Genomic DNA, 56,731 nt, shown 5'->3' with positions numbered 1-56,731 from the left:
CAGGACGATGCTGGCGGTGTTGGCGTCGCTACCGTCGACGATCGCCTGCAGAGGAGCCAACCGTCCCGCGCCCAGTGCCGCTTCGAAGCCGGGGGGGATCACCAGGCCAAGCTGCACACGTCCGCGGTCCAGCAGGGGTCCGAGGTCGCTGGTGCGGTCGGGGCGGAGGTCGACGGTGAAGTATCCGGAAGCTCGGAACGCCTCGACCAAGGCCCGGCTGCTCGCGGAGGCGTCTTGATCGATGACGGCCATGCGGACGTCGGTGACGTCCCAGGTGATCGCGTACCCGAAGAGCACCAACAGCAATGCCGGGAGCAGGAAGGCCAGCGCCAGGCTCCGGGAGTCTCGGCGGAGCTGGATGATCTCCTTCCGCGCAATGGCGAACAACCGCATGCGGCTCAGGCCGCCCAGGCTCTCAGTCAACGACCGCCCCCCCCTCGGCGCGGACCAACGCCACGAAGACATCCTCGAGGGAGGGGGCGATGGGCGCCAGACCCAGCAATTCCACTCCCCGTGCGGCCAACCGCTCGGGGATCACCGCTTCTGCCTCGGCCAGGTCCCGCACCACTGCGTGGACGTTGCGGCCAAACAGGCCGGTGTCGAGCACGGCGGGATCGCCCTGCAGCGCCTCGACGGCCCGGGGGCCATCGCCGGTGCGGATGCTCAGGATTGGCTCCACCATGCCGGCCCGAAGCCGCTGCGGCGTGTCGAGCGCGATGAGCCGACCCCGGTTCATCAGCGCCAGGCGATGGCAGTACTCCGCCTCCTCCATGTAGTGGGTGCTCACGAACACGGTGGTGCCACTCTCGGCCAGGCCGTCAATGAGATCCCAGAACTGCCGGCGCGAAATGGGGTCGACGCCTGAGGTCGGCTCATCGAGAAAGAGCAGCGGCGGTTCATGCAGGACGGCGCAGCCCAGCGCCAGACGCTGCTTCCAGCCGAGCGGGAGTTCTCCGGTCAACCGGGCGCGGTGCTCGGTGAGCCCGGCCATCTCAAGCACCCAATCGCGTCGCTCCCCGCGGCGAGCCCGGTTCACCCCGTAGAGGCCGGCGAAGAACCCGATGTTTTCCTCCACCGTGAGATCTGCATATAACGAAAAGAGCTGGGACATGTAGCCGATACTGTGCTTGATGGCCTCGCTGTCGGTCATGATGTCATGGCCGGCGACCGTGCCATGTCCTGACGAGGGGAGGAGTAGCCCGGTGAGCATCTTGATCGTGGTGGTCTTGCCGGCTCCATTGGGCCCCAGAAAACCGAAGATCTCGCTCCGTTCGACTTGAAACGACACCTGGTCGACGGCGGTGAATGCACCGAACCGCTTGGTGAGGTCCGCCACGGAGACCGCCACGTTGGCGACTCGGGCGGTCACGCCGCGTTCCCTTCCGCAACCAGGGCAATGAACACATCCTCCATCGACGGGACGATCGGGTCGATGCCGGTGACCGTCATCCCGCCGCTGGTGAGCGTGGAGCGGAGGTGCTCCGCGTCCTCGCCGCGGTCGCGGAGGGTCACATGCAGCCGGTCGCCGAAGATGGCCGCGCGCCGGACCGACGGCAGCTGGAGGGCCAGGTCTCGCGCGGCGCGCGGTCGATCGACCTGCACAGCGAGCACCTCGCCGTGCCTGGCCTCTTGCAACGCACTCGGGAAATCGAGAGCGAGCAGGCGGCCCTGGTGCAGGACGGCGAGGCGATCGAAGCGTTCGGCCTCGTCCATGTAGGCCGTGCTCACGACCACCGTCACCCCCTGGGCCACCATGTCGTGCACGATGAGCCAGAGGTCTCGTCGAGAAATCGGGTCCACGCCAAACGTCGGTTCGTCGAGGAGCAACACCTGGGGCTGGTGAATCAGCGCACAGGAGAGCCCCAACTTCTGCTTCATTCCCCCCGACAGCTTGCCCGCGAGCCGGTGCTGAAACGGCCCCAGGTTCGAGAAGTGGAACAGCCGTTCCATCCGGGCCGGTCGTTCATGGTAGGGGACCTCGTACAGATCCGCGTAAAAGGTGAGATTCTCAAGCACCGTCAGATCGCCGTAGAGGCCAAAGCGCTGTGACATGTACGCGATCTGGTGTTTTGTCGCTTCGGGGTTCTTCACGACGCTGACCCCGTTGATGAACGCGTCGCCCGAGGTGGGCCGGAGCACACCGGCCAGCATCCTGAGCGTCGTGGTCTTGCCGGCACCGTCGGGCCCGAGCAGCCCGAACAACTCACCGGGCGCGACCGCGAACGTCAAGTCGTCGACCGCCACGACGGCCCCAAAGCGACGCCCGAGGCCGACGACTTGCACCGCTGACGTCTCGGTCATGGGCGGCTCTCGAGTCGGACGTCGGCCGGCATCCCCGGCTTCAGCTGGTAGAGCGAATCATCCGTGATCTGCACCTTGACCGCGTACACCAACTTGACCCGTTCCTCCTGGGTCTGGACGGTCTTGGGTGTAAATTCGGCCTCGCTCGCGATGAACACGACCTGCCCGCCGTATCGTCGGTCCCGGTACGTGTCCGCCGTGATGGTGGCGGGCGCCCCAATCTGGACCGCTCCGATCCGGTCCTCCGGCACATAGATCCGGACCCAGCGATCATCGAATCGTGTGACCGTGAGCACGGCGCCGCCGGGCGGGACGATCTCCCCCGGCTCACGGTGGCGCGCCGTGACGAGGCCGTCGAAGGGGCTGCGAACGGTCAGGTGGTCCAGGGCAGCCTCGAGTGCGCGGACGGCGGCGTCAGCCTGGGCGACCATGGCGCGGGCCCCGTCGATGCGCTCCGGGCGGGGTCCGGCCGTCATCAACCCCATCTGCTCCGCCGCCTGATCGCGCTGGCTCCGGGCGATATCAAAGGCAATCTGCGCGCGGTCCAGCGCCTCCTGGCTGACGGCCCCCCCGGTGTGCAGCGTCCTGGTGCGGTCCAGGGTTTGTTCGGCGTCGTCCAACCGCCGGCCAGCCGCCTCAAGAGCGGAGGCGGCCTGGGCGACCTCCTCGGCGCGAAACCCCCGTGTGAGTTCCGCCAGTTGGGCTCGGGCCGCACTCGCCTGTGCGGCCGCCTGGTCCCGGCGCGCCTCGACCTCCACGCGATCCAGCCGCGCGAGGTCCTGATTGGCGCGGACCCGTTCCCCCTCCCGCACCAAGACCGAATCGATCCGGCCCGTCGCGGCGAATCCAAGTGGTGCTTCGGTGGCCTCGACCGTGCCAGAGGCTTCCAGCACGGTCTCGGCGTCGGCACGAGGCCGAAGCAGCACCCAGGAAACCCCTCCCAGGACGAGGAGCACGGGGAGAGAAATCAGGACGATCCGAGTTCTGGTGCTCATGGTGTGCTCTCCACATTGGTCGCTACCCAGTCGGGGGTCAGCGCACCGGTTGTCCGGGCAAGTTCGGCCTGTGCGACGACCTCGCCGTAGGAGGCGCCCGCGAGCTCTGCGCGGATGGCGAGCAGGTCGGCCTCCGCCCTGAGGTAGTCGGTCTGTGTCCCAGCTCCCGCTTCCAGCGCGAGCAGCTCGATTCGGGCCACCTCTTCCAGGCTCACCTCCGCCCGACGCAGCGCCTCCGCCCGTGCCCGCACTTCCGCCACCTGCGCCACAGCCCGGTCGACCTCCTCGGCGACACGAAGTTCTGCCAATCGAACCTGTTCCGCGGACACGCCGCGCGACGCCTCGGCTCGCTTCACCCGGCTGGAACGCCCCCCGCCGGTAAAGAGGGGGTACGTGAGCGCTGCGCCCGCGCTCCACTCCCCGTCGAAGTCGGTGTTTGCGCTGCCGCGATCGATGTACGCGCCGAACAACTTGATGTCGGGCAGCCAGGCGCCTCGCGCGACCGCCACGCCGGCCTCTGCGGCTCGAAACTCCTGCCGGGTCTGGCCCAACGCTGGGTTGGCCTCGAGGGCGCGACCGACCAGGAACTCCCGAGACGGGAGGCCCCGGTCAGCGACCACGACCTCGGAGAGGGTGCTGCCGCTGATGCGCTGGGCAGTCCAGCCGGTGAGCCGGGCCAACTCCAGCACTCCGAGGTCGAGTGCGGCGAACACCCGAACCCGTGCCGCCTCCGCCGCAGCGATGGACGCGTCGGCGCGGAAGACTTCCAGCGCTGCACCACGCCCGGCCGCAACTCGCTGCTTGGCGCGGCTGTGCTCTGCTCGCAAGGCCGCCAGCCTGCGGTCCGTGGCGCCGAGTACTTGACGCTGGGTCAAGACGGTGGCGAACGCGTTCACCACGCGCGCCACCAGCGCCTGCTGCGCCACGGCATGTCCGGCGGAAGCCGCCGCTGCACCGGCGCGGGCCTGGCCAACGCGGGACCCGCGCGCACCTCCGTCGTACAGGGTGTACGTGAATGTCGCGCCACCCTGAATCAGGGTTTCGTCGAACGGTGGGAGCAGGTCGGGGGCAAAGCCGTGGATGGGGGTGACGAGCATGGGCTCGTCGTAGCGGACCACGGAGCCTGCGAGCGCCACGGCGGGGTACCGCGCCGCGGTCGCTTCGCCCACGGCCGCGTGTGCCTCCGCAACTCTGAGCGCGGAGGCTGTTACCGTCGGATAGTCAGCCATTGCCAGGCGGACTGCGTCGAACAAGGTGAGCGTGGCCTCTGCGGTGTCCGACTGAGCCGGCGCCGGGGACGGGGCCAGAGCCATGGCCACGACCGCCCCAGCCAAGCGGAGCCCCATTCCCCGTGGCTTCCTCCAGAAAGGCGAGTGGATCATTGGGCCCTCCTCGCTGCTTCCAGGGAGAGGCGCGCGACGTGCAGCATCGCCCGTGCCCGCTGCGTGGCGGGGTATGCGCGATTGGACATGGCCCACCGCAGCGCCGAGGACTGTACGATCGCGATGGCGAGGTCGGCCAGGTCTTCGGGGTGCACGGTGCCGTCTGCGTGCCGTTCCTCCACGGCGTCCTGAAACAACATCGTGAGGCGCTGTCGAAAGACGCCGAGGGCCTTCAGCATTTCGTTTCGCGTGGATGCAGAGGCGCTCGAGAGCTGGCCGGTCAGGATGACCAGCGGCCCGCCTCCGGTTGACTCGAGGAAGGTGAGAACACTCGTGACCAGGCCCTCTGCACGATTCCAGGCATCGCCCTTTCCCTCGAACTCGGTCACCATCGTCTCCAGCGTGGCAGTTTCATGCCGGACCGCGGCTGTCAGAATGCCCCGCTTGCTCTTGAAGTGACGAAACAACGTCGGCTCAGATATCCCCACCCGGCGGGCGACTTCCGCCGTCTTCCACCCTTGGAGCCCGTGTTCGGCGATGATCGCGATTGTCGCTGCGATGATCTGGGCCCGGCGTGTGGCGCCGGCCTCATAGGGCCGTTTGCGTGCGCTGGGGCTGGCTTTCGATGCGGCTTTTGGGCGGGGCACGGATCCCATGGGTGACGCTCTCGATGAAGATGTGAGTAACTAGTTACTTTGTACTTGATGGCAATGTGGTTCCTCCGGCGTGAAGAAACCGTGAAGGAGACGTGAAATCCCGCATGATTGGTTTGTCAGGCCGGTACGCACTCTGATTCTGCGTGACGCCCCGGAGTTTCGGGGCGGTACTCCGCCCAGAATGAGAGTGGCTCAGGTCTCCCCCGGCTCGCTGGCCGCGGCGCGGCATTCCGCGGTGAGCGTCGTGTAACTGAGCCCTGAGGGAAGTGCCCGGTGATCATCGTCGTGAAGCCGCACGCCACCAAGGAGCACACCATCGAATGCCTGCTTCTCAACAGCGATCCGATGATCCAGAGGGTCGAGTCGATCACCCTGCTGGGGTTCACAGTCATTTCACGGTGTCGTAACAGGAGGTGGTGTTTCGTCCCGGCGTAGGTGTCGCAGCACCAGTTCGCACCGCCAGAAGACGGGGGGGTGAGATGCGCTCGGCAGGGCAGGCAGGTTCCGCCTAGGTCCCGTGCCAGCGGGAAGCGGTGCCGGTGCCGGAGGCGGTGGTGGCGCCAGCGGGCTCCTTGATGAGTCCAGAGCGGCTACCCTGGACTTGCACACCGGACTTTTACAAGGGCTTGGCTGGACTTTTCCACTGGACTTTTTCGGGGTATTTGACGGGCTCTTGGGGGTGGCACGCTAGGCAGGTACGGGTACGGGGAGCCGCCAACCACCCACCAAAGTGCTTTCCGTATGCCAAGGCGCCTATCCCAGCGGCTGCCTGCGCCTGTTAGGTGGCTGGCGATGTCTGATCAGAGTGGCTGACCGGGAATAGCCCTACCAACCGAACCGCTAAGGCACGCCGGGTCTGCGATCGCGACGAATTCCCCCAGCAATTTCCGGATCTCTTCTCCTAGGGCAACGACGTCCCACGGCTTATGAGGATTGCTGTTCAGGAGGCGCCCCAAAACGGGACTCTCCCCTAGTCGTCCGCCACCAAACCCGGGCCCAAGCCGGGCCCGGGGGGGGGTAAGAACGTGGACGGGCTGCTCCAGTACATAGCGGCCCATTTCGTGTAACCATTTCTTATTAAAAGACTTGCCGAGTGCCCGGGGTGGGGATCGAACCCACATGGGGATTGCTCCCCTTGGGATTTTAAGTCCCATGCGTCTGCCAGTTTCGCCACCCGGGCGGGTGGTGGAGAATATCATGGCGCGCGCCCGAGGGCTACGCGGGCCGCTCCCCCCGGACGCCGCTTGACGCCCGCGCCCGCCACATCTTGGGCACCCGCCCAACTTCGCGTCGATAGTCATCCGCCAGCGCCTTGGCGAGTGGGGCCATCCGTTCCGGCGACGCCAGAACCAGCACCGTGCCTCCCCACCCTGCCCCGGTCAGCCGCGCACCCCAGGCACCGTGCCGTGCCGCGCTCTCCACGATGCGGTCCGCCTCGCCGCAGCTCGATTCGAAGTCGTCCCGAATCGAGGCGTGCCCCTCCAGCAGGAGCTCCCCCACCCGTGCGACGTCCCCGGCGCTGAGCGCCTGCGCCGCCGCGCGCGTCCGCGCCGTTTCCCGCACCACGTGCCGAAGGCGGCGGAAGAGCACGGGCTCCATCTCCTTCGAGAGTCGCCCGAGCTCCCCATCCGGCACCGCCGCCAGTTCCGGCACCTCCACCCCCGCCACCCGACACGCCTCCAGTGCCGCGCCGCATTCCGCCCGGCGTCGGTTGTATTCGCTGTCCGCCAACCGATGCGACACCCCGGTCTCGACGAGCAGCACCGGCAGGTCGAACGGAATCTGGACGATGCTGCGCTCCCCCGTCTCGATCAGGGCCGCGTGGCGAGCCTGGGCATGGGCGGCGATCATCTGGTCCATCCGCCCGCACTGCACCCCGACCACGTCGTGCTCGGCATGGTAGGCCACCTCCGCCAGCGCCTCGCGGGAGAGCCGGCGCCCGGCCAGCTGCGAGCAGGCCCGGGCCGCCGCCACCGACAGCGCCGCGGACGAAGACAACCCCGCACCCACCGGCAGGGTGCTGGCCACTGCGAGGCGTGCGCCAGCTGGTGCGGCACCGATTTCCTGGAGCACGCGCAAGACGCCGCCGAGGTAGTCGGTCCACCGCCCCTCCGGGGCCAGCGCCGGATCGAACGAAAGGGCGGTGCCATCGATGGCAGACACCGCCGACCATCCCTCCCCCGGCCCCGCGAGGACCACGGTCCGCCGCGGCACCGCGAAGGGGAGCACCGGGCCACCGTTGTAGTCGGTGTGCTCCCCCAGCAGGTTGACCCGCCCCGGGGCCGAGGCACCCGCGGTGGGCCGACTGGCAAAGGAGGCCGCGAAGAGCGAACTTGCGAGCCGCAGGGGAGAGTGTCGGGACACATCGAGAGAGTACCGCCGGAGGATGATTGAGGCAATGCATCCAGGGGATCGCCCTCGCGGTCCTGCTGACCACACCAGCCGCCGCGCAGCTGCCTGAAATCGGCGTGCCGCGCGGCATCGTCCGGTTCGGCATCGGTGGCGACTTCGCCAACACGAGCAACCAGTTCTTCCAGGGCACCGAGGAGCCCTTCCGCTCGCAATTTGCGACCTCGACGCTCGGCACCGCCTACTACCCCGGACTCGCCGCCAACCAGGCCCAGATCGCGAGCCTGACCGGCAACGCGAACTATGCGCTCAGTCTCGGCGGCGCCACGATGCGGGCACAAGCAAGCATCGGCACGCTGCAGCTGGGGGCCACGGTCGGGCTCACCTCGAAACTGAGTCTCTTCGGCGTGGTGCCCATCGTGCGGCAGCAGGTGCAGGTGGACTACCGCATCGACAGCAGCGGCGCGAACACCGGCTTCAACCCGGCGGACCCCGTGTTCGGCTCCGCGGCCGGCCGGGATTCCGTCAACATCTTCCTGGCCGACTACAAAGCCGCGCTCGATACGCTGGATCTCCGCCTCCAGGCCGGGTTCTATGACGGGAACCCCACCGACAGCGCATTGGCCGTCGCCACCCTTGCCACCGGCACCGCGTACTACGAGGGCCTCACCTCGCTCTTCGTCGCGCCGGGAGAAGCGGGCGACTTCGTGCCGCTGGCCGGCAGCGCCGCCGGCCAGGCGATGGCGAGCGCCGTCACCGGTACGCAAACCAATCTTGCCGCCCTCGGCGTGCCGTCGTTCACCCAGCCCCTGCCCCTCCCCGCCGATGCGCTGACACCCTCGGAATACAACAATTACCTGTCCAGCGCCGGGGGCCCCATCGTGGCGTCGCCCATCGTCACCACGACGTCGTTCCTGCTCGGCGATGTCGAGCTGGGGGCGTCATACACGCTGATCGACCGGTGGAATCGCCCCGGCCGCCCCGGCGGACTCCGTGTCGTTGCCCAGGGCCTGGTACGGCTGCCGACCGGCTATCAGCCGCTGTCCAACAACTTCGTCAGCGTGCCCACGGGCGGCGGCCAGACCGACCTGCAACTCTCGATGGTGGCCGATGTTGGAGGAGGGAAGGTGGGCGCCCGGTTCAGCGGGAGCTACAACGACCAGCTCTCGCTCACCAGCGAGCGCCGGATCACGCTGCCCTCACAGCCGATTCCCTGGGCCAACCGCCTCGCCACCGTCACCACCGACCCCGGCAACGAGACGGCGCTCAGCGCACTCCCCTATTTCCAGTTCGCGCCCGGGTTCGCCATCGTGGGCGTCGTGCGCTACTGGTCCCACGGGGCGGACGCCGTTGAGTACGCTTCGGCGACGGACGCGATTACGGGCGTGAGCGCGAGCGATCTGGCCACGGACACGAAGCGCACCGCGACGATCGTGGGCGGCGGCCTGAGCTACGCGCCGGCGCAGACCGGTCCGAAGGTACCGCTCGATGCATTCTGGATCTATGAAACGGTGGTGTCGGCGAGCGGCGGGGTGGTGCCGAAGGCGGGGACGATGCGGATGGGACTCCGGTGGCCGTTCCGGATGTGGGGAAGGACTCGCGAGTAGGTCGGGCTATTCCCTCACTCCGCCCACCCCAGGGAAACCACGCTACCCTCCGCAGCGAGGGTACGAGGGCTCCCACCATCGGGGTGAAGCAATACGACGCCGCTACCGGCTGAAATCGCGACCAGCGAGTCGCGCGGGCCCCAAGCCGATGAACGCGCCCCGACCAGTCCCCCATCATACAGCACCTGCTCCGAGCCGTTCCCGTCGGCTCGCACACGGTGAATGCTGCCACCGGCGGTGATCGTCAGCCACCGGCCATCCCGGGACCAGGCAGGCGCACCGGCGGTGCTGGCGAGTGCGGCAACGGGACGCGTGAACCCGTCCGAGAGGCGGCGCGTAACGAGGCGAATATTCGTGTATTGATATGGGTATGGAATCAGCCGGTCGGTGTGCCAGGTGACGTACGCGACGGACCGGCCGTCGCTCGACCAGGCGACGTCCCCTGACGCGCTGGTCAGGGAATCGAATCGAATATCCTGTACGAGGGTGCCGTCAAGATTGGCGATGTGCAGCGAGGGAACCTGGCCGGCGATCCAGGCCAGCTGTGTTCCGTCAGGCGACAGCGCCGGACGCGGATAGGAAACGGGCACGCCGTCGGGATACGGGACGACCGAGAGAAGGGTGCCGAACCGGTCCAGCGTGGCAAACGAGTACGAGTAGCCATCATTCCACGTCCACGTGTAGGCGAGAACCGTAATCTTTGCTCCCGTCCTTCGAGAACCATGGCGCAAACTCAGGGTCGAGGTACTCCCCGGGCTGGCCTCGTCCATGTGATACCGTAGAGCCTATAGAGATTCCATGATGACCCGTGCTGCGCGAAGTAATAGAGCTGTCGCGGGACGACATCTTCGTCGGCTCGGTCGAGTCCGAACAGCCGAGGATTGCCATGGCGGCAAGGGGAGCGCGAGCAGGATCGGCATCAGGGACATGCTCAGAGATATGGCGCGGGCCTTGGCCTCGTCACCGGACCGCCCGGCCCAGCATCTTCCTCTGCGTGCCGCGCGGCGGCACCGTCCGGATCCCCGAGCATCCTCGCAACCCGTGACCCGGTCCTCACCGAGGATCGTGTCCACGGTGCTGGTGGCGACGCCCTCGACCCCCTTCGACACCACGAGATGCCGGTCCGCCCGGACCGCGATCTGGGGCAAGTGCGTAATGACCAGCACCTGGTGCTCCGACGCGACGTCCGCCAGCGCCTGCCCAACCTGCCCGCCGACCTCGCCCCCAATGCCCTGATCGATTTCGTCGAACACGAAGGTCGGGATCCGGTCGTGCCTGGCGACCACCACCTCGAGCGCGAGCATCAACCGTGAAAGCTCGCCGCCGGATGCCACCTTCTGGATCGGCTGCGCATCGAGACCGACGTTGAGCCGCACCGTGAACTGCACCGTTTCCGCACCGTCCGGCCCCGGCTGCGCGAGCGGGGCGAGCGCCACCTCGACCTTGCCGCCGGTGAGGCCGAGCTTGGGGAGGAGCCGGCTGACGGCGCGCGCGAGGCGGCCCGCAGCGTCCTTCCGCTTCTCGGTGAGCCGCTCCGCCGCCGCGCCTGCTGCCTCCTCCGCCACGCGGCGCCGTGCGGCCAGTGCCCGCAGGTCGGCGTCCGCCGTGTCCAGCAATTCCAGTTCGGCTGCGGCCGCGCGGTGCGTCTCCAGCACCGCCTCGAGCGTCCCTCCGTGCTTCTGCTGCAGCCGGAAGAGCAGGTCGCGCCGGCGCTCCACCGATTCCAGCCGGGCGGGGTCCCGCTCGACGTCGTCCGCGTAGGCGCCCGCCAGCCGCGCCACCTCGGAGAGCTGTGCATAGGCCCCATCGAGCAGCTCGCGCCAGGCGCGCACCTCGGGGTCGACCCGCTCGAGCTGGCCGAGCGCACGCTCGGCGGCGGTGAGGGCACGCAGCGCCCCGGCATCCTCCCCGTCGATCGCCTCCGACAGAATCCGCGCCTGCTCCTCGAGCGAGCTCGCGTGCGCCAGCCGCTTCGCTTCCTGCTCCAGCGATTGATCCTCCCCCGGCTTCAGCCGCGCGGCGGCAATCTCGTCGGTGACGTGCTTCAGGTAGTCGGCGCGGCGGCGGACCTCCGCCAGGCGCGACGCGAGACCCTCCTCCTGCTCCCGCAGCTCCGCCAGCGCCGTGTGTGCAGCCGCGACGGTCTCGCGCTCCGTTCCCGCCTGCGCGTACGCGTCGAGAATGTCACGCTGGGTCTCGGGCTTGAGGAGGGAAACGGTTTCGTGCTGCCCGTGCAGGTCGACCAGGAGCCCGCCGAGTTCGGCGAGCACGCCGATCGTCGTCGGGCTGCCGTTGATCCAGGCGCGGGACCGCCCTTCGGCGCTGACTTCCCGACGGATCACGATCCGCCCCTCGTCGACGTCCACGCCGAGCGCCTCCACCCGGCGCGTGAGGGCGCGCGACAACCCCTCGAACGCCCCCTCGACCACCGCGCGCCCCGCACCGGGGCGGACCACGCCGCTGTCGCCCCGCCCGCCGAGGAGGAGGCCGAGGGCGTCCACGAGGATGGACTTGCCGGCACCGGTTTCACCGGTGAGGACGTTGAGGCCAGGTCCGAGGGGGAGGGATACGTCCGCAATTGTGGCGACATCGCGGACGCGGAGTTCGGCAAGCATCAGGCGGCGAGCATCAGATGGGCGAGCGGTCGCTCAGATCGCCCCAGTGGAGCTTCTGGCGCATCCGCTCGAAATAACTCTCGGGGCCGACGCGGACAAGCATCACCGGGTTCTCGGCGACGTGGATCTGGACGCGGGCGCCCGCGCGGAGGGCGGTGACAACCTGGCCGTCGACGGACACAATCACTTCGTCCTCCGTCGGATCGACCGGCTGGATGACGATGTCCCACGAGGCGGGAAAGACCAGGGGCCGGACCGCCAGGGTGTGGGCACAGATCGGGGTGAGGATGAGCGCCTTGACCCCGGGCGCCACAATCGGTCCGCCGGCACTCAGTGAATAGGCCGTGGAGCCGGTGGGCGTGGCGACGATGAGGCCGTCGGCGCTGTAGGGGCCGACATTGTCGCCGTGGACCTCGACGTCGAGCCGGATGACCCGGGCGACTCCGCCCTTGTGCACGACCACATCATTGAGCGCCAGCTCCAGCGGCGTGAAGTGTCCCTGGGCGTCCTGGATGACCGCCTTCAGCGCCTGTCGCGGCTCCTGCACGTACCGCCCGGCGACGACCGCGTCCAGGGCATCGGGAAGCGCATCGCGAGACACGCTGGTGAGGTAGCCCACCTTGCCGAGGTTGACGCCCAGGATGGGAACGCCGCGGTCCTCGAACATGCGGGCGCCGCGCAGGAGGGTGCCATCGCCGCCGAAGGTGAGCAGCAGGTCCAGCGGGGCGGCGTCCAGGCCAGGCACGGCGGCGGGCCACATGTCTGCGAGCAGCGGCTCGGAGAAGAGCTGGATATCCCGCGCCGGGGCGAGGCCGGCCAGCTGCTCGAGCAGTCCGCGGAGTTCCGGATACCGGTGGTTGCCGCAGACGCCGACGTTCATCGCGCCTCGACCGATTCCTCGCCATGCAGCGCGGTCACGCGGCGCGCGATCCCCTCGGCGTTGAGGCCGAACGAGGCGAGCTGGTCGGCGCGGGGCGCCTGCTCCACCAGGCGGTCGGGCACACCGAGCGCGATGACCCGGACATTGGGCGCAATGGCCTGCACCGTCTCGGCCAGGTAGGCTCCGAAGCCGTTCACCACCGTACCCTCTTCGACCGTCACAAGCACCCGATGGTCGGCAAAGAGTCCTTCGAGCATGGCGCGGTCGAGCGGCTTCAGGAACCGGGCGTTGACGACCGTGCAGTCCAGCCCTTCGGCGCGCAGCAGGTCGGCGGCGTCCAGGCTCGGCTGCACCATGGTGCCCACGCCGAGAATCGCGACCTCCCTGCCCTGCCGCAGCATTTCCCAGGTGCCGTACGGCACCGGGGCCACGTCACTGACCGGACTCGGCTCGACCGGCACCTTGTCGCGCGGGTAGCGGGTGCAGAACGGGCCACCCTCGTGGACGAGGGCGGTCCGCAGGAGGCCGATGAGTTCATCGCCGTCCTTGGGCGCCGTGACGGTCATCCCGGGGACGGCCAGCATGTAGGCGATGTCGTACAGCCCCATGTGCGTCTGCCCGTCTTCGCCCACGAGCCCCGCCCGGTCCATGCAGAACACCACGGGGAGGTGCTGCACCGCGATGTCGTGGATGATGTTGTCGTAGGCGCGCTGCAGGAAGGTGCTGTAAATGGCGACCACAGGGCGCACGCCCTGGGTGGCCAGGCCGCCGGCAAAGGTGACGGCGTGCCCTTCGGCAATCCCCACGTCGAAGAACCGCTCCGGCCACGCCTTCTCAAAGATGTTGGTGCCGGTGCCGCTCGGCATGGCCGCGGTGATGGCCACGAAGTCCGGATATTCCTTGCCCAGCTCGACCAGCGCCTCGCCGAACACCTTGGTCCAGGCGGGAGGGCCGCTGGCAGGCTTCCGGGCCTCGCCGGTGATCGGGTCGTAGGCCGCGAGCCCATGCCACTTTTCCCGGTTCTCCTCCGCGTGCGTGAAGCCCTTCCCCTTCTCGGTCAGCACGTGGATCACCCGCGGGCCCTTGAGGGCGCGGACGAAGCGGAGCGTTTCCGTGAGTTTCTTCAGGTCGTGCCCGTCGATCGGGCCGAAGTACCGGAAGCCCATTTCCTCGAAGAACATCCCGTCGGAAAAGAGATTCTTGGCGCTTTCTTCGAGGTTCTTGGCGAAGTCCACCACCCGGTCGCCGAAGACCTTCGACGCCGCCAGGGTGAGGCCCTTCACGCGCTCCCGCACCTTGTTGGTGAGCGGGTTCGCGACGATCCCGCCGAGGGTCCGGCTGATGGCGCCGACATTGGGCGAGATGCTCATCCCGTTGTCGTTGACGATGACGATGATGTCGGTGTCCGAGTGGCCGGCGTTGTTCAGCCCCTCGTAGGAGAGCCCGCAGGTCAGCGCGCCGTCGCCCACCACGGCCACCACCTTGTTCCCGCCCCCCTGGAGGTCCCGCGCGGTGGCCATGCCGAGCGCGCCGGAGATGGCGGTGCCGGCGTGCCCGGCGCCGAAGTGGTCGTGCACGCTCTCCGAGCGCTTGAGGAAGCCGGAGATGCCGCCGGTCTGCCGCAACGTGGGGAAGTCGGCGTTCCGGCCGGTGAGCAGCTTCCAGGCGTAGGCCTGATGCCCCACGTCCCAGAGGATCTTGTCGGCGGGAGAGTCGAACTCGTACAGGAGGGCGATGGCCAGTTCCACCACGCCGAGACTGGCACCGATGTGACCGCCGGTGACGGAAACACAGTCGATCAGTCGCGCGCGAACCTCCTGGGCCAATTCCGGGAGTTTTTCCCGCGGAATGTGCTTGAGGTCGTCGGGGCCGTTCAGGGTGTCGAGCAGTGCCATGAGGTACAGTCCTGGGTCAGTGGCGTCGTGTCACAATATAGCGCGCGAGCGCGGCGAGCGTGTCCGCTGGTACCCCGGAACGCTCCAGAGAGTTCACCGCCGCCTCGGCATGCCGGGCGGCCGCCTCCCGTGCCCCCTCCACCCCCAGCAGCTGCACATAGGTGGACTTGGCCACGGCGGCGTCCTTGCCGGCGGTCTTCCCCAGCTCCTCGCTGGTGCCCGTGGCGTCGAGCACATCGTCGGCCACCTGAAACGCCAGGCCAATGTCCCGCCCATAGGCCCGGATCGCCTCCAGCCTGGCCGCCGGCGCCCGGGCGGCCAGCGCTCCGAGGACGCAGGAAGCCTCGATGAGGGCGCCGGTCTTCCCGCGGTGGATGGCGCGGAGTTCGTCGATCGCGAGCGCCTTCCCCTCGGCCTCGAGGTCGAGCCATTGCCCTCCCACCATGCCGGTGATCCCGCCGGCGGAGAAGAGCTCTGAGGCGAGCCGCCCGATGTCCGCGTCGGGGAGGGCCAGGGTCCGACCGGCTTCCACGAGCACGCGCGCCGCCACCGGCACCAGCAGGAATCCAACCCGTGTGGCGGTGGCGACGTCGAACGCCCGGTGGGTGGTCGGACGCCCCCGGCGCAGGTCATCGTCATCCATGCAGGGGAGGTCGTCGTGCACCAGCGAATAGGTGTGGACGGTCTCGACCGCCGCCGCGACCCCGTCGACCGACGCCGACTGCCCGCCGCAGGCCCGGTACGCGGCGATGACCAGCGCGGGGCGGACCCGCTTGCCGGGGCTCCGCAGCGCATACGCCATGGCGTGCCCGAGCGTCCCGGGGACTTCCCGCTCGAGGCGAGCCGCCCACCGTTCGAGAATCGCGTCGGTCCGCTCTCGCGATTCGCGCAGCAGCGCCTCCGCGCCGGGCTCAGCCGTCGAGGTCGACAAGCTCCACGCTTCCGTCCGCCTGCTCGACCACCTTCTTGACCTTGGCCTCCGCCTCCGCCAGGCGCTCACGGGCCGCCCGGAGCCGGACGACCCCCTCCTCGAAGAGCGCGAGCGCGGCGTCGAGGTCGGCGTCGTCGGCTTCCAGCCGACGCACGATCTCCTCCAGCCGGCGCAGGTCGTCCTGCAGGGTGGGAACCTCGGTCGGTTGCTTGGCCATGGGTGCTACTCCGCGCGCGCCGGCACCGACCCGTCGCTCACGCGGAGTCGGAATGGCCGACCAGAAGAGAAGTCTGCCGTGCGCGAGAGCACACGGCCGGTGTCGTCCTGCGCCACGCTGTAGCCGCGCGCCAGGACGCGGAGCGGGCTCAGTGCGTCAAGCTGAGCGGCGACGCGCTCGACGCGGGTCCGGCGCGCCTCGATCAGGCGGCCGAGCGCCGACTGGAGCCGGTCGCCGGTGCGGGAGAGCCGTTCCTCCGCCACGCGGGTCCGCCGGCGCAGCCCCGCCCCCAGCCGGACCCCGAAGCCGTCCACCCGGTGCAGCAGCGCCGCCCGGTCGGGCACGACGATTTCCGCGGCGGCCGACGGCGTCGCGGCGCGCACGTCCGCCACGAGGTCGGAAAGGGACACATCGGTTTCGTGGCCGACCGCGGAGATGGTCGGCACGCGCACCGCGGCGAGGGCCCGGCAGACCGGCTCGGCGTTGAACGCGCCGAGATCTTCCTTCGCCCCGCCGCCGCGGCCGACGATGCAGGCGTCGAGGCCGTCGATCCGGTTGACGAGGCCGAGCGCGCGCACCAGTGAGGCGACGGCCCCGTCGCCCTGCACCTGCGCACCCACCAGGATCAGCTCCACGGCCGGCCACCGCTTGCGGGCGACGATGATCATGTCGCGGAGGGCGGCGCCATCGGGACTGGTGACGACGGCAATGCGGCGGGCGAACGACGGGAGCGGACGCTTGCGGTCGGGATCGAGCAGCCCGTCGGCCTTGAGCGCGGCGCGGACCCGTTCCAGCTCGAGTGCCTTGGAGCCGAGCAGATCGGTGGGGATGATGTCGGAGGCGGTGAGCCGGTACTCGCCCTTCTCTTCCCAGAGGGAGGGGCGGCCCCGGACCAGGACCTCCATCCCGTCGGAGGGCGCCTTCCCGTGCCGCTTCAGGACGCCCGCGGCCTGCTGTTTCCAGAGCATGCACCGGATGGAGGCGTCGGCGTCGCGGAGCGTGAAGTACCAGTGCCCGCTGCGCCAGATCTTGAACTCCACCAGCTCGCCCCGCACGAACACCGCACTCCCGAAGGCGCCTTCGACCGCGTTTTTGGCCTGCCGGTTGAGCTCGGCGACCGTCAGCTCCTCCGGGAGGTCGCCGTCACCGAAGAGCGACGGGTGGCTCACGCCGCCGGCCTCACCCGGCCCGCGTGAGTTCGGCGGCCTGCAGGGTGTTCTTGAGCAGCATCGCGATGGTCATGGGGCCGACGCCGCCGGGCACGGGGGTGATGGCCGAGGCGATGGCGGCGACGGGCTCGTAGTCGACGTCGCCACAGAGCCGGTAGCCCTTCTCGCGCGTGGCGTCGTCCACCCGGTTGATGCCGACGTCGATGACGACGGCGCCGGGGCGCACCATGTCGGCCGTCAGGAACTCCGCCTTGCCGATCGCCACGATGAGGATGTCCGCCTGCCGCGTAAGCGACGGGAGGTCCCTGGACCGGGAGTGACAGACGGTCACCGTGGCATCGCCGCCGGGACCGTTCTGGATCAGGAGATTCGCCATCGGCTTGCCGACGATATTGGAGCGCCCGACGATGACCGCGTGCGCCCCCTTGGTCTCGATGCCCGACCGGATCAGCATCTGCTGAATGCCGTAGGGCGTGGCGGGACGGAAGGCGGTCGGGTCGCCGGTCACCAGCTTGCCGACATTCTCGGGATGAAAGCCGTCGACGTCCTTCAGCGGATTGATGCGACGGAGCACCTTGTCGCTGTCCATTCCCTTCGGCAGCGGCAGCTGGACCAGCATCCCGTGGATGGCCGGGTCGGCGTTGAGCTTGTCGATGGTGGCCAGCAGTTCGTCCTGCGTGGTGGTGGCGGGCAGCCGGATGGTGACGGAGTGCATCCCCGCCTCCTCGCACGCGCGCCCCTTGCTGCGCACGTACACCTGGCTCGCGGGATCCTCGCCCACCAGCACCACGGCCAGGCCGGGCGTGATCCCGGCGGCGGCGAGGGTGGCGACGTCGGCGGCGACTTCCTGCCGGATGGCCAGGCCCAGGGCCTTGCCGTCGAGGATACGGGCGGTCATCGAGCCACCTCCACGGAGCGGGTTTCCCGGATCACCACGACGCGGATCTGACCCGGATATTGAAGTTCGTTCTCGATCTTGCGGGCGATCTGCTCGGAGAGTTCCGCCGCCTGCGTGTCGTTCACACGATCCGGCGTCACGATGACGCGGATTTCGCGGCCGGCCTGGATGACGGCGGTCTTCTCGACGCCGTTGAACCCGTTGGCGATCTCCTCCAGCTTGGTGAGCCGCTTGACATAGCTCTCGAACGCCTCGCGCCGCGCGCCGGGGCGGGAACCGCTGATGCCGTCGGCCGCCTGCACCAGCACCGACTCGGTGGACTCGTGCGGCACGTCGTCGTGGTGGGCATGGATGCAGCCGATGACGGCCGCGCTCTCCCCGTAGCGCCGGGCCACCTCGACGCCGAGCTCGACGTGGGTGCCCTCGCTGTCGTGGGTGAGCACCTTGCCGATGTCGTGCAGGAACGCGCCGCGCTTGGCCAGCTTGACGTCCACGCCGAGTTCGGCGGCCATGATTCCCGCGAGCGACGCCACCTCCTTGGAGTGTTCCAGGATGTTCTGTCCGTAGCTGGTGCGGTAGCGCATCCGGCCGACCAGCTTGATCAGTTCCGGATGCAGGCCGTTGATGCCGGTGTCGAACGCCGCCCGTTCGCCGATCTCGACGAGCTGCGTGTCGAGTTCCGCGCGCACCTTGGCGACGATATCCTCGATCCGGCCCGGCTGAATGCGGCCGTCGGCGATCAGCGCCTCCAGCGCCCGGCGGCCGACCTCGCGCCGGATCGGGTCGAAGCAGGAGATGACCACGGTATCCGGCGTGTCATCGATGATCACGTCGACGCCGGTGGCCATCTCGAACGCCCGGATGTTCCGGCCCTCACGCCCGATGATCCGCCCCTTCATCTCGTCCGACGGCAGGGTGACAGCGGCGACGGTGGTGGTGGCGGTGTGGTCGGGCGCGATCCGCTGGATGGCGATCGACACGATCCGCTGCGCCTCGCGCTCGGCGCCCTTCCTGGCCTGTTCCTTGACGTCGCGCACCAGCGCCGCCGCCTCGCTGCGAGCCGTCTCTTCCGCCCCGCGCAGCACCTCGCGCCGCGCTTCGTCGGCCGTGAGCCCCGCGATCTGTTCCAGCCGCTGCGACTGCTCCGCCTTGAGGGCGTCCACTTCGCGCTCACGCGCCGCGACCGCCTGCTCCCGGGCAGTGAGCGAGGCTTCGCGGGTCTGGATGCCCGCTTCCAGCGCCGTCAGCTGCTCCTGGCGCCGGTCGTGCGTCCGCTCCCGCTCCTCGGCACGCCGGTCCTGCCGGGCCCACTCCTCCCGGCGGCTCTGGACCTCCTTGTCCAGCTCCTCGCGGAGGGCGAGCGTCTCCATTTTCCCCGCCAGGATGGCATCCGTCCTGGCGCTCTCCGCCAGCCGGCGGGCATCGGCAGTGACCCGGTCGGCGTCGGCCTGCGCCGAGCGCAAGAGCTGGTCGGCGTCGGCTTTCGAACTGCGGGCGAGGGAGGCGGCTTCCGCGCGGGCGGTCGCGACCACGTCCCGGCCGGCGGCACGCTGGCGAAGCTGGAGGATGACGATGATCAGGAGGGCGACCGATAGGCCGATCAGCACTCCCCCGACAAAGGGGAGGATGGGCAGGTCAAGCATAGTATCTCCAGCGCGGCGGCGGAGCCGCCACGCGTTGGTTTCAGTCGGCCGGGGCTGGAATCCCGGCGGCGCGCCCGCCGCGCTTGTTTGGCGGCAGGAGTCGGGCGACTTCGTCGAGCAGGACGCTCAGTCGGGCGGCGCCGTCGCGGTCCCCGCGCCGGGCCTGGAACAACTCATCGGTGATCTGGAGTGCGGCGAGGATCGCCGCCTTGTGCGTCTCGACGCTCGGCATCGTCGTCTTCACGTGCCGCAGCGCCGTGTCGAGGTAGGCAGCCACCTCACGGGTGTACTCGGGGGGCAGTTCTGACTTGACGGTAAAGCTCTCGCCCGCAATGAACACCTGCACGGTGTTCTTGGTGGTGCTCACGCCGCACCCTCCTCGGTCTCGAGGAAGGCCAGCCGGGACGACAGCGACTGCAACCGCGCCCGGGCCCCCTCGATCCGCTGCCGCAGCGCCTGATTCTCGACCTCGAGCTCGATGACCCGCTGCCGCGCCTGCAGCAGCTCCGGCCCGGCCAGCGCGCCTCCGCGTGTCCGGGCCTCCTGCAGCTCGGCCTCCGCCTTCAGCGTGCGCCGGCGCCAGCCCGCGACTTCCTCGCCGAGGTGCCGGAGCAACAGCTCCAGCTCGGAGAGTGCCGCGAGGTCAGGACGCTCGTAGTTCGATGCCATGCCGCTCCCGCAGGACTTTGAGAACCTTGGTGACCGAGGCGTCCACCTCCTGGTCACGCAGCGTACGGTCAGGGGCCCGGTACCGGAGCCGGAAAGCGAGGCCACGGTGGCCGGCAGGCACGCCAGAACCCCGGTACTCATCGAGCACGAGGACCGCCTCGATCAGTTTGCCGGCGGCCCGCCGGATCGCCTCCCCGAGATCGGCCGCCGTCGCCTCGGCTGGAACAACCAGCGAGAGGTCACGCGTGACCGCGGGGTTCACCGGCAGGGGCACGAAGGCGGGCGTCGATCGGGGGGTCGCGTCGATCTGGATTTCAAACCCCAGGACCGGCGCCGCCCACGGCGGCGCGTCGGCCTTGAGCGCTCCGGCCCGGCCCACGACCCGCCCATCCGGTGTGGAGGCAACCCAATCGCCCCCTTCAACTTGCACCCTCGACGCGGGATACGCCAGAGCCGCCGCCGCCTCGAACAGGGACCGGAGATCCCAGTGATCTGCATCCGGCGACTTGCCCGCCGAGCTCCAGTGGGCCGGTTCCCGGGCACCCGTCACGACGCCGGCCACCCGACGCTCCTCGCGCGGCGGCTCCCCGGCGGCTCCCTTGAGGAAAATGGTCCCCACCTCGAACAGGCGGACGTCCCTGGTGTGCGCCGCCCAGTTCCCCTCGACCCGGCGCACAAGCGCCGGCAGGAGCCGGGACCGCATGAATCCCTCCTCGGCAGAGAGCGGATTCAGCAGCCGCACGCTCTCGGGGCCATCCTCCGGCCCCAAGGGAAGGGTCTGCACCTCGTAGAGGCCCTCGGCCACGAGCCCGCGCCGAAGCGCCGCATCGATGGCTTCGGAGGGGGCGTTCGGCAGGTCGCCGACCCGGAAGGGCCGCAGTTCGGTCGGGAAGTTGTCGTACCCGTGGAGCCGGGCGACCTCCTCGACCAGGTCAATTTCCGCCACCAGGTCGGGGCGCCAGCCGGGCACGTCCACCGCGATGCGGCCATCCTCCGGCTTCGACACCACCGTGGCGCCGATGGCGACGAGATATCGCTCGATGGCGTCCCACGGCACGTCCACGCCGAGGACCTGTGCCACCCGACTGGGGCGGAGGAAGATCCGGGGCGGGTGGGTGACCTGCGGGAAGAGATCCACCGGTTCGCCGTCGAGCGTCCCGCCGGCGGCGGACTGGATGATCTCGACCGCGCGGCGCAGCACCTCCGGGCCGTTCCAGAGATCGACGCCGCGCTCGAAGCGATAACTCGCCTCGCTGCTCAGCCCGAGCTGGCGCCGCGTGGCACGGACTCCCTGCGGCTCGAAATAGGCGCACTCGAGGAAGAGGTCCGTCGTTTCCGGCGACACCTCGGAGTGCGCCCCGCCCATGACCCCTGCCACGCCGATCGCACCCTCGGCGTCGGCGATGACGGTCATCGACCCGGTCAGTGCCCGGTCGGCCCCGTCCAAGGTGGTCAGACGCTCGCCGGGCCGGGCACGCCGCGCCACGACGGCGGGGCCCTTCAGCCGCGACACGTCGTACGCGTGCATTGGCTGGTTGAGCTCGAACATGACGCAGTTGGTGGCGTCCACCACGTTGTTGATGGACCGCATGCCGATCGCCTCGACCCGGGCGCGAAGCCATTCGGGCGAGGCGGCCACGCGCACGCCGCGCAGCACGGCGGCGAGGAATCGCGGACAGCCCGCCGCATCCTCGATGGCGACGCGCACGCCGCCGGTCGTCGCCTCCGCGCCGGCGCGCACCGGGGTCGGCATGGCCGGGCCGTCGGAACCGGGTACGGCGGGGAGCCGGAAGGTGGTGCCGAATGAGAAGGCCAGCTCCCGCGCGACGCCCTTGTGACCCAGGAGGTCGGGACGGTTGGGGGTGACATCCACCACCAGGCGTTCGTCGGCGACATCAATCACGTCGAGGAATGGCGTACCGGGCGCGGCGTCGGTGGTGAGCTCCAGGATGCCGTCGTGCTCCTGGCCCAGGCCAAGTTCGCGCGCGGAGCAGAGCATCCCTTCGGACACCTCGCCGCGGATCTTGCGTTTCTCGAGTGTGAGCCCGCCAGGCAGCGTCGAGCCGACCGGCGCGAAGGGATACTTGCGGCCGGCGGTGACGTTCGGCGCGCCGCAGACGACGTTGCGCATGGTGCCGCTCCCGTCGTCGACGTCGCAGAGCCGGAGGCGATCGGCGTTCGGGTGCGGCCGCGTGTCACGCACCAGCCCGACGACCACCTGGCCCAGTCCGGGATGGAGTTCCTCGATGGCGTCCACGGTGGCACCGAGCGCGGCCAGCCGGCTCGCCACGTCGGCGGACTCCAGGGGGCGGCGGAGAAAGGCCTCGAGCCAGCGACGGGAGACGTTCACGGGGCCCGTCCCATTTGATCGAGGAACCGCATGTCGCCCTCGTAGAGCAGCCGGATGTCGGGAATGCCATAGCGCTGCATGGCAATCCGCTGCGGACCCATGCCGAAGGCGAAGCCGGTGTACGTCTCCGCGTCCACGCCGCAGTTCTCGAGCACCTTGGGGTGCACCATGCCGCAGCCGAGAATCTCCATCCACCCGGTCCCCTTGCAGGCGGAACAGCCGCTGCCGCCGCAGAGGTAGCAGGACACGTCCATCTCGGCGGACGGCTCGGTGAACGGGAAGAACGACGGGCGGAAGCGCACCTTGGTGCTCGCGGAGAAGAACTGCCGCGCGAAATGCAGCAGGGTGCCCTTGAGATCGACGAACGAAATGCCCTCGTCCACCGCGAGTCCCTCGATCTGGGCGAACACTGGGGCGTGCGACGGGTCGAAGGGGTCCTTGCGGTACACGACGCCAGGGATCACGACCCGGTACGGCGGCGGGCCGCCCATCATCGTGCGGATCTGCACCGGCGAGGTGTGCGTCCGGAGGAGGACGGCCTTCCCGTCGCCGGGGCGGACGTCGCCCCCCACGTCGAGGTAGAATGTGTCGTGCATGTCCATGGCAGGATGATCGGCGGGGAAGTTCAGCGCGCCGAAGTTCATCCACTCCGTCTCGGCTTCGGGTCCGACGGCGCGATTGAACCCGAGGCCGTGAAAGATCTCGCAGATCTCCTCGACCACCTTGGTGACGGGATGCTCCGCGCCCACCCAGCGGCGGCGGCCCGGCATGGTGAGGTCGAGGCCGGCGGCGGCCGGTCCGCTGTCGGCGGAGAGCGCTGCCGACCGGGCCTGGAACGCCGCCTCGAACGCCTGCCGGAGCTCGTTGGCCGCCGCGCCGACCGCCTTGCGTTCATCCGGCGGGAGGGTCGCCAGCGACCGCAGCAAGGCTGTCAGCGCGCCGCTCTTCCGTCCGAGCACGGCAATTTGTTCCGCGTCGAGGGCGGCCGCATCGAGCTCCGGCACGGCGGCAAGGCGGGGCCGGAGGGCGTCGAGCAACGATTGTGGGTGGGACTCGGCCATGGCGAATCCGGAGGGAGCGGAGCGTGAAAACGACAGTGGGGCCGGCCGCGCATGGCGACCGGCCCCACGCGCGACCGAGCCCGGGAGCCCGGCGGTTAGTGCGCGGCCTTGGCCACTTCTGCCTTGGCCACGTGCGCCTTCGCCACCTCGGCGATGGCCGCAAAGGCGTCGGCGTCGCGGACGGCGAGGTCGGCGAGCACCTTCCGGTTCACTTCCACGCCCGCGTGCTTGAGGGCGTCCATGAAGCGGCTGTAGCTGAGGCCGTGCTGGCGGGCCGCCGCGTTGATGCGCGTGATCCAGAGCGCACGGAACTCGCTCTTCTTCTTGCGGCGGTCGCGGTAGGCGTACGCCAGGCCGCGCTCGACGTTCTCCTTGGCGGCCTTGTACAGCTTGCTGCGCGACTGAAAGCCACCCTTGGCGGCCTTCATGATCTTCTTCTTCCGGGCGTGATGCGCGGGACCGTTCTTTACGCGAGGCATGGTATCTCCCTTACGCCTGGAGGAGGCGGCTGACGCGTGGGAAGTCGGCCGAACTCACGTAGGCCACCTTCTTCAGCTTGTTCTTCCGCTTCCGACTCTTCTTGGTCAGAATGTGGCTGTGGTTGGCGTGGAAGCGCTTGAGCTTCCCCGACCCCGTCTTCTTGAACCGCTTCATGGCGGCCCGCTTGGTCTTCATCTTCGGCATAACGCGCTACCCTTTCGAAATCATGCGCCGTTACTTGGGCGCGATCACCATCGTCATGTTGCGGCCTTCAAGCTTCGCATCCATTTCGACCTTGCCGACGTCCGCCAGGGCGGCAATCACCCGGTCGAGCACGGCGCGACCAAGGTCGATGTGGGCCAGTTGGCGGCCCCGGAACATCAGCGTGACCTTGACCTTGTTGCCGTCGCCGAGGAACTCACGGGCGTGGCGGGTCTTGAAGTCGAAGTCGTGGTCGTCGATGCCGGGCCGGTATTTCACTTCCTTCAGCTGAATGACGTGCTGCTTCTTCTTGGCCGCGCGCGCCGCCTTGGCCTCTTCGAACTTGAACTTGCCGTAGTCCATGATCTTGACGACGGGGGGACGGGCGGTCGGTGCCACCTCCACCAGGTCGAGCCCCCGATCCTGGGCGGCGGCGAGCGCCTCCTCGATCGGCAGCACACCGAGCTGCTCACCCTCTGCCGTAATGACCCGCACCGGGCTGATCCGGATCTGACGGTTGACGCGTACGCGCTTGTCGCGGTCTGTGGACAGTGGAACGCCTCCGGCCAAAAAAGAAAAAGGACATCCTGAGATGACGGATGTCCACGTGCGCCACGGCTGATGCATCCGGCCTGGTGACGACCTCGGGACCCGTTCACGCCGGCACGATGCCGGGCTCAGGGTGGGGGGATCTGCCCCCGCTTCAAGTGCGCAAAGTCTAGACGGGACAGCCGATTATGTCAAGCTGCGTCCACGCCGGGGGCCAGGACCTCGTCCATCAGGGCGGCGCCCCCCTTGGCCTCCACGGCCCTCCCGTATGCCACCCGGGCATCATGCTCGAACAGGAGCAACCAGCCCCCGTTCACCGCGTCCCGGAGGATGGCCCGCCGGGATTCGAGGGTGCGGAGCGGCTCCACGTCGTATCCCATGATCCACGGCAGTGGAAGGTGCGCCGACGTGGGGATCAGGTCGGCGAGGAAGACGAGCGTGTCTGGGCCGTCGGAAACCAGCACCGACTGGTGGTACGGCACGTGACCCGGCGTGACACGCACCCGGATGCCGGGGAGCACTTCGCCATCACCCTCGAGGAGGCGGAACTTCCCGGCGGCCGCGACGGGCTCGAAGTTGTGCGTGAGGTAGCTGGCCCGCGTCCGTTCGTTGGTGTGCCGGGCGAAGTCGAGGTCCCCCCGCTGGACCAGATAGGTGGCCTCCGGAAAGCTGAGGCGCACCTCGGTGCCGCCGCCGGGCAGCGGCATGGCCGTTGTGTTGCCCCCGGCGTGGTCGAAATGGAGGTGGGTGTTGATGACCCAACGGATGTCCCCAGGGCGGTACCCCAGTTCGAGGAGGGCGTCCTCAAGCTGGGTCGGCCCCGGGTCCCCGGTGTTTTCGATGCCGTAGATGTCGGTGAACTTCGGGTCTTCCTTGTTCCCCAGCCCGGTGTCGATCAGGACCAGCCCGTCAGGGTGCTCCACCAGCAGGCAGCGCATCGCCAGCGGAATGCGATTCCGGTCATCGGGTGTGATCCGCCGGGTCCAGAGGGTCCGGGGGACCACGCCGAACATCGCCCCGCCGTCGAGGCGCTGGAGGCCGGCCTCGAGGGTGTGGCACCGGAGTGAGCCGATGGAGAAGGAGTGGGTCAGGGGCATGTTGGAAGATAGGCAGGGAGGCAGGGGGGCAGAAAGGCGGGGCAGCGGGGCAGCGGGGCAGCGGGGCAGCGGGGCAGAAAGGTGGTACAGCCGTCACCCCGGCGAAAGCCGGGGTCCAGGTTGTCAGAGCGTCGGTACCGAAGCAGGCGCCGATGGCTACCGGGTCTTGCGCGAGAGCAACCCTTCCAGGTCCTCCAGGGTCGTCGCTCCCTGCTCCATCGCCATGGCGAGCAAGCGACGGAGGATCTCTGCGGTCACCAGCGCGTCGCCGGAGGCGCGGTGCCGCGCGCCGTTGTCGAGATTGAAGTGCGCGGTGACATGGTCGAGGGCGTGGGAGGTGAGACCGTGGATCAGCCGGCGCGACATCCTGACGGTGCAGAGCCGGGGGCCGTCGAGCGAGAGGCCGCGGTTCCGGCGGAGTTCGGCGTTGACGAAGCTCCAGTCGAACCGGACGTTGTGCGCCACGAACACCCGGCCGGCCAGCGCGGCGAGGATGGCGTCGGCGGCCGCGTCGAAGGTCGGCGCGTTGGCCACCATGGCGTCGGTAATGCCGGTGAGCGCCGTGATCTGCGGGGAGATGGGGCACCCGGGATTGATGAGGGAGTCGAAGGCCAGTTCGACGCGATCGCCCTGCACCAGGACCACGGCGATGTCCGTCACCCGGTCGTCGCCGGAGGCGCGCATGCCGGTGGTCTCGACGTCCACCACGGCAAAGGTGCACGCCGACAGCAGCGGGGACCGTTCCGCCCCGCCCGCGAGGGTCCATCGGCCATCGTCGAGCTGGCGCACCCGCGGATCGGCGCCGAGGAGGGCGACGGCGAGGCGGGCCGCCACCGCGGGGGGCGCGGCGGCGAGGCCCATCACGTCGCGGGCGAGCACCATCGCGTCCACCGGGCCCTCCGCCAGCAGCGCGAGCGCGCGGTCGGCCAGGGTCGAGGTCGGATGCGCCGTGAGTCCGGTCACTCAGTTCGGATTGGCGAGATGGTAGGCCAGCGCCTCGAGCTCCAGGGCGAGATTGACGGTCTTGACGGTGACATCGGCGGGGACCACCAGCTGCAGCGGCGCAAAATTCAGGATCGACTTGATGCCGAGCCCCACGAGACGGTCGGCCACTGACTGCGCGACTTCGGGAGGAGTGACCAGGACGGCGATGTCTGCCTGATGCCGGCCGAGGCTCGCCTCGAGCTGCGCCACATCCTCGATCGGCACGCCGCCGAGCGACTGACCGATCTTGGCCGGGTCCCGGTCGAAGATCGCCACGAAGTCGAATCCCCGGCGACGGAATCCACGGTTCTGCACCAGCGCGCTGCCGATCTTGCCGGCACCGATGAGCGCCACGCGGTAGTGGCGCGTCAGGCCGAGAATCTGCCGGAGCGCCTGCACCAGTTCAGGCACGGAGTACCCGAGGCCGCGCTTCCCGAAGGAGCCGAAGAAGGAGAGGTCCTTCCGCACCTGCGCAGAAGTCGTCCCCCCTCGGCCGGCGAGGGCCCCGGAGCTGATCGTTTCGATTCCCTGCCCCTCGAACTCCTCCAGGAACCGGAGATAGAGCGAGAGTCGTCGGACGGTACTGTCGGCGATTTTCCGCATGCACCTAGCATTGTGAAATGTTTCACAAAGCTACTAGGGTCGCCACCCACCGTCAACGAGGGCCGAATGCAACCGCAGGAATTCCGGCGGCGAGAGCACCTCCGGACGCACCGTCGGATGCAGGCCCGCCCGCTCAACCGCTCCCGCCGCACGCTCGGCGTCCCACCCGGTCAGTTCCCGTACCGCACGCACCAGCTGCTTCCGCCGGAATCCGAAGAGCCCCACCACCGAGGCGCGGAAGCTCCGCACCTGGTCGTCGGCAATGAGCGGACTGGATAGCGGCTCGAGCCGGAGCGCCGCGCTGTCCACCTTCGGCACCGGCTTGAACGCCCCCGCCGGGACGGTGAACAGCACCTCGGTCTTCGCCACCGCCTGGATGCCGACCGTCAGGGCGCCGTACTCCTTGGTCCCCGGCGCGGCACCCACCCGGAGCGCCACTTCCTTCTGGACCAGGAACACGATCCGGCGGGGGCGGGGGGGCGTGAGCGCCTTGTCGAGCAGCGGCGAGGTGATGTTGTAGGGAATGTTCCCGGTGACGAGTCCCCCGGGCCCCCCGGCCAACTCGACCCAGTCCAGCTCCAGCGCGTCACCTTCGACAATCACGGCACGCGGCACGCGCGCCCGGAGCGCCGGGATAATCTCGGCATCCTTTTCGATCGCGACGACGCGGCCCGCAACGCGCACCAGTGCCTCGGTGAGTCCGCCGGGGCCGGGCCCGATTTCGAGCACGGTGTCGTCGGACGTGGCGCCCACCGCCTCGGCGAGCCGATTCAGGATGCGGGGGTCGTGCAGGAAATGCTGGCCGAGCCGGCGCTTGGGTCGTGACACCGCTCAGATTCGCAGCACGAGCAGGGTGAGGTCGTCCGCCGGGTGCGGGGCAAAGGCGCTCACCTCGGCGATCAGCGCCGCCACAATCTCTTCGGGCGGGAGGTGCCGGCGCGACCCGACTCCGCTCAGCAGCCGAGCCTCACCAAACGCTTCGCCAGCCGCGTCGCGCGCATCGAGGAGCCCGTCGGTGCAGAGGCAGAGCAGGTCGGCGTGCATCTTCCACGGCACCTGGCGGAGCTCGATGTTGCCTCGCGCCGCGAGGCCGAGCGGGGGCGCGGTCGCCTCCAGCCGTTCCGGGGCCCCCTCGGCCGGAATCCGCCAGGCGTGCGGGTGACCCGCGCTCGCGTAGGAGAGCTGCGCGGCCCGCGGATCGAGCACCCCGTAGAACACGGTGAGGTACATCTCGGTGCTCGCCAAGTCCTCCTCGATGCTGTCGAGGAGGCGCTCGAGGGTCTCGTTCGGCGTGGCGGAGCCGCCGGCGTGGATGCCGGCGGCGGCGATGACCATCGCCATGACCAGCGCGGCCCCGAACCCGTGTGAGGAGACGTCGCCCAGCATCACGCCGACGCGGCCGTGCCCGAAGCGGTTGAAGGTGTAGAAGTCGCCGCCCACCGATTCGGCCGGCAGGCAGCGCGCTGCCACCTCGGCGTCGCCCGCCAGTTCCGAGGGCGACGGCATCAGCTTCAGCTGGAGATCGTGCGCCAGCTCCAGTTCCCGCCGCAGCCGCTGCTGCTGGAGATCGCGGACCACGAGCCGCGCGTTCTCCACCGCCGCGCCGATCTGGTTGGCAACCGCGGTCACCAGCTTCCGGTGGCCGGGCTCGAAGGCGTCGGCGCCCAGCCGGTCGGTGAGGTTGATGACCCCGACGCAGCGGGAGGCCCCGCCAGGCGCGGCGTAGATGATCGGCACGGAGAGGTAGGCGCCCCCCCGGTAGCCGCGCGGGCCGCCGACCCCGTCGCCTCCGGGCGGGTTCTCGACCAGCCGCCGTTCCCGGTAGGCCCGCGCCGCCACCGAGTCGGGATCGTTCGGCTCCACGCTCGCCTCCGTCCGGGCCGGAAACCCGCGGGTGGCCACGACGCGGAGGCGCGCGAGCGTCTCGTCATAGACCATGATCGACGAGCGGCGTGCAGCCACGACGCCGCTGACCTCGCGGAGGATGGTCCGCGCCGCCTCTTCGAGGTGAATCGTCTGTCCGAGGATTTCACTGATGCTGTAGAGGAGGTCGATCTCTTCGTAGCGGTGGGCAAGTTCCGCCCCCATCTCGATGGCGCGCCGTTCCGTGTGGAACATCGCGCCGAGGACCGGCCGGAGGCGGGCGGCCGCGGCCTCGGCCCCGAACGCGTCGAGGTCCTCGAGGGTGAACCAGAGTCCGTCGATGCCGGGCACGGCGTCGAACCACGCGGTCCCGGTGGGGGTAGGCACCAGCCCGGCTTCCCGCGGCACCATGGGAGACCAGCCGGGATCGTCGCCCCCGACCACACGGACGCGGCGCCCGTCGAACCGCCAGGCGCGCAGGCGCCCGCCGACGAGGCCGGCGAGCGCCTCGAGGACGGGACCGACCCGCTCTACGTGCGGCGCAGCGTCATGCAGATGGAATTCCCCGGGGGAGTGAATTGCACGTCGTCCATCAGGTTGCGAATCAGGAAGAGTCCGCGCCCGCACGGGAGTTCGAGGTCGTCGGGCATCACGGGGTCGCGCATGGCGGCGAGGTCGAATCCCGGGCCTTCGTCCGTCACGTGGACGTGCAGGGCGTCCGGAAGGCACTCGGCGCGCACCTCGACGCAGAGCGCGGGCTCCTGCCCGTTGCCGTAGACCATCGCGTTGGCCAGGGCCTCGGAGAGCGCGACCCGGAACCGGAAGCGCGCCCGCCGGGGCGCGTCCCATCCCGCGAAGCAATGCCGGGCCACCAGCTCGACCACCTCTTCAATGAGGCTCACGTCGCTTGGGATGCGGAGGCCAATTTCCACGGCGATCCCGGTGGGGTGGGGCCGGTCGGCGCGACGGACGCAGAGGCGAAGCGGCGCGGTCACGGACGGATCAGAAGCCGGCGAGGGCCTGCGCCGAGTCGTCGGCGATCGCGAAGAGCGTGTCGAGCTTGGTCAGCTCGAAGAGCGAGCGCAGATCCTCATTCAGCCCGCTGAGGCGCAGTTCCCCGCCCTGCTCCCGGACCTTCTTCGAAATCGAGACGAGCGCGCCAAGCCCCGACGAATCGATGTAACCGGTCTTGGCAAAGTCCACGAGCAGCTTCCGCTCCCCATTGTCGAGCGCCTGCTGGATGGTGGCCTTCAGTTCCTGCCGGTTGCCGACGATGAGCTGGCCCTCGACTTCGACGACCAGGACCCCGCTCGGATGCTTGGACGTGGTAAACGCCATGAACGACTACCTCCTCAAGAGCCCGGATCAGCCTGCAGAACAGCCAGTGCGGCCACTTCGACAATATCATCGCTCGTCGCTCCGCGCGACAGGTCTGCCATCGGGCGGGCCAGCCCCTGCAGCATCGGTCCGAGGGCCACGGCGCCCGCGAGCCGCTGCACGAGCTTGTAGGCGATGTTGCCCGCGTCGAGGTTCGGGAAGACCAGCACATTGGCCCGACCACCCACGGCCGACCCCGGCGCCTTGCCGGCCGCGATTTCCGGCACGAGCGCCGCATCGGCCTGGAGTTCGCCGTCGGCGGGAACCCCCGGGGCCAGCTCCCGGAACCTGGCCACCGCCTCGCGAACCAGCGTGACCGACCGGCCGACGGCGCTGCCGTGCGTGCTGAAGCTGAGGAACGCCACCCGCGGCGCGTCGCCGATGAGGCGCCGGCGGTCACCCACCGCGGCCAGCGCAATGTGGGCCAATTCCTCGGCGGTCGGCTCCGGCACCACCGCACAATCGGTGAAGGTCAGCACCCGCTCGTCGGGAAAGAGCAGGTAGAACGCGGAGCTGAGCAACGGGCACCCGGGCGCGAGGCCAATCGCCCAGAGCGCCGCCCGCAGGACATCGGCGGTCGGATGGGCCACGCCGGCCACACAGGCGTCGGCTTCGCCCAGCGCCACGAGACCGGCACCAAAGCGGAGAGGATCGGCGGCGAGATCCAGCGCATGGACGCCGTCCCGAACCCGATCCGGACGCCGCGTGCGCAGCATTTCGGCGATGGTGCCGAGGCGGGGATCCTGCGTCGGCTCCAGATGCCCTGGGCCAAGCAGGACCGGTTCCGCAATCTTCTCGTCTCGCAGGCGCTGGGCAGCGGCCAGGACGCGGGGATCGTCCCCTTCCGGCAGGACGACGCGCGCGCCGCGGGCCCGTGCCCGGTCCAGCAAGGCCGCGCGGGTCCTCACTTCGCGAACCGCGCCCGGAGCGCCTCCGCCACGGCCGGGTGCACCAGCGCCGACACATCACCGCCGAACCGCGCCACCTCGCGCACCAGGCTCGAACTGAGATAGGTCAGGTCGAGCGCCGGCACGAGAAAGACCGTTTCGAGCGACGGGTGCAGCTGCCGGTTCATCAGCGCCATCTGGAACTCGTACTCGAAGTCGCTCACGGCGCGGAGTCCCCGGATCACGACGGACGCCCCGGTGCTGCGGGCGAAGTCGGCCAGCAGCCCCTCGAACGACACGAACTCGATCCGCGGATCACCACCGACGGCGGTGCGCAGCATGGCCAACCGCTCCTCGACGCTGAAGAGCGGCTGCTTGGCCACGTTGACGGCCACCGCCACGATGAGCCGATCCGTGAGGAGCAGGCTCCGGCGGATCAGGTCCTCGTGCCCGCGGGTCGGCGGATCGAAGGAACCGGGATAGATCGCGATACGGGTCATGGCGCGTAGCAGAAAGTGAGGGCGGTGTCGCCGTAGCGGCGCGAGTCGTCGCCGGGCAGCGCCAGCGTGGCGCGATGTTCCACTGAAAGAATGCGGGCAAACGGCGTCTGGCGGAAGAGGCCAACCAAGCGGACGGCTGCATCGTGGTCGTACGGCGGATCGGCGAATGCCAGGTCGAATGCGTTCACACCGAGCGCTTCGGCATACCGCATGGCGTCTCCCTTGTGCACGCGGCACCGCGCCTCGACCCCCAGCGCCTCGATATTCGCGTTGAGTGCCCTGATGGAGGCGGACCCGATCTCGACGAACTCGGCGGTGATGGCCCCGCGGGAGAGCGCCTCGAGGCCGAGGGCGCCGCTCCCCGCGAAGAGATCGAGCACCCGCGCGCCCGGCAGTGCCGACCCGAGGATGCTCATCCACGCCTCGCGCACCCGGTCGGAGGTGGGACGGACGCGGGCATCCTTCGGCATGGCGAGACGGCGACCGCCGAACTCGCCGGCCACGATCCGCACTACGCGATGCCTGAGCTGGGGACGATGGCCAGCAGGCGGGCCTGCAGTGATTCGCGGCCCCGATAGCTGTTGGTTTCGAGCTTGAATGCGACATCGACCGATTCGGAGGGCGCAGGCGCGCGGTCGAACATGCCGAAGCCGATGGCCTCGAGCGAGGCGCCTCCCGACCGCAGGACCCCCTTCAGGTGCCCCTTCCCCACTTCGCGAGCCCCGTCGAGCCACGCTCCGCGCACGGCGAAGACCGGCCCGGGGTTGCCCATGCCGCACGGTTCCAGGTACTGGCAGAGCGATTCGAGCTCCGGGGTCGCCTCCTCCAGCCCCAGGACCACGTCCACCCGCTGCTCGGGCACGAGGTCGTCGCGCTGAAGCAGCCGATTGGCCTCCGCCACGAACCGTTCGCGGAAGGCGTCGAGCCGGTCGCGGTGAATCGTGAGCCCCGCCGCCATGCGATGGCCGCCGTACCGTTCCAACAGGTCGTCGCAGGCGGTGAGCGCATCGCGCAGGTGGAAGCGGGAGATGCTCCGGCCGCTTCCCTTTCCCATGGCCGAGGCCTCCTCGCCGAAGGCGATCATGAACGCCGGCCGCCCGTACCGCTCCACCAGCCGCGAGGCGACGATGCCGATCACCCCGGCGTGCCACCCCTCGGCGGCGAGTACGATGGCGGCATCGGAGTCGAGGCGCCCGTTGGTCTCGACCTGCTCGATCGCCTCCTCGAGGATGGCCTGGTCGAGCGCCTGCCGCTCGGCGTTCTGTACCTCGAGCTGGTCGGCGAGGCGCTTCGCTTCCGCCTCGTCGTCCGTCAGCAGGAGGCGCAGTCCGTCCTTGGCGTCGCCGATCCGGCCGACGGCGTTGAGGCGCGGACCGAGGACGAACCCGAGCTGCCCCGCCCGAATCGACTTCCCGTCGAGTCCCGCCGAGCGGATGAGCGCGCGCAGTCCCACCCAGCGGCTGCGCATGAGCACCTTGAGCCCCTGTTGCACCAGCACGCGATTTTCGCCCTGAAGCGGAACGACGTCTGCGACGGTGGCCAGCGCCACGTAGTCCAGGAGGTGCAGCGGAAGATTGGACGGCAGACCAAGGGCCGGCACCAGCGCCTGTACCAGCTTGAAGGCGACGCCGGTGCCGCAGAGCATGGAGAAAGGGGAGTCGTCGCCGTCGAGCTGCGGGTCGAGAATGGCCGTGGCGGGAGGGAGTTCGTCGCCCGGGAGGTGGTGGTCGGTGACGACGACCGCGAACCCCTCTGCGCGCGCGGTCCGCACCGTATCGACCGCCGTGATTCCGCAGTCGCAGGTGAGGATCAACCCGGCGCCGACCTCGCGCGCCCGTGCAAGCCCCGCCTCGCGGAAGTCGTACCCGTCCTGCATCCGGTGGGGCACGAACGGTTCCACCGTCGCCCCAGCCACCCGCAGTGCCCGGGTGAGAAGGGCGGTGGCGCACTGGCCGTCCACGTCGTAGTCACCATGCACCAGGATGGTCTGCCCGGCCCGCACGGCGGACGCCACGGCGTCGACTGCCTCCGCCATGCCGCGGAGGGCCAGCGGGTCGCCCAGGTGATCCAGCGCCGGCCGAAGGAATCGACGAGCCGACTCGACATCGTCGAACCCACGCTGCAGTAACAGCGCGGCCAGGGCGCGGGGCACCGCGAGCGCGGCGGTGAGCGCCGAGAGCCGGGTCTCATCCGGCTGCGGCGTGACCACCAGGCGGATCGGTCGTGGCGAAGCCGCCGAGACCATCAGCGGGTCACGCTCAGGATACGTCGGCGTAGTAGAGCATGACGCCGCACCCTTCGCAGCCGTCGATCACGCCCGACATCCGCATCTGCGCCCGGCGATTCATCGGCACCGCGGTGAAGCAGGCGCCGCAGGCGTCTCCCGCCAGCGCCACCACCGCCACCGGTGCCCGTGAGCCGCGGAGCCGCTCGTAGCGGGACCGGAGGGGCTTGGCGACGGCCGCGGCGCTCTTGTCGCGCGCCTCAAGCGCCACCGCGCGCTCGGCTTCCAGTTCACTCTTCCGCGTTGCCAGAGCCGCGCGCGTCTCGACCTGCTCGGCCTTCAGCGCCTCGACCTGCGCCTCCGCATCGGCCACGCGGGCTTCCTGGGCCTGCACCGTTTCCTGGGCGCGGAACCAGTCGGACTCCTCGCGTGCCAGCACCTGCCGCGAGAGCTCCAGCTCGGCCATCAGCGTGGTGGTCTCCTTGCCCGGCCGGGACACCTCGATCCGCTTGCGCCGGCCCTCCTGCAGCTTGCGATAGGTCTCCACCCTTCCTTCGACCTCGATCCGGCGACGGATCGCCTCGGCCACGCTGCGCTGGGCGACGCCGATGGCCGCCTCCGCAGTGGTGACGGCGTCGTCGAGGGCCTGCTCCTCGGCCAGCACCTCGTCGAGGCGGCCGTCCACCTCGAGCAGCGCCATGTCCTTGTCCTGCAGATCGAGCAACTTTTCCAGATCGGGATTCATCCTGTCTTCCTCGTTGAGAGTCGGGGCCACGGGGCCGTTACTGCGGCGTCCGCGGCCGTGGGTTTTGCCATTGCATCGCCTTGCGCAGGGCACGGGCGTATTTCGCGTCGAGTTCCTTCTTCCGGGTCAACTTCTCGCCCGGGTCGGTCAACTTCTGGTACTCGCGCCAGTGCGGGCGGAACTCCAGCGCCTCCGAGGCGCTGGCGTAGTGATCATCCAGCACCAGGTCCGTCAGGGTGCCGCCGGCCTCGCGCAACTCGCTCCACAACACCATCGCGGGTGGCGTGAGCCGTCCCGCGAGGTCGGCCGCCGGCAGCTGGGGCTCCGCGGTGAGGGCGTCGAACAGCTCCTGGTGGACCGGTACCTCGAACCACTCGCGCCGCACTTCGTGCGCGGCCCGGGCGCGGTATTCGTCGCTCGCCACCAGCACGCGGAGGAGCTCGACCTCGGCCACACCACCCATCCGGCTGACCCGCCTCGCAGGCACCCGCGGGCTGGGCGCAGGGTGGCGTTCCGACGGCGGGGCATGGACCCGGGGTTCACGCATCGCCTCGACCTCGGTGAGCAGCACCTCCTTGCTGACCCCCGAGCGCTCAGCCACCCGGCCGAGATAGAGCTCGCGGGTGATGGCGTTGCTCGCCGCCCGAATGGTCGGCAACAGGCGGTCAAGCGCCTCCCGCCGGTGCTCCACGTCCTCGAACCAGCCCTTGCGCTCCAGGATCTGGATCTTCCGCTCGAGCACATCGACGGCATCGTCGAGGACCGCCTGCAGCGCCGCCGCCCCGCCCTTCTGCACGAGGGTGTCCGGATCCTCGCCGGCCGGCAGGGTCGCCACGCGGGCCCGGACGTCGTGCCGCAGCAGCTCGTCGCCGGCGCGGAAGGTGGCGCGGAGCCCGGCGGGGTCGCTGTCGTACAGCAGGGTCACGGTCTTCGTGTAGCGCTTGAGCAGTTCCGCCTGGTCGCCCGTGAGCGCGGTGCCGAGCGGCGCCACGACATGCTCGATGCCGGCCTGGACCAGCCGCAGCACGTCGAAGTAGCCCTCGACGACGAGCGCGCTCTCCTCGCGGCGAATGGCGTTCCGGGCGAAGTGCAGGTTGTAGAGCGACCGGCCCTTGTGAAAAATCGGCGTCTCCGGCGAGTTCAGGTACTTGGGCTCGCCGGGGCCCAGCAGGCGGCCGCCGAACGCCACCACGCGGCCGCGCAGGTCGTGAATCGGAAAGAGGAGCCGGCTGCGGAAGCGCGGGCCGATGCTGCCGTCCTCGCGCCGGACCACCAGCCCGGCGGTAACGAGGTCGTCTTCCTTCACGCCGAGTTCGGCCATGGCCGCCTGGAACTCCTTGCGGCGCGGGGCGAATCCCAAGCCGAGCTCCGCCGCCACCTCCATCGGAATGCCACGATCCAGGAGATACTTGCGCGCCCCCTCGGCCTCCGACGACTCGCGCAGCTGCCGCGCAAACCAGTCGTGCGCCACGGCGGCGGCGGAGTAGAGCGGCTCGTTCGGATCGGGTCCCTGCCGCTCGCTCCGCTCGGGAATCACGATGCCGACCTTGCGCGCCACTTCGCGCACCGCCGTCGGGTAATCCATCCCGAAGCGCTTCATGAAGAAGCTGAAGACATCCCCGGCCTCGTGGCAGACGTAGCAGTAGAACATCCCCTTCTTCGGGATGACCGCCAGGTTGCGGTGCGTCCCGCCGTGAAAGGGACAGGGACCGCGGTAGTCCGACCCGGTCCGCTTGAGGTCCACCGAGTCGCCCACAATGGACACGATATCCGCGGTGTCGCGCACCTGTTCGATCACGTCGTCGGGGATACTCACGACTTGAGCTCCGCCACCGTGGCGCCGCTTCCACCCTGGTTGGGCGGAGCGAAGGCGTGGCTCCGCACCCGGCTGTCCCGACTCAACAGCTGCTGCACACGCGACCGCACCACGCCGGTCCCCATGCCGTGGATGATCCGGAGGTACGGACGGTCCGCCAGCACGGCGGCGTCGAGCGCGGCCAGCGTGGCCATTTCCGCCTCGTCGCCCGTCATGCCACGCAGGTCGATCTCCATCGGCGCCTCGATGGCCGGCGCGTGGTGGGTGCGGACCGGCTCGTGGGCCGCCGGCTTCGGCGCCTGCCCGCGAAGCACCTCAAGCTGCCGCGTGTCCACCACCACCCGAAGGCTGCCGACCATCACGACGGCCCGCCCGTCGCCGCGCAGTTCGACCACCTGCCCGACCCCGGCCGCCCCCGTACGGACGCGGCTGCCAACGACCACCGCCTGCCCCTCGGCCCGTTCCTCCCTCTCCTCGGCTGCCATCGCGGCGGCCTCCGCGGTGATGCCCTCCTCGACCAGCCGACGCGCGTCTCGCGCCGCGGCCTCGTCCACGGCGGTGCGCGCGGCGCCCAGCGCCTGCTCCACCAGCTGCCGGGCCTCGAGCAGGTGCGCGCGGGCCTGTTCGCGGGCCCGGCGTTCCGCGTCGCGCTCACGCCGGCGCAACGCGGTGTCACGCGCCTCCACCGCCTCCAGTTCCGACGCCAGGCGCGCGGCGCGGAGTTCGCTTTCCGCGTCGCGCTCCGCCAGCGCAGCCTCGCCGGCCTCCAGCGCGCGTGACCGGCGCTCCGCGTCCGCCAGCAGGGCGTCGAGGGTGCGCGCCGCACGCGGGACATCGGCCTCGGCTTCGGCAAGCACCGCGGGGTCGATCCCCAGTCGGCTGGCGATGGCCAGGCCGTAGGAGCGACCGGGGACGCCCTTCTCGAAGCGATAGGTCGGGCGAATCGTCTCGGCGTCGAACTGAAGCGAGGCGTTCACGATCCCGGCGTCCCGCTCCGGCAGCGTCTTGAGCGCGCCGAGGTGGGTGGTGGCGAGCGTCATCGTGCCGCGCCGGGTGAGCGACAGGAGCGCCGCGGCGGCGAGGGCCGCTCCCTCCGCCGGGTCGGTGCCGCTGCCGATTTCATCAAGCAGAACGAGGGTGGCATCGTCGGCGTCGGTCAGGATGGTGCGCAGCGCGGCCAGGTGTGCGGAAAAGGTCGAAAGGTTCGCGGCCAGCGACTGGTGGTCGCCGATATCCGCGAAGTAGCGGGTGAAGACCGGCAACTGGCTCGCGGCGCCGACCGGCGGGATGATGCCGCTCTGTGCCAGGGCCGCGAGCAGGCCGACGGCCTTCAGGAGCACCGTCTTGCCGCCGGTGTTGGGACCGCTGACGACGAGCGTCCGCTCGGTCGAGTCGAGCGAGAGATCGAATGGGACGACCGCTTCCCCCGCCGCGAGCAGGAGGGGATGCCGTCCGTTCACGATGGCGAGTGCCGCGGGGGCCGCCAGCATCTCCGGCCGGAACCCTTCGACGGCCGCCGCGTACCTGGCCCGGGCCGAGAGGTCGTCCAGCCGGATGCACATCTCGGCACCGTCCCGCAAGTCGCTCCACGCCGGCCGAAGCATCTCGGTCAGGTCGCGGAGCACCCGCAGCCGCTCCCGGTCCTCCGCCGATTCCGCCTCGCGGAGGGCGTTGCCCAGCTCGATCGCGTCGGTCGGTTCGAGGAAGAGGGTGCCATGGCTGGCCGACTCGTCATGGACGATGCCGGCGGGCCGCTGCCGCGCGTCGCGACGGACAGGAATCACGTACCGGCCGCCGCGCACCGTCACGCCGGCGTCGCCCGAGCCCTCGGCGGCGCGGAGGATCGTCTCGAGCTTCTTGATGAGCCGGCTGCGCGCCGACTGCACCTCCCGCCGGGCCGCGGCGAGCGCGGGGCTCGCGCCGTCGAGCAGCTGCCCGTCGTCATCGAGCGCGGCCTCGAGGCGGCGGTCGAGCGCCTTGTCGGGGACGGGAACAGCCAGGGATGCCGCGAGCGGCGCCTCCTCCGCCACCCGGCGGAGCTCGGCCGCGTTCAGCCGGCAGGCGCGCAGCAGGGAGCGCATCCGCACCAGCTCGACTCCGTCGAGCACGCTGCCCTCCACCCGGAGTCGCGCCAGCGCGCTGGCGGCATCCGGCGCCGGTTCCACGAGGAGGGGCGTATCCCGACGGCAGAGCACCGCCAGTTCCTCGACACCCTCAAGTTCCCGGCGAATCCAGCGGAGGTCGCCGGTCGGACGGCGGGCGCGGATGCGTGCGGCGCCGAGCGGACCGGCGGCAAACCCTGCCACGGCATCGAGCGCGCGCCCAAACTCGAGCGTCTCAAGCGCGGCGTCGGCTGCCCCCCCCGGCAAAGAGGACGGGGTGCCGGCGTCCTTGAACGCCTGCACCCCGTGGCTCTGTTCGACCGGTTCGGTTGCCATCATCCCAGCGAGAGCTCCGTTCGGACGATCTGTTGAATCACCTTGCCGTCGGCGCGGCCCTTGAACTGCGGCACCACCCGCCCCATGACCTTGCCGATATCGGTGGCTCCATCGGCGATGGCCGCACGAACCGCGGTGCGTATTTCCTCAGGGTCGGCGGCCGGGGGGAGGAACTCCTCGATGATCAGGATCTCGGCGCGTTCCTGGCTGGCCAGGTCTTCCCGGCCGCCCTTGACGTATTGCTCCACCGATTCCCGCCGCATCTTGACGCCCTTCTGCAGCACGTCGAGCACGTCCTCGTCGGTCGGGGCGCGATTCTGCTCCAGCTCCCGGTTCTTGAGAGCCGCAAGGACCGTCCCCAGAAGCTGGGTACGGTCCTTGTTCTTGGACTTGCGAGCCGCGGTCAGTGCGGCGTGCAGGTCGTCTGCCAGATTAGACACGCGGCTTCCGGGGCCCACGGCGAACCTTGCGCGCGGCGGCGTTCATTTTCCGCTTCCGCTTTTCGCTCGGCTTCTCGTAGTGGCGGTGCTTGCGCAGGTCGGACAGAATCCCGGCCTTTTCGCACTTCTTCTTGAAGCGCTTCAGCGCCCGCTCGAAGCTTTCGTCATCGTGAATGATGACTTCGGACATCAGCAAATCACCCCTCTCCAGCCCGTGTCAGGGCGGTAATGTTATGCAGTCATTAAACATAGACTGGCCGGGGCCGGGGAGCAAGAGGACAGGGGATAGGGGGCTGAGAGCCCTTCTCTCATTGCGAGGAGGCCCCGGCAGGAGCCCGACAAAACTGGGCGCTTCCAGCCGCCCCGCCGCCGTCTCCACACGCTGGTGCTCTCCATCAGCTAGCCGGGACTGTCTTAGGCTTCTTGTGGAAGCGCCCTCCAATAAGTACGCCAGGGACCGCACCCAGCAAAGCCCCGACTAAGACACCTACAATGGTCGGGCCGGCACACCCTCCTGAATACCCGCTGTCGGTATCACTGCACCCCCCAGCCGCGACGATTGCCCCGGCGGCGCCACCCAGCACCCCACCAATGATGAGGCCCTCCAGCCAATAACTTTGCTGCGCCGCCCCAGTCGCGACCTTGAGTGCCAGTGGCCCTTCGGCTCGCTCGGCAGGCGCCCAGACTGAGCTGGCCCGCATCGGAACCGCCTGTCGTTGTGCTTCGAGACGACCGCCCATGATGAGCAGTCCGCCGAGCACGAGGATTGTTGCTCGCATCGCTGCTAATACCCGAAGTAGGACAAGCGAGCCCCGTATCCGGGCATCGCGGTGGTGCCGCCTACCCACGTGGGAATCCACCCACGGAATTCGCCCGAACTCCAATAGCACTCTTGCCGTCCGCTTCCGTAGTAAACGTAGCCCGGGTCTCGGCTCTCAACGCAATCGATGAGGTGCACGTCACTGCTCCCGACGTTATATGCACCGCTCACGAAGACCCGCTCGGATGTGTCCACGTGGCTGCAATCATCCGTGGCAGCAAACGCACCGTTGTTGCACGCGGAGACCGAGTTGTAGTTCGCGTGCTTTCCGACAGCAACGTACGATCGGGGATAGGCCCCGGGGTGAGAAGGATACTGCAAGGCCATCGGGTACTGTTTATTGCCCTTGCTGAAGACTCCGTATGTTTCGTGCGTAGAATAAACAGCCTTGCTAAGGACCCAGTGCTTCGTGTTCGCGTCATAATACACTTCAAGAACAATCGCCTCAGAATCCCCATTGTGACCAGGGCAGAAATAGCTACCGGGTGGGATGACGCAGCCCCACGCGGAGCTACCGGTGTCGATGTAATATGAAAGGAGGTAGGCGATTGTCACCTTGCTAGCGTTACCGTATGCAAGCGGTTTGGCAGCCCAGTAGGGCTCGCGTCCAACCTCGTCACCCCAGGCGTACCGAAGTTCCGGTGCGAAGGCCACTGCTAGGTTGTTCTCGCAGAACGTCGAGAGCCCATCCCCATCGTGGTCGGTCTGCTCATCGCCACCGCACAAGTCATCCGTGACACCGCTTCCCAAGAAGACTCCCGGCTCAGCGGGATTAGGGTCAGAATCCAAGCACCCCACCTGACACATCGGCACAATCGTGACACCGAGTGGAGTGTTCGAGATGACTGAAGTCGCCGCCTCGCCACCTGGCTCCAGAGTGGCTTCCTGAGCGCATCCTGACAACACAATTGAACAGAGCACGGCGGCGATGGCCGCGCCGTATGAGCTCCTTCGTTGAACCATTGATTCTCCGATTTGGCCGACGTGAGTACACGCAGACCTATGGGGTTTCTCGAGGGGGGCTCGATATTGGCGACGGTCTTCCGGGCAAGAGGGACAAGATAGTACCCCAATCGGTCATGGGACGCAACGAGGAGTTTGGAGTGGCAGTAAAGCCCCCCAAGTTCCCACGGCGAGGAGGCCCCGGAGGGGCCGATAAAGCAATCCAGGTCTTGCGCGGTTGGACCCAGATTGCTTCGGCCACTGCGTGACCTCGCAATGACAAAACGTCCTGCCCTTACATGGCCTCGCAATGACTGAAACCGCTTACCCCGGAGGCCAACCGAGGGCCCGACCCCCCAGAATGTGCAGGTGCAGGTGGTCCACGCTCTGCCCGCCATCCTTCCCGGTGTTGGTCACGATCCGGTACCCCCCCGCATCCAGCCCCAGCCCGGCAGCGGTCTCCGTGGCGAATGCCAGGAGGCGGCCCAGCAGCCGCTCCCCCTCGGGACCTGTGGCGTCACGCGCGGCGGCGTGGTGCTGGACCGGGATCACGAGCACATGGACCGGCGCCTGGGGATTGAGGTCGCGGAAGGCCACGGCGTCGGAGGTCCGTCCCACGATCTGGGCGGGGATCTCCCCCGACGCGATCCGGCAGAAAATGCAGTCAGCCATCGAGCCCTCGCTTTCGCGCGACGCTGGTGTAGACCGCCCCCGCCAGGGCGGCCGTCTCGAACCGCAGGATGTGATCGCCGAACCGGACCGGCGTGAACCCGGCCGCTTCGAGCGCACTTCGTTCCTCGGCGGTGAACCCGCCTTCAGGCCCGATGGCGATCGTCACCGGATCGGGCCCCACCCCGGCGGGAGGCACGCCTCCCTCGAGCGCCGCCAGCCAGCGGATGCCGGCGCGCGGCTCGGCGGCAAACTCCTCGAGCGGCACCGGCTCGCGCACCTGCGGCGCCCAGGTCGCGCCGCACTGCTTGATCGCCTCGAGGGTCCGACGCCGGAAGCGCTCGACCTGCGCACCACGAATGCGGGATGCGACGCCCCGGGTATGTTCGGTCTCCAGCGGCACGATTTCCGTCACGCCGAGTTCCGCGGCCTTCTCCACCACCCAGGCGAATCGATCGCGCTCCCCCGCCCCGATGGCCAGCGCCAGCGGCGTCGGCGCCGCCTCGGTGTGCACCTCACCCACCGTGACCACGGCGCCCTTCTTCCCGAGCTCCAGCGCCCCGGCACCCACGCCGCCCGCACCGTCCAGCAGCCGGACGGCCTCGCCGGCTCCGGCGCGCCGCACGCGGAGGTGATGCACCTCCAGGGCATCGAGACTGATGCGCGCCCCCGGGACGAGCGAGCCGACCGGGACCAGGACGTTCACGAGGTCCGCCGGGCCGCGACCGCCCACCAGGCGGCGTCGAGGACCTCGTCCACGATCTCGAATCCCGCCGACGTGAGCACAGGCAGGAAGAGCGGCGCCTCCCCCTCCTCCATCCCCGAAAAGATTGCGAGGCCGCCGGGCGCCACTGCATCCCTGATGGCGGGGAGAAGCGTCACGTTCACCGTACGCAAAATGTTCGAGAGGAGGAGGTCTACGGGGCCGAGGAGCGGGGCGAGCAGTGCGGCATCGCCATCGAGAAATGTGCAAGAATCCGTCACGCCGTTCTGTTCGGCGTTCCTGGTGGCGACCACGTTGGCGTCTTCGTCGATCTCGATGCCGGTGGCGCGGGAGGCGCCGAGCCGAATGGCGGCGATCGACAAGATCCCGCTGCCACTGCCGAGGTCGAGCACCGACTGGCCGGGCAGGAGGTGCCGTTCGAGCAGGGTGAGTGCGGCGCGGGTGGAGCCATGTTCGCCGGTGCCGAAGGCCATCTCCGGGTCGATCACCACCACCACCTCGTCGGCGCCGGCCTTCGCGTCGGTCCACGATGGCGCCACGATGAGTCGGCCGAACCGCCGTGGCTCGAGTCCATCCTTCCAGCGGGTAGACCAGTCCACGATGTCGAGGGGGCGGATCGCTGCGGTGGCAGTCCCATCAGGGCTTCCGGCCAGCGCCTGGATCAGTGCGTTGGCCCCCCCTTCATCTTCGGCAAAGGTGATGAGTGTCCCGTCGTCCCGCTGTTCGATGGCCTGCCCGGTCCGGGCCACGAGCCAGGCGGCCAGCGCGTCTCCCGTGGTGGGCGCGGACGGGGTCACGTCGACGGCCCACCATCCCATCAGCCGAGGGCCTCGCGGATCCGCGACCAGAAGCCCTTCCCGTGGCCGGGGGGATCTCCCTCGTGTTCCGCGAGTTCCCGGAAGAGGCGTTCCTGTTCCGAGTTCAGCCGCTCGGGGGTCCAGACGTTGATCCGGACGTGGAGGTCGCCGCGGCCGGAGTGACCGAGCCGCGGCAGCCCCTTCCCCTTCAGGCGAATGACGGTGGCGGTCTGCGTCCCGGACGGGATGACCACCTCTTCCTCACCCCAGGGAGTGGGGACCGGAAAGGTGCCGCCCAGCGCCGCCTGCGAAAACGAGAGTGGCAGGTCGGTGGCGAGGTGCTCGCCCTGGCGTTCGAAGCGTTCGTCTTCCTCCACCTCGATCAGGAGGAGGAGGTCGCCCTTGCCACCGTTGCGGGGGCCGGCGGCGCCCTGGCCGCGCATCGTGAGGTAGTTGTTGGTCGAGACACCCGGTGGGATTTCCGCCTGCACCGTCCGCTCCGCGCGAATGCGGCCCTCGCCGCGGCAAACTTCGCAGGGGGTCCGGATGACGGTGCCCTCGCCGCCGCAGGTCGGGCAGGGCGCCACCTGCACGAACTGCCCGAAGACGCTGCGCGCCGCCCGCCGCACCTCACCGTTCCCGCCGCAGGTGCTGCAGGCGGCGGCACTGGTGCCCTTCTGCGCGCCGGTGCCTTCGCAATGTTCACAGGTGTCGAGCGTCTTGAGCTTGATGGTGCGCTTGACGCCGGTGGCCACCTCGGCCAGCGTCATCTTGACGGTGACCCGGATGTCCTGGCCGCGCCGAGCCTCGGCGGCGGCACGCCCGCCTCCGCCACCGAAGAGCGACTCGAACCCGCCAAGTCCGCCGAAGTCGCGCATGAAGATGTTGAGCGCCTCGGTCAGGTCCACGTGGTGATATTCGAACCCGCCACCGCCCCGCCCCAGTCCCGCCTTGCCGTAGCGGTCGTACGCGGCACGCTTCTGCGGGTCCCGAAGCACCTCGTACGCCTCGGTGACCTCCTTGAACCGATGCTCGGCGTCGTGCGCCGAGTTCCGGTCGGGGTGCAGGTCCATGGCCTGCTTGCGGTAGGCCTTCTTGATCTCTTCTTCGGTTGCGCCGCGGGCGACGCCCAGCAGGGAGTAGAAATCGCTCACGTCAGCAATCCTTCGACGAGCTGGCTCGTATGCTCGACCAGCCCGATGATCTTGTCGTAAGGCATCCGGGTCGGCCCGAGGACCCCGATGACGCCGCGAAGCTCGCCGGCGCGGTAGGAAGCGGTGACCAGCGTGAAGTCGTTGAGGCGGGGGTCAAGATTTTCGCCGCCGATGGTAATCGTCAGGCCGTCGCCCCGGGTCTGCAGCGCGGTGCGCAGCAGGTCGCGGCGCTGGGTCAGGTGCAACAGGTCCCGCATCTTCGAGTTCGACGCGAACTCCGGCTGGTCGGCCAGCAGTTCCGCGCCACCCAGAACCACCTCCCGCCCGTCACCCGAGAGATCGAAGATTTCGTCCCGCTCGGCCAGGAAGATGTTCAGCAGCTCGTGGCTCTCCGGCTCCGTCGTGGCGTCGCGGAGGCGCTCGGCCAGCGACACCCGAATTTCCTCGACCGTCAGCCCGGCCAGGCGTTCGTTCAGCACCTGCGTCACCCGCTCCAGCGCGGCCTTGGCGATGCTCCCCCGCACTTCCACGAACACGGTCCGCACCGCGCCGCTCCGCAGGTTGAGCACCATCAGGATGCGCTCGCTCGAGACCTGCACCAGTTCCAGCCGCTCGAGCACGATGTGATTGAACGCCGGAGCCACCGCCACCCCCAGTTCCTGGGTCAGCACGCCCAGCACCTGCGCCGTCCGCCGGAGCAGCTGGTCCATCGCGTTGCGGGAGCCGGGGAGTTCCGCCTGCAGGGTCTGGCGGGCTTCATCGCTGAGCGGGGAGAGGTGCATCAGGCTGTCGACGTACACCCGGTAGGCCAGGTCCGTCGGGATGCGCCCGGCGGAGGTGTGCGGGTGGTACAGCAGCCCCTGGTCCTCGAGCTCCGCCATGATGTTCCGCACCGTGGCCGACGACACACCGAGCCCGAATCGCTGGGACACGGTCCGGCTGCCGGCAGGCTCCGCCGTCTCGATATAGGTCTGGATGACCGCCTCGAGGACGTGGAGTTGGCGGGAGGTGAGATGCTCAGCGGATGCCATGGCAGGAATCTAATCAGGCCGCGTCGGCCACCAACGCATCCAGGCGCAGCCACCCCTCGGGGGTGAGCCGGAGCCGCCCGCCCTGCACGGTGGCCCACCCCGCGGCCGCCCAGCGCTCATGCACCGCCGCGGGCACCAGGTTGGCCGAGACGCCGGCCGAAGTGCGCAGCCCCAGGTAGAGCGCCTCGATCCGCAACTGATCCGGGGTCAGCCTCTCGCGCCCCGCGACAGTCGGCTCCCCGCCGTGGACGGCAGCGTCCCACGCGGCGTATTCCCGGACGTTCCAGCGACGCTCCCCTCCCGTGCTGCTGTGGGCGGAGGGCCCCAACCCCAGGTAGGAGGCGCCGGACCAGTAGCCGCTGTTGTGCCGCGCGCGGTGCCCCGGCCGCGCGGCGTTGGAAACCTCGTAGTGTTCCCACCCGCGCTCCGCCAGCGCCTGGCTCAGCTGGAGAAACTCTTCCGCGTACCGGGTCTCGTCCACGGGCGTCGCCTGCCCCCGTGCGGCCCAGTGCCCGAGGGGGGTGTGCGCCTCGATGGTCAGCCCGTAACAGGAGAGGTGATCCGGCTCCAGGGCGAATGCGGCGGCGAGATCGGCCTCCCAGTCCCGGTCCAATTCTGGTGGCAGGCCATAGATGAGATCCACCGACAGGTCGGCGAAGCCCGCCGCGCGCAGGGTCTGCACGGCGCCACGAGCCTGGTCCGCGGAATGGGTGCGGTGCATCCACTCGAGCACGTTCGGCGCAAAGGACTGGATGCCGAGGGAGACCCGCGCGATGCCCGCATCGCGCCACGCGGCGGCGGCCTCCGGGGTCACGTCGTCGGGATTCGCCTCGAGCGTGACCTCCGCGTCGGGGGCGAGGGGCCGACGGGTCCGGATGCCAGCGAGGATCGAGACCAGCGCCGCGGGATCGAGCCGGGAGGGCGTCCCGCCCCCGAAATAGACCGTATCGAGTTCCGGAGAATTGGCCCACCCGGCGTCGTCCTGCACCCCTTCCCACTCGGTGAGCACCGCTGCGGCGAACCGCTCCGAGGGCACGGTCTTCCGGACCGCGATGGAGAAGTCGCAGTAGCTGCAGCGGCGGGCACAGAAGGGGACGTGGATGTAAAGGTTCACGGCAGGAAGGGTACAGCCCGCCGGGGGCCGATGAAAGTCAGGCGCGCAGGAACCGCCGCCCCGGTTCCTGGCGGGCGACCCCGTACATCTCGAGCGCGGAGAGCGCGGGGAGGAGTTCCGCGGCAGGGACGCCGACCACTTCGATCAGTGCATCGAGGTGGCGCGGCGTCCGGTCGAGGGTCTGGAAGACGCGCCGTTCGAAGAGGGTGAGCGGCAGTGCGGGCGGCGCTTCCACCGTGGCCGCAGGCGTTCCCTTCCCCGACACCGCGGGGCGCAGCTCAGGATAGAGCGCGAGCAGGTCCGCGACCTCGAGGAACGGCGTGGCACCGTCGCGCAGGAGGCGATTGGTGCCGATGGACGTCGGGCTGGTGATCGCGCCGGGGACCACCATCACGTCGCGCCCCTGCGAGAGGGCGGCGTCCACGGTAATGAGTGTCCCGGACCCGGAGGCCGCCTCGACCACCACCGTGACGCGAGCCAGCCCGCTGATGAGCCGGTTCCTCCGCTGAAAGCTCCCCGCATTCGGGCGGTTGCCGGGAGGAAACTCCGTGAGGAGGAGCCCCTCGCGTCGCATCCGCTCGTACAGCACCCGGTTGGCCGACGGATAGATCACGCCGAAACCGTTGCCGAGGACGCCGATCGTATCCCCACCGACATCGAGCGCGGAAAGGTGCGCCACGGCATCGAGCCCGCGGGCCATCCCGCTGACGATGCACAACCCGCGTGCCGCCGCGCCCTGTACCACGATCCTGCAGGCGTCGCTGCCGTACGACGTGTGGTTGCGGCTCCCGACCACCGCGACGGCCAGCCGATCGAGCAGTTCGAGGCGCCCGAGCGCGAAGAGCACCCCGGGCGGTTCGGGAATATCCACGAGAATCGAGGGGTACGTGGGATCGCCGGGTACGAGACAGGTGCCGCCGTGGGATTCGACCTCGCGGAGCACCCGTTCCCCCTGGACGACGGAAGTGGCCTTGATGGCGGTGGCACAGGCACTGGAAATCCCGGGCAGGGCGCGCAAAAACTCGAACGGCGCCGAGAGGGCGCCGTAGGCAGTCGAGCAAGCTTCGAGGAGTGTGGTGCGTCGCGCGTGTCCGACGCCGTTCACCAGGCCCAGCGCCACCAGCGCGGCGCGCTCCTGGTCCGAGGGACCGTCCGGCGTCACTCGGGGGCCCAGTCGTCGATGGGAGGGGGTTCGTTCGCCTTGGCGTCGGCCACGAACCGGAACAGGTACTCCTTCAACTCTTCGAGTCCGGCGCCTGAAGCGCTCGAAATGGTGAGCTGGCTGACGGCGTCGGGCGCCTCGAGCGTCGGGACCTCGTCGCCCTCGGGCAGCAGGTCCCGCTTGCTCAGGACCACCACATGCGGCCGATCTGCCAGGGTGCTGGAGTACTGCTGCACCTCGGCGCGGAGTTGGTCGTACACCGCCTGGGGCTCCGGGGCGTCGAGCGGGATCATGAAGGCGAGCACGCGGGTCCGCTCGACGTGCTGCAGGAACTTCAGGCCGAGGCCCTTCCCCTCGTGCGCGCCCTCGATGATGCCGGGAATGTCCGCGACCACAAAGGTACGGGACCCGGAGAGCTGCACCACGCCGAGATTCGGCTCGAGGGTGGTGAAGGGGTAATCGGCAATCTTGGGACGCGCGGCGCTGAGCACGGAAAGGAGCGTGCTCTTGCCGGCGTTGGGTTCGCCCACCAGTCCGACGTCGGCGATCAGCTTGAGCACCAGCTCGATCTCCCGCTCCTGGCCTTCCTCGCCCGGTTCCCACTCCCGCGGCGCCTGGTGCGTCGGCGTGGTGAAGCGGGCGTTGCCCCGGCCGCCCCGCCCTCCCTTTGCCACCAGGAAGACGTCGCCGTCGTGCAGGATCTCGGCGAGCACCTCGCCCGTGGCCAGGTCCCGCACCACCGTCCCCGGCGGCACCGGCATGTAGATGTCGTCGGCGGAGGCGCCGGTCCAGTTCTTCCCCTTGCCGTGCGCGCCGCGCGCCGCCTTCCAGATGGTCTTGTACCGGTAGTCCAGGAGGGTGGCTAGGTTGCGGTCGCCGCGGATGTAGACGTGCCCGCCGTGCCCGCCATCGCCGCCGTCGGGTCCGCCTTTCGGCTTGAACTTGAAGCGCGCGAACGACGAGGCACCCGACCCGCCGGTGCCTGCGATGACCTTCACGACTGCACGATCGATAAACATCAGTTCTCCTCACTCCACCCGGCGCGTACCGCCACCCATAGTTGTTCGATTTCCGCCCACTCGTCGACCGTGACGAACGGCTGCGAAGCCACCAGCGTCGATTCCACCTGCGCAAAGGTGGCGCCGCCGTGCAGCGCCCCCCGCAGGTGCGAATGGAGCTGCCGATGGGTGCACAGCACCGCCGTCTGCGCGACGGTACAGAGCTCCCGGCGCCGCAGGTCCAGGCCCGGCCGGCCGAGCGTCCGGCCATATCCCTCGACCAGCATCCACCGGTCGACGGCGGGGTGCAGGCCGCGCACGTTGCGGCGCAGCTTCTCGTAGTTGTCGCCGTACACCGTCGAACAGGTGTCCACCCCCCGCGCCTCCCACTCGGCCAGGCGGGCATAGTCCGCATCGGCGTCGGACGGCGGCGCCGCGGTGCCGCTTACCTGCCGCCAGACGCCGAACGCGACCAGCGCCCGGGGGTACCCGACCATCAGGATCGACTGCAGCAGCAATTCCTCGACCCAGACCGGATCGACCTGTGCCGTCAACACCGATTCCGCGCCGCGCTGCAGGGCGGACTCGTCTCCTGCGGCCACGGCGGCGGCGAGGCGCACCAGGGCGAGGGTCTGGGGGTCGAGCGCCGAGGCGTCTGGCATCACGGTAGTCGAGTTCAGCGGTTGTGCGGCACTGAACGCGCGCCGGCGGTGTCGTGAAAGTGCAGGTCGCCGGCGGAGCGGAGCGAGCCGGTCGCTTCCTTGCGAGTGTTGCGAATGACCGGCTCGGCGTGGCTGGCGAGCGCCGCGAGCGGGAGGATCGCGCCAAACCTGGTGGCCAGTCGGGCCAGGACGCCGAGCAGGGCAACTTGCGCGCTCCGCATGTCCCCATCGGCCACCTTCAGGGTCAGGCCGAGGCCCAGTTCGGGCCAGGCGGCACTGTAGACCCCCTCGGCTCCGATCTTGGCAATCACACGGCCTTCCGTTTCGCGCATCAGATCGGTGCAGAGCCGCCCGGTGCCCCCAACAAGCTCCGGATGGGACTGCATTGCCTGGCGGACGCGGACCGCGGCCGGTTCCTCACTCGTTCCCAACCGGGCGTAGGCGGTCGCCATGGCGTGGAGGGGCATGGCAAAGCAGACGGTGGTGCACCCGTCCACGCCGAGGACGATGGCCTCGGGGGCGACGCCGGTCCAGCGGCTTACCTCGTCGAGGATGCGGTCCTGCGCCGGGTGGCCGGCCCGTTCATAGCCGGCGGTCGGCCAGCCATGATGCCGCGCGAGGGCCAGCATCCCGCTGTGCTTCCCGGAGCAGTTGCTCCAGGCCGGGGTGAGTGTCGTCCCGGATCTGAGTGCCTCTTCATGCACGGCCGACGAGAGCGGCGTGTGGGGACCGCAGGCCAGATCTGCCTCGTTGCAGCCGATGGCGGCAAGCATGCGGCGGGCGAGATCCACCTGTTCCGGTTCACTGGAGTGGGAGGCGCAGGCCAGCGCGATGGCGTCGGGGCCGAGACCGAAGTGGTCTGCGGCGCCATCGGCGACCATCGGGAGCGCCTGGAACGGCTTGGCCGCGGAGCGCCAGAAGGTCACCAGCTCCGGGTCTCCCGCGGAGGCGACGAGGGCGCCGGACGGGTTGGTCACCGCGAGCGAGACGGCGTGGACCGACTCGACGAGGTCGCCGCGGGTCGACTCAACGCGAAAGGAGGTGGTTGGCATCGGGGTCAAAGATAGCGGGGCGGACCGCCGGGGGGGCCGGGTCCTCCCCTTCCCCTTTGCCCGCGCCGCGCGCACGTTTCGGGGGTCCCGACTATTCACGCTTCCGAGGATCCGCCGTGCGCTCCAGTTCTCCTCCGCCCCCGATGCCCCGCGACCGCGTCCTGAAGCTCATCGAGCGGATGGGCGAGTGCCGGATTGTCGTCATCGGCGATCTCATCCTGGACCGATATCTGATCGGCGACACCGAGCGGCTCTCCCCCGAGGCGCCGGTGCCGGTGGTCAGTGTCCGGGAGCACCGCTCCGCCCTCGGCGGCGCCGCCAACGTGGCGGCCAACGTGGCGGCGATGGGCGCGACCTGCCGGCTGGTGGGTGTGGTGGGTGACGATCCCACGGGCCGGGCGTTGCGCGCCGAGATGGCCACGTTGCGGCTGACCGACACGTTCGTGGAGACGACGGCGGGCCGGCCAACCACCTCGAAGACGCGCGTCCTTGCCCGGGGCCAGCAGGTGGTCCGGATCGACGAGGAGGTGGACCGGCTGCTGGATGGGGCGGAATTGCTGCGGGTGCTGGCCAAGGCGGAGGAGGCGCTCGCCGATGCCGACGCACTCCTGCTGGAGGACTACAACAAGGGGTTGCTGGCTCCGGCGCTGATCCGTGCGGCGATGGAGATTGCCAAGCGGCGCGGCATCCCGGTGGTGGTCGATCCGAAGTTCAGGCAGTTCTTCGACTATGCCGGCGCCACCGTCTTCAAGCCGAACCGGCGGGAGATGGAGGCGGCGCTGGGCGCTGCGGTGGACCTGGAGCACCGGGACGCCCTCCCGGAGGCGCTGACCAAGCTTGGAGTGGACAACCTGCTGCTCACCCTGGGCGCCGAGGGGATGGTGCTGGTCACCAAGGACAGCAAGACGACTCATCTCCCGTCCTTGGCGCGCGAGGTCTATGACGTCTCGGGGGCGGGTGACACGGTCACGGCGTGGGTCGGCACGTGCCTCGCGGCAGGGGCCACGGTGAGGGAGGCGGCGCAACTGGCGAACATCGCGGCCGGGATCGAAGTCAGCAAATCGGGGGTGGCCACCGTCTCGACCGAGGAGGTCCTGGCCATGCACGACGAGCGCTTCGACCAGATCGGGCGGCTCCGGCGGGGCGGGCTCATCTAGCCGGTTCCGGACTTGCCCGACCGTGCCGGCCCCCGTTAGACTCCCGCTCCCGAAACACCGGGCGATTAGCTCAGCTGGTTAGAGCGCGCGCCTCACATGCGCGAGGTCGGGGGTTCGAGCCCCTCATCGCCCATCGACACTGTCGACGCCCCACCACGCCAGCTCGGCGGGTGGGGCGTCTGCTTGGCAGACCGCTTCGGCGGACGTCCGACCCTACCTCCCCAGCCGGTAGCTCATTCCCGCCAGTGCCCGAAGATCGAACTGCGACGAGCTCAGCGTCTCCGCGCCCGGCGCCTCCAGATTGAACGAGTAGATGAAGGCGTCAAGCATCAGGTTCACGCGCCACCGGTCCCCCAGCGGCAAGGTGCTCCCTGCCCCGAAGGTGGGCCCGATGCCGGTGGATGCCTGGTAGGGGGCGAAGTGCGGACTGTCCTGGCTGAGGAAGACCACGCCCGCGCTGACCCACACGGTGTTCTGAATGGTCGGCGTGGTGAAGCGGTACAGCAACGCGGCGGTCACCGCGGTGGATGACGCCGGGTACGTCGTATCCGGCGCGGTGCCAAGGGGGGACTGGACCACCAGCGAGCCGTCGGTGAATCCGAGGGTGGCCTGCACCCCGAGCCGATCGGCGAGCCAGGCCCTTCCAACCACACCGTAGGTAAAGGCCGTGGACGCCTTGGCGCTGGCCTGCCCAATTGGAAAACTGCCGGGGTCCGGGCTGATGGCGAAGTCCGAGGTGGGGGCGAACAGTCCCCCAAATGCCCCGACCTCCAGTTCGGTCTGGGCCTGGAGGGAACCCACGACTCCCACCGCCAGGCTGACGGCCACGGCGCTGATCCACCGAACATTGCGTGGTGACATTGATCCTCCTGGCGCCGGAGCGCCAGTCGAGTGCGGACAGGGGGACGCCAAGGGGGCTGGCACTTCTATGTTAGTGAATTCGCATGACACCGCCAGAGGGGCGGCACGCCCCTGCCCAGTCGTGGGGCAACCCCCCTGAAGGGGGGGGCAGGCGCCGGACGGCTCGCCCGCGCCGACGGCAGCCGAGACATCGGTAGCCCCTCGGACAGGAACCACCGCGCGCTTCACATGCGCGAGGTCAGGGGTTGAGCTCCGCTGCGCTGCGCGTCGAGCCCCTCATCGTCCATCAGTCACCATTCAAACCTCTTCACGCACCTGCGCGTAGGTCAGCACGGCAAACATCCCGGTCCCTCCGAGGGCGTTGCCGAGAAAGGCGGGCACGATTCCTCCGAGGACGGCATTTAGAGGACCGAGTTCGCCGTGCAACACCAGGACGAACAGCTCGGTGGAGCCCGCGACAACGTGCGACAGGCCACCGAGGCCGATCATGTAGGTCAGGATCGTGATCGCCAGGATCTCGCCCGCGCCTTCCATTCGCGGCAGGATCCACACGAGGGCGGCAATCAGGAAGCCGGCAGGCATGCCCCACGTGAGGTGCTCGAGGGGGGTCGCGCTGGCGTAGTGACGCGAAATGGCCAGGATGCTTTCAAGGTGCGGCGCGGGTACAATGTGCACATATACCAGAAAGACGGCGGCCAACAGGCAGCCAACGATGTTGGCGGCAAAGACGATGGCCCAAAGCCGCCCCGTTCGCAGGAGGTTTTCCCGACTGGGCTTGTGGAAGAGAGGCAGGATTGGTGTGACTGTATTCTCGGTGAACAGCTGCATCCGGCCGAGGATGACGATGAGAAAGCCGACCGGGTAGCCCAGGCTCACGACGGCGGGGGCCCAGGATGCTTCGGGCACAACGGTTTGCAGGAATCCCATGGATACCAGCGACATGCTGATGGCGACCCCGGCCGTCACCCCCGACCACCAGAGGGCGCTGAACGGGCGGGACAGCTCATGCTCCCCCTCGGCACGGATCGCCTCGTAGATGACGGAGGTCTTGACCCCCGTCATCTCCTCCACTTGTGCGCGCTCTTCCGTATCCAGTGCCGACCGCTTCGCTGACATCTCACAGGCCTTTCCCGGATGGATGGACTACCGTTAGCCTGAGGTGAAGATACAGCAGTGGACGCCCCTACCCCTCCTCGTGAATCCTGGGTAGGCTGGCCCCCCGGATCGGAGGTCGCTGTGCTCGCCAACTGGATCACGCTCTCCAGGCTTCCCCTGCTTGCCATCAGCATCCTGGCGCTCTTCCAGCCATCCCCTCGGCTCCGCCTCGCCGGGGTCGCCGTGCTGCTCCTCGGCCTCTTCCTCGACACCATCGATGGCATCGTGGCCCGCAAGCGCCAGGAGTCGAGCCTGTTCGGAAGCGTCCTCGACATTGCGGCCGACCGCGCGTACGAACTGGCCATGTGGGTCTGCTTCGCCTACTTCCGGCTGATCCCGGTCGTCATGCCCATCCTCGTCATCGCCCGGACGACGCTCACGGACGCCCTCCGGAGCCTTGGCGTACGTCAGGGCGCAGCGCCATTCGAACAGCACCGGACGCCCATCGGCCGTTTCCTCGTGGGCTCGCCGGTCATGAAGATCGGGTACAGCGTCACCAAGATTGCGGCCTTCACCGGCCTCGGCCTGGCGTGGGCCTTTCGCGCCTTTCCACCGGGCAGCCGCTACGCACGGTGGGCCGATCCGCTGACATCATGCATGCAGGCAGTCGCCTGGCTGGCCGTGACGTTCTGCGTGGTGCGCGGGCTGCCGGTCATCGTGCACGGGGTGAAGGAGTACTGGGGGGCCCCTGCTCCGCCGCGGGGCTGAGTGGCTTTCCCTGAGGGACGCTGGTCAGACCACAATCGCGAGCGCCAGGCCGTCGTATCCCTTGACCCCCACCGTCTGGAGCACCGTGCCGCTCAGCCGGGGATGCGTGCCCACCATTTCGAGATACCGGCGGATGGCCTGGTCGTTTGCGTCGGTACTCGCCGCATCCGCCACCGACCCCTTGCGCACCACATTGTCGGCGACGATGAGACATCCCTTCCGGACGAGCGGCAGGATCAGCTCGAGATATTCGGGATAGCCGGTCTTGTCGGCATCGATAAACACGAGATCGAAGGGGGCTCCTCCGCTCCTGGCCAGGTCACGCAAGGTGTCACTGGCGGGGCCCACCCGTACCGTGGCGACATCGCTGAGCCCGGCCCGGGCCAGATTGGCTGTCGCGACGGCAGCGTGCGCGGGATCAAGTTCAAGGGTCAGGAGACGTCCACCCGGTGCCAGGGCCCGTGCCATCCAGATGGTGCTGTATCCACCGAGGGTGCCGATTTCAAGCACGCGACGCGCACCCATCGCTTGCACCAGCAGGGCGAGCAGCTTGCCCTGGCTGGGAGAGACGGCGATTGAAGGCAGTCCCGCCTCGGCACTGGCCGTGATCGCGGCCTCCAGCACCGGGTCCGGCCTGTTCAGCAACCCTTCAGTGAACTCATCAACCCGGGACCAGGTGTCTTGCATGTCGATACACTCCGTTGACGAGGATTCTTGCGACCCGATGCAGCCGGTCCCCAGCACGCCCGCGTCTCGGTCGCGGAGGCCGGTCGTAGGAAGCCCCGGCCGACTATGACCTCACGATATCGACCGAGATTTCCACCGCCGGCATCGTTCCCCGGTTCTCCAGCCAGTGCGTCGTGTTCCGATCCTCGGGCCACCCCACACCCGGCCCGTACTCCGTGGCGACCCCCAGGCGATGGTCCGTGATCGTGCCTTGCAGTACGTACACCATTCCCGGTCTGTCCTTGTGATCGTGAACCGGCCCGAAGACCCCGCCCGGTTCGATGGTCACCATCCGCATCCGAAGCTGGCGCCCCGCCATCCCCTCGATTTCCGGCTCGAGGTCCAGCGTCGACAGCAGGGTTACCGTAACGCCTCGCGTCTCAGGTGCCGCCTGTTCATCGCTCATCGTAGCCTGCCTTTTCGTAGTGTGGTCATCGACCGAGGGGGGGCGGCGGCTGCCGCGGATGGAGCGCGCCCTGGTCCGGTGCTCACGCGGATTCGGTCTCCACTCGGACCGGCACCGCGCGCACCTCACCGACCACAAAGCGCTCAACGAGGAGCAGGTTGGGCACCCAACACAGCCAGGAGATCACCTGGTATGACGGCCCGAACGGCAGGCCCAACACCTGGCATCGTCGGCGGCAAGCGCGGCTCAGCCCTGCTGAGCGCACGAGTACTGCCGAGCAACGGCCCCTCATGACCACACCCTGTGCCACAAGCACTCTAGGTCGCGATCCGAAATGCCTCCCCCGCCGCGTACGTATCGAAGAACTCCTGGAATCGTGCGATCTTACCGTCACGAAACGTGACGACATGAACAAAGTCCGACTCGTAAACACGTCCCGTCTGTTTCGCTCGGCATCTCATGTGACCCACGACGGCGACCACCGCTTCATTGGCCAGAAACTGCCTCGGTTCGAGCAGCTCTATGTCCTCCGCCTCGCGACCGATCTGGACCCACTCGAGGAAACCCTGATGGCCGCAGTGTGTGCCTGCCGCGGGATTATACGGGTTGTCCGGCTCACACCATACGACATCGGAGGCCAAGTGCGCCAGCATGGCCTGGATATCTCGCCGCGCGAACGCGGCATACAATGCCTGCACCGCTTCAATACTCATGCACCCTCCCATTCCATTCCATTCCGTCCGCATTCCTCCGTCACGCTCGCCCCATGTG

General features: G+C 69.1%; 57 protein-coding genes and 2 tRNA genes (1 of these 59 running past the window's edge). 4 read left to right on the top strand and 55 right to left on the bottom strand.

What is annotated here, in order from left to right:
- The 8 genes from R2910_05455 to galK form a co-directional block, all read right to left on the bottom strand.
- Window positions 1-423 carry the start of an ABC transporter permease gene (locus R2910_05455; GenBank protein ID MEZ4412410.1) on the bottom strand. The gene continues 711 nt to the left of window position 1, outside the view, so 423 of the gene's 1,134 nt are visible here — the first part of the coding sequence; the start codon lies at window positions 421-423; its stop codon lies off the left edge, out of view.
- The gene (locus tag R2910_05450; protein MEZ4412409.1) at window positions 416-1,369 is read right to left on the bottom strand and encodes an ABC transporter ATP-binding protein; all 954 of its coding nucleotides are present in this window, start codon (window positions 1,367-1,369) and stop codon (window positions 416-418) included. Before R2910_05450 ends, R2910_05455 begins: the two co-directional genes overlap by 8 nt.
- Complete coding sequence (locus R2910_05445) at window positions 1,366-2,301, bottom strand: ABC transporter ATP-binding protein (protein MEZ4412408.1); 936 nt, start codon at window positions 2,299-2,301, stop codon at window positions 1,366-1,368. The genes R2910_05450 and R2910_05445 overlap by 4 nt, the downstream gene beginning before the upstream one ends.
- A complete protein-coding gene (locus tag R2910_05440) occupies window positions 2,298-3,296 on the bottom strand; it encodes an HlyD family efflux transporter periplasmic adaptor subunit (protein ID MEZ4412407.1) in 999 nt (332 codons plus the stop codon). Before R2910_05440 ends, R2910_05445 begins: the two co-directional genes overlap by 4 nt.
- Complete coding sequence (locus tag R2910_05435; GenBank protein ID MEZ4412406.1) at window positions 3,293-4,609, bottom strand: TolC family protein; 1,317 nt, start codon at window positions 4,607-4,609, stop codon at window positions 3,293-3,295. Before R2910_05435 ends, R2910_05440 begins: the two co-directional genes overlap by 4 nt.
- Window positions 4,610-4,674: 65 nt before the next feature.
- The gene (locus R2910_05430) at window positions 4,675-5,334 is read right to left on the bottom strand and encodes a TetR/AcrR family transcriptional regulator (GenBank protein MEZ4412405.1); all 660 of its coding nucleotides are present in this window, start codon (window positions 5,332-5,334) and stop codon (window positions 4,675-4,677) included.
- 1,094 nt (window positions 5,335-6,428) lie between these two features.
- A tRNA-Leu gene (locus R2910_05425) sits at window positions 6,429-6,514 on the bottom strand.
- A gap of 35 nt (window positions 6,515-6,549) precedes the next feature.
- A complete protein-coding gene (gene galK, locus R2910_05420) occupies window positions 6,550-7,698 on the bottom strand; it encodes a galactokinase (GenBank protein MEZ4412404.1) in 1,149 nt (382 codons plus the stop codon).
- Window positions 7,699-7,724: 26 nt separating this feature from the next.
- On the opposite strand from galK, the gene R2910_05415 reads away from it, so the two are divergent.
- Window positions 7,725-9,290 (top strand): hypothetical protein, encoded by a 1,566-nt coding sequence (locus R2910_05415; GenBank protein ID MEZ4412403.1) that lies wholly within the window; start codon window positions 7,725-7,727, stop codon window positions 9,288-9,290.
- Window positions 9,291-9,304: 14 nt separating this feature from the next.
- Here R2910_05415 and R2910_05410 read toward each other — a convergent pair whose 3' ends face one another.
- From R2910_05410 to R2910_05205, 42 genes are all read right to left on the bottom strand, one after another.
- Window positions 9,305-10,060 carry a hypothetical protein gene (locus R2910_05410; GenBank protein ID MEZ4412402.1) on the bottom strand — a complete coding sequence of 252 codons (756 nt, stop codon included), beginning with the start codon at window positions 10,058-10,060 and terminating at the stop codon, window positions 9,305-9,307.
- Between the two features lie 15 nt (window positions 10,061-10,075).
- On the bottom strand, window positions 10,076-11,905 hold the full coding sequence (gene recN / locus R2910_05405) for a DNA repair protein RecN (protein MEZ4412401.1): 1,830 nt from the start codon (window positions 11,903-11,905) through the stop codon (window positions 10,076-10,078).
- Window positions 11,906-11,918: 13 nt separating this feature from the next.
- On the bottom strand, window positions 11,919-12,785 hold the full coding sequence (locus tag R2910_05400; protein MEZ4412400.1) for an NAD(+)/NADH kinase: 867 nt from the start codon (window positions 12,783-12,785) through the stop codon (window positions 11,919-11,921).
- Complete coding sequence (gene dxs, locus R2910_05395) at window positions 12,782-14,680, bottom strand: 1-deoxy-D-xylulose-5-phosphate synthase (protein ID MEZ4412399.1); 1,899 nt, start codon at window positions 14,678-14,680, stop codon at window positions 12,782-12,784. The genes R2910_05400 and dxs overlap by 4 nt, the downstream gene beginning before the upstream one ends.
- 16 nt (window positions 14,681-14,696) lie before the next feature.
- Entirely contained in the window at window positions 14,697-15,611 is a 915-nt protein-coding gene (locus tag R2910_05390; GenBank protein ID MEZ4412398.1) for a polyprenyl synthetase family protein, read from the bottom strand.
- A complete protein-coding gene (gene xseB, locus R2910_05385; GenBank protein MEZ4412397.1) occupies window positions 15,592-15,828 on the bottom strand; it encodes an exodeoxyribonuclease VII small subunit in 237 nt (78 codons plus the stop codon). Before xseB ends, R2910_05390 begins: the two co-directional genes overlap by 20 nt.
- A gap of 5 nt (window positions 15,829-15,833) precedes the next feature.
- Window positions 15,834-16,997, bottom strand: coding sequence for an exodeoxyribonuclease VII large subunit (xseA, locus tag R2910_05380; GenBank protein ID MEZ4412396.1), 1,164 nt, complete (start codon window positions 16,995-16,997; stop codon window positions 15,834-15,836).
- Window positions 16,998-17,007: 10 nt separating this feature from the next.
- A complete protein-coding gene (gene folD / locus R2910_05375) occupies window positions 17,008-17,895 on the bottom strand; it encodes a bifunctional methylenetetrahydrofolate dehydrogenase/methenyltetrahydrofolate cyclohydrolase FolD (protein MEZ4412395.1) in 888 nt (295 codons plus the stop codon).
- Entirely contained in the window at window positions 17,892-19,538 is a 1,647-nt protein-coding gene (gene rny, locus R2910_05370; GenBank protein MEZ4412394.1) for a ribonuclease Y, read from the bottom strand. The genes folD and rny overlap by 4 nt, the downstream gene beginning before the upstream one ends.
- A 40-nt stretch (window positions 19,539-19,578) precedes the next feature.
- Window positions 19,579-19,905, bottom strand: a complete 327-nt coding sequence (locus tag R2910_05365; protein MEZ4412393.1) for a cell division protein ZapA — start codon at window positions 19,903-19,905, stop codon at window positions 19,579-19,581.
- On the bottom strand, window positions 19,902-20,207 hold the full coding sequence (locus R2910_05360; protein MEZ4412392.1) for a hypothetical protein: 306 nt from the start codon (window positions 20,205-20,207) through the stop codon (window positions 19,902-19,904). Before R2910_05360 ends, R2910_05365 begins: the two co-directional genes overlap by 4 nt.
- Entirely contained in the window at window positions 20,182-22,557 is a 2,376-nt protein-coding gene (gene pheT, locus R2910_05355) for a phenylalanine--tRNA ligase subunit beta (GenBank protein ID MEZ4412391.1), read from the bottom strand. The genes R2910_05360 and pheT overlap by 26 nt, the downstream gene beginning before the upstream one ends.
- Complete coding sequence (pheS, locus tag R2910_05350) at window positions 22,554-23,618, bottom strand: phenylalanine--tRNA ligase subunit alpha (protein ID MEZ4412390.1); 1,065 nt, start codon at window positions 23,616-23,618, stop codon at window positions 22,554-22,556. The genes pheT and pheS overlap by 4 nt, the downstream gene beginning before the upstream one ends.
- A gap of 95 nt (window positions 23,619-23,713) precedes the next feature.
- Window positions 23,714-24,097 carry a 50S ribosomal protein L20 gene (rplT, locus tag R2910_05345; GenBank protein ID MEZ4412389.1) on the bottom strand — a complete coding sequence of 128 codons (384 nt, stop codon included), beginning with the start codon at window positions 24,095-24,097 and terminating at the stop codon, window positions 23,714-23,716.
- 10 nt (window positions 24,098-24,107) lie between these two features.
- Window positions 24,108-24,302 carry a 50S ribosomal protein L35 gene (rpmI, locus tag R2910_05340; GenBank protein MEZ4412388.1) on the bottom strand — a complete coding sequence of 65 codons (195 nt, stop codon included), beginning with the start codon at window positions 24,300-24,302 and terminating at the stop codon, window positions 24,108-24,110.
- A 30-nt stretch (window positions 24,303-24,332) separates the two neighbouring features.
- Window positions 24,333-24,869, bottom strand: coding sequence for a translation initiation factor IF-3 (infC, locus tag R2910_05335; GenBank protein ID MEZ4412387.1), 537 nt, complete (start codon window positions 24,867-24,869; stop codon window positions 24,333-24,335).
- Between the two features lie 170 nt (window positions 24,870-25,039).
- Complete coding sequence (locus tag R2910_05330) at window positions 25,040-25,945, bottom strand: MBL fold metallo-hydrolase (protein ID MEZ4412386.1); 906 nt, start codon at window positions 25,943-25,945, stop codon at window positions 25,040-25,042.
- Between the two features lie 156 nt (window positions 25,946-26,101).
- Window positions 26,102-26,908: a 3'-5' exonuclease gene (locus R2910_05325; protein ID MEZ4412385.1), complete on the bottom strand. Its 807-nt coding sequence runs from the start codon at window positions 26,906-26,908 to the stop codon at window positions 26,102-26,104.
- Window positions 26,909-27,532, bottom strand: a complete 624-nt coding sequence (locus tag R2910_05320; GenBank protein ID MEZ4412384.1) for a redox-sensing transcriptional repressor Rex — start codon at window positions 27,530-27,532, stop codon at window positions 26,909-26,911.
- Window positions 27,533-27,565: 33 nt separating this feature from the next.
- Window positions 27,566-28,360 (bottom strand): 16S rRNA (adenine(1518)-N(6)/adenine(1519)-N(6))-dimethyltransferase RsmA, encoded by a 795-nt coding sequence (rsmA, locus tag R2910_05315; GenBank protein ID MEZ4412383.1) that lies wholly within the window; start codon window positions 28,358-28,360, stop codon window positions 27,566-27,568.
- A 3-nt stretch (window positions 28,361-28,363) separates the two neighbouring features.
- Window positions 28,364-29,782 carry a GAF domain-containing SpoIIE family protein phosphatase gene (locus R2910_05310; protein MEZ4412382.1) on the bottom strand — a complete coding sequence of 473 codons (1,419 nt, stop codon included), beginning with the start codon at window positions 29,780-29,782 and terminating at the stop codon, window positions 28,364-28,366.
- A gap of 143 nt (window positions 29,783-29,925) precedes the next feature.
- Complete coding sequence (locus R2910_05305; GenBank protein MEZ4412381.1) at window positions 29,926-30,390, bottom strand: ATP-binding protein; 465 nt, start codon at window positions 30,388-30,390, stop codon at window positions 29,926-29,928.
- Between the two features lie 7 nt (window positions 30,391-30,397).
- A complete protein-coding gene (locus R2910_05300; GenBank protein ID MEZ4412380.1) occupies window positions 30,398-30,733 on the bottom strand; it encodes an STAS domain-containing protein in 336 nt (111 codons plus the stop codon).
- Between the two features lie 14 nt (window positions 30,734-30,747).
- Window positions 30,748-31,680: a phosphate acyltransferase gene (locus tag R2910_05295; GenBank protein ID MEZ4412379.1), complete on the bottom strand. Its 933-nt coding sequence runs from the start codon at window positions 31,678-31,680 to the stop codon at window positions 30,748-30,750.
- Entirely contained in the window at window positions 31,677-32,159 is a 483-nt protein-coding gene (gene coaD / locus R2910_05290) for a pantetheine-phosphate adenylyltransferase (GenBank protein MEZ4412378.1), read from the bottom strand. The genes R2910_05295 and coaD overlap by 4 nt, the downstream gene beginning before the upstream one ends.
- Entirely contained in the window at window positions 32,156-32,671 is a 516-nt protein-coding gene (locus R2910_05285) for an RsmD family RNA methyltransferase (GenBank protein MEZ4412377.1), read from the bottom strand. Before R2910_05285 ends, coaD begins: the two co-directional genes overlap by 4 nt.
- Window positions 32,671-34,404 (bottom strand): single-stranded-DNA-specific exonuclease RecJ, encoded by a 1,734-nt coding sequence (gene recJ / locus R2910_05280; GenBank protein MEZ4412376.1) that lies wholly within the window; start codon window positions 34,402-34,404, stop codon window positions 32,671-32,673. Before recJ ends, R2910_05285 begins: the two co-directional genes overlap by 1 nt.
- Before the next feature lie 13 nt (window positions 34,405-34,417).
- On the bottom strand, window positions 34,418-35,128 hold the full coding sequence (locus tag R2910_05275) for a hypothetical protein (GenBank protein ID MEZ4412375.1): 711 nt from the start codon (window positions 35,126-35,128) through the stop codon (window positions 34,418-34,420).
- Window positions 35,129-35,165: 37 nt separating this feature from the next.
- Window positions 35,166-36,944, bottom strand: a complete 1,779-nt coding sequence (gene dnaG, locus R2910_05270) for a DNA primase (protein MEZ4412374.1) — start codon at window positions 36,942-36,944, stop codon at window positions 35,166-35,168.
- Window positions 36,941-39,382, bottom strand: coding sequence for a Smr/MutS family protein (locus tag R2910_05265; protein ID MEZ4412373.1), 2,442 nt, complete (start codon window positions 39,380-39,382; stop codon window positions 36,941-36,943). Before R2910_05265 ends, dnaG begins: the two co-directional genes overlap by 4 nt.
- On the bottom strand, window positions 39,382-39,822 hold the full coding sequence (locus R2910_05260; GenBank protein MEZ4412372.1) for a GatB/YqeY domain-containing protein: 441 nt from the start codon (window positions 39,820-39,822) through the stop codon (window positions 39,382-39,384). The genes R2910_05265 and R2910_05260 overlap by 1 nt, the downstream gene beginning before the upstream one ends.
- Complete coding sequence (gene rpsU / locus R2910_05255) at window positions 39,815-40,012, bottom strand: 30S ribosomal protein S21 (protein MEZ4412371.1); 198 nt, start codon at window positions 40,010-40,012, stop codon at window positions 39,815-39,817. The genes R2910_05260 and rpsU overlap by 8 nt, the downstream gene beginning before the upstream one ends.
- A gap of 1,896 nt (window positions 40,013-41,908) precedes the next feature.
- Entirely contained in the window at window positions 41,909-42,256 is a 348-nt protein-coding gene (locus tag R2910_05250) for a histidine triad nucleotide-binding protein (GenBank protein ID MEZ4412370.1), read from the bottom strand.
- Complete coding sequence (locus R2910_05245; GenBank protein ID MEZ4412369.1) at window positions 42,249-42,959, bottom strand: RsmE family RNA methyltransferase; 711 nt, start codon at window positions 42,957-42,959, stop codon at window positions 42,249-42,251. The genes R2910_05250 and R2910_05245 overlap by 8 nt, the downstream gene beginning before the upstream one ends.
- Window positions 42,956-43,795 (bottom strand): 50S ribosomal protein L11 methyltransferase, encoded by an 840-nt coding sequence (locus R2910_05240; protein ID MEZ4412368.1) that lies wholly within the window; start codon window positions 43,793-43,795, stop codon window positions 42,956-42,958. The genes R2910_05245 and R2910_05240 overlap by 4 nt, the downstream gene beginning before the upstream one ends.
- On the bottom strand, window positions 43,795-44,928 hold the full coding sequence (gene dnaJ / locus R2910_05235) for a molecular chaperone DnaJ (protein ID MEZ4412367.1): 1,134 nt from the start codon (window positions 44,926-44,928) through the stop codon (window positions 43,795-43,797). The genes R2910_05240 and dnaJ overlap by 1 nt, the downstream gene beginning before the upstream one ends.
- Window positions 44,925-45,959, bottom strand: coding sequence for a heat-inducible transcriptional repressor HrcA (gene hrcA, locus R2910_05230; GenBank protein ID MEZ4412366.1), 1,035 nt, complete (start codon window positions 45,957-45,959; stop codon window positions 44,925-44,927). The genes dnaJ and hrcA overlap by 4 nt, the downstream gene beginning before the upstream one ends.
- A 13-nt stretch (window positions 45,960-45,972) precedes the next feature.
- On the bottom strand, window positions 45,973-47,073 hold the full coding sequence (gene hemW, locus R2910_05225; GenBank protein MEZ4412365.1) for a radical SAM family heme chaperone HemW: 1,101 nt from the start codon (window positions 47,071-47,073) through the stop codon (window positions 45,973-45,975).
- Window positions 47,074-47,110: 37 nt separating this feature from the next.
- The gene (dprA, locus tag R2910_05220) at window positions 47,111-48,235 is read right to left on the bottom strand and encodes a DNA-processing protein DprA (protein MEZ4412364.1); all 1,125 of its coding nucleotides are present in this window, start codon (window positions 48,233-48,235) and stop codon (window positions 47,111-47,113) included.
- A complete protein-coding gene (obgE, locus tag R2910_05215; GenBank protein ID MEZ4412363.1) occupies window positions 48,232-49,254 on the bottom strand; it encodes a GTPase ObgE in 1,023 nt (340 codons plus the stop codon). The genes dprA and obgE overlap by 4 nt, the downstream gene beginning before the upstream one ends.
- The gene (locus R2910_05210; protein ID MEZ4412362.1) at window positions 49,254-49,895 is read right to left on the bottom strand and encodes a carboxymuconolactone decarboxylase family protein; all 642 of its coding nucleotides are present in this window, start codon (window positions 49,893-49,895) and stop codon (window positions 49,254-49,256) included. Before R2910_05210 ends, obgE begins: the two co-directional genes overlap by 1 nt.
- 14 nt (window positions 49,896-49,909) lie before the next feature.
- The gene (locus R2910_05205) at window positions 49,910-50,947 is read right to left on the bottom strand and encodes an asparaginase (GenBank protein MEZ4412361.1); all 1,038 of its coding nucleotides are present in this window, start codon (window positions 50,945-50,947) and stop codon (window positions 49,910-49,912) included.
- Between the two features lie 116 nt (window positions 50,948-51,063).
- On the opposite strand from R2910_05205, the gene rfaE1 reads away from it, so the two are divergent.
- Window positions 51,064-52,104, top strand: coding sequence for a D-glycero-beta-D-manno-heptose-7-phosphate kinase (gene rfaE1 / locus R2910_05200; GenBank protein MEZ4412360.1), 1,041 nt, complete (start codon window positions 51,064-51,066; stop codon window positions 52,102-52,104).
- Between the two features lie 59 nt (window positions 52,105-52,163).
- Window positions 52,164-52,237 (top strand) — tRNA-Val (locus tag R2910_05195).
- An 80-nt stretch (window positions 52,238-52,317) separates the two neighbouring features.
- Here the strand turns inward: R2910_05195 and R2910_05190 are convergent.
- The gene (locus R2910_05190) at window positions 52,318-52,965 is read right to left on the bottom strand and encodes a hypothetical protein (GenBank protein MEZ4412359.1); all 648 of its coding nucleotides are present in this window, start codon (window positions 52,963-52,965) and stop codon (window positions 52,318-52,320) included.
- 297 nt (window positions 52,966-53,262) lie between these two features.
- Window positions 53,263-54,081 (bottom strand): formate/nitrite transporter family protein, encoded by an 819-nt coding sequence (locus tag R2910_05185; GenBank protein ID MEZ4412358.1) that lies wholly within the window; start codon window positions 54,079-54,081, stop codon window positions 53,263-53,265.
- 120 nt (window positions 54,082-54,201) lie between these two features.
- On the opposite strand from R2910_05185, the gene R2910_05180 reads away from it, so the two are divergent.
- Window positions 54,202-54,828 carry a CDP-alcohol phosphatidyltransferase family protein gene (locus tag R2910_05180; GenBank protein ID MEZ4412357.1) on the top strand — a complete coding sequence of 209 codons (627 nt, stop codon included), beginning with the start codon at window positions 54,202-54,204 and terminating at the stop codon, window positions 54,826-54,828.
- A gap of 24 nt (window positions 54,829-54,852) precedes the next feature.
- Here R2910_05180 and R2910_05175 read toward each other — a convergent pair whose 3' ends face one another.
- From R2910_05175 to R2910_05165, 3 genes are all read right to left on the bottom strand, one after another.
- Window positions 54,853-55,515, bottom strand: coding sequence for an O-methyltransferase (locus R2910_05175; protein ID MEZ4412356.1), 663 nt, complete (start codon window positions 55,513-55,515; stop codon window positions 54,853-54,855).
- A 103-nt stretch (window positions 55,516-55,618) separates the two neighbouring features.
- On the bottom strand, window positions 55,619-55,960 hold the full coding sequence (locus R2910_05170; GenBank protein ID MEZ4412355.1) for a cupin domain-containing protein: 342 nt from the start codon (window positions 55,958-55,960) through the stop codon (window positions 55,619-55,621).
- A 317-nt stretch (window positions 55,961-56,277) separates the two neighbouring features.
- Window positions 56,278-56,673, bottom strand: a complete 396-nt coding sequence (locus R2910_05165) for a nuclear transport factor 2 family protein (GenBank protein MEZ4412354.1) — start codon at window positions 56,671-56,673, stop codon at window positions 56,278-56,280.
- Between the last annotated feature and the right edge of the window lie 58 nt (window positions 56,674-56,731).

Source organism: Gemmatimonadales bacterium, assembly GCA_041390145.1.
Classification (GTDB): domain Bacteria; phylum Gemmatimonadota; class Gemmatimonadetes; order Gemmatimonadales; family GWC2-71-9; genus SPDF01.
Note: the sequence above shows the minus strand (reverse complement) of the source record. Positions and strands in the feature narration are given on the sequence as shown.

What these genes read in the sequence shown, in the direction of transcription:
- R2910_05435 (MEZ4412406.1), bottom strand. Translation starts at nt 4,609, where the DNA reads ATGGCTCTGGCCCCGTCCCCGGCGCCGGCTCAGTCGGACACCGCAGAG.
- R2910_05330 (MEZ4412386.1), bottom strand. Translation starts at nt 25,945, where the DNA reads ATGCCCCTGACCCACTCCTTCTCCATCGGCTCACTCCGGTGCCACACC.
- R2910_05300 (MEZ4412380.1), bottom strand. Translation starts at nt 30,733, where the DNA reads ATGGCGTTTACCACGTCCAAGCATCCGAGCGGGGTCCTGGTCGTCGAA.
- obgE (MEZ4412363.1), bottom strand. Translation starts at nt 49,254, where the DNA reads ATGTTTATCGATCGTGCAGTCGTGAAGGTCATCGCAGGCACCGGCGGG.
- R2910_05410 (MEZ4412402.1), bottom strand. Translation starts at nt 10,060, where the DNA reads ATGGACGAGGCCAGCCCGGGGAGTACCTCGACCCTGAGTTTGCGCCAT.
- recJ (MEZ4412376.1), bottom strand. Translation starts at nt 34,404, where the DNA reads ATGGTCTCGGCGGCTTCGCCACGACCGATCCGCCTGGTGGTCACGCCG.
- rpmI (MEZ4412388.1), bottom strand. Translation starts at nt 24,302, where the DNA reads ATGCCGAAGATGAAGACCAAGCGGGCCGCCATGAAGCGGTTCAAGAAG.
- R2910_05265 (MEZ4412373.1), bottom strand. Translation starts at nt 39,382, where the DNA reads ATGGCAACCGAACCGGTCGAACAGAGCCACGGGGTGCAGGCGTTCAAG.
- recN (MEZ4412401.1), bottom strand. Translation starts at nt 11,905, where the DNA reads ATGCTTGCCGAACTCCGCGTCCGCGATGTCGCCACAATTGCGGACGTA.
- R2910_05360 (MEZ4412392.1), bottom strand. Translation starts at nt 20,207, where the DNA reads ATGGCATCGAACTACGAGCGTCCTGACCTCGCGGCACTCTCCGAGCTG.
- rpsU (MEZ4412371.1), bottom strand. Translation starts at nt 40,012, where the DNA reads ATGTCCGAAGTCATCATTCACGATGACGAAAGCTTCGAGCGGGCGCTG.
- R2910_05190 (MEZ4412359.1), bottom strand. Translation starts at nt 52,965, where the DNA reads ATGTCACCACGCAATGTTCGGTGGATCAGCGCCGTGGCCGTCAGCCTG.
- dxs (MEZ4412399.1), bottom strand. Translation starts at nt 14,680, where the DNA reads ATGGCACTGCTCGACACCCTGAACGGCCCCGACGACCTCAAGCACATT.
- R2910_05275 (MEZ4412375.1), bottom strand. Translation starts at nt 35,128, where the DNA reads ATGAATCCCGATCTGGAAAAGTTGCTCGATCTGCAGGACAAGGACATG.
- R2910_05205 (MEZ4412361.1), bottom strand. Translation starts at nt 50,947, where the DNA reads ATGCCAACCACCTCCTTTCGCGTTGAGTCGACCCGCGGCGACCTCGTC.
- R2910_05445 (MEZ4412408.1), bottom strand. Translation starts at nt 2,301, where the DNA reads ATGACCGAGACGTCAGCGGTGCAAGTCGTCGGCCTCGGGCGTCGCTTT.
- R2910_05400 (MEZ4412400.1), bottom strand. Translation starts at nt 12,785, where the DNA reads ATGAACGTCGGCGTCTGCGGCAACCACCGGTATCCGGAACTCCGCGGA.
- pheS (MEZ4412390.1), bottom strand. Translation starts at nt 23,618, where the DNA reads ATGGCCGAGTCCCACCCACAATCGTTGCTCGACGCCCTCCGGCCCCGC.
- R2910_05175 (MEZ4412356.1), bottom strand. Translation starts at nt 55,515, where the DNA reads ATGCAAGACACCTGGTCCCGGGTTGATGAGTTCACTGAAGGGTTGCTG.
- R2910_05170 (MEZ4412355.1), bottom strand. Translation starts at nt 55,960, where the DNA reads ATGAGCGATGAACAGGCGGCACCTGAGACGCGAGGCGTTACGGTAACC.
- rny (MEZ4412394.1), bottom strand. Translation starts at nt 19,538, where the DNA reads ATGCTTGACCTGCCCATCCTCCCCTTTGTCGGGGGAGTGCTGATCGGC.
- folD (MEZ4412395.1), bottom strand. Translation starts at nt 17,895, where the DNA reads ATGACCGCCCGTATCCTCGACGGCAAGGCCCTGGGCCTGGCCATCCGG.
- xseB (MEZ4412397.1), bottom strand. Translation starts at nt 15,828, where the DNA reads ATGGCCAAGCAACCGACCGAGGTTCCCACCCTGCAGGACGACCTGCGC.
- R2910_05320 (MEZ4412384.1), bottom strand. Translation starts at nt 27,532, where the DNA reads ATGCGGAAAATCGCCGACAGTACCGTCCGACGACTCTCGCTCTATCTC.
- hrcA (MEZ4412366.1), bottom strand. Translation starts at nt 45,959, where the DNA reads ATGGCATCCGCTGAGCATCTCACCTCCCGCCAACTCCACGTCCTCGAG.
- R2910_05430 (MEZ4412405.1), bottom strand. Translation starts at nt 5,334, where the DNA reads ATGGGATCCGTGCCCCGCCCAAAAGCCGCATCGAAAGCCAGCCCCAGC.
- rplT (MEZ4412389.1), bottom strand. Translation starts at nt 24,097, where the DNA reads ATGCCTCGCGTAAAGAACGGTCCCGCGCATCACGCCCGGAAGAAGAAG.
- R2910_05185 (MEZ4412358.1), bottom strand. Translation starts at nt 54,081, where the DNA reads ATGTCAGCGAAGCGGTCGGCACTGGATACGGAAGAGCGCGCACAAGTG.
- R2910_05250 (MEZ4412370.1), bottom strand. Translation starts at nt 42,256, where the DNA reads ATGGCTGACTGCATTTTCTGCCGGATCGCGTCGGGGGAGATCCCCGCC.
- R2910_05165 (MEZ4412354.1), bottom strand. Translation starts at nt 56,673, where the DNA reads ATGAGTATTGAAGCGGTGCAGGCATTGTATGCCGCGTTCGCGCGGCGA.
- coaD (MEZ4412378.1), bottom strand. Translation starts at nt 32,159, where the DNA reads ATGACCCGTATCGCGATCTATCCCGGTTCCTTCGATCCGCCGACCCGC.
- R2910_05240 (MEZ4412368.1), bottom strand. Translation starts at nt 43,795, where the DNA reads ATGGGATGGTGGGCCGTCGACGTGACCCCGTCCGCGCCCACCACGGGA.
- R2910_05440 (MEZ4412407.1), bottom strand. Translation starts at nt 3,296, where the DNA reads ATGAGCACCAGAACTCGGATCGTCCTGATTTCTCTCCCCGTGCTCCTC.
- R2910_05210 (MEZ4412362.1), bottom strand. Translation starts at nt 49,895, where the DNA reads ATGCCAGACGCCTCGGCGCTCGACCCCCAGACCCTCGCCCTGGTGCGC.